This is a genomic window from Niastella sp. OAS944, from assembly GCA_024809215.1.
Taxonomy (GTDB): Bacteria; Bacteroidota; Bacteroidia; order Chitinophagales; family Chitinophagaceae; genus Niastella.
On record JANUBW010000008.1, the window covers coordinates 1 to 57,671 of the forward strand.

The 57,671-nt window shown below is 40.2% G+C and carries 43 protein-coding genes and 1 tRNA gene (1 of these 44 running past the window's edge); 30 read left to right on the plus strand and 14 right to left on the minus strand.

Translation table 11 applies throughout. From position 1 onward, the window contains the following. Positions 1-52: 52 nt before the first annotated feature. The gene (locus tag GGD38_RS26405; protein ID WP_375303263.1) at positions 53-973 is read right to left on the minus strand and encodes an NAD(P)H-binding protein; all 921 of its coding nucleotides are present in this window, start codon (positions 971-973) and stop codon (positions 53-55) included. A 69-nt stretch (positions 974-1,042) separates the two neighbouring features. Between GGD38_RS26405 and GGD38_RS26410 the strand changes: the two genes are divergently transcribed. Next, positions 1,043-1,420 (plus strand): winged helix-turn-helix transcriptional regulator, encoded by a 378-nt coding sequence (locus GGD38_RS26410; protein WP_375303262.1) that lies wholly within the window; start codon positions 1,043-1,045, stop codon positions 1,418-1,420. Positions 1,421-1,490: 70 nt separating this feature from the next. On the opposite strand, the gene GGD38_RS26415 is transcribed toward GGD38_RS26410, so the two are convergent. Both GGD38_RS26415 and GGD38_RS26420 read right to left on the minus strand, forming a co-directional pair. Continuing rightward, positions 1,491-1,562: transfer RNA gene (locus GGD38_RS26415), tRNA-Thr, on the minus strand. Beyond that, entirely contained in the window at positions 1,562-2,287 is a 726-nt protein-coding gene (locus GGD38_RS26420) for a hypothetical protein (RefSeq protein WP_375303261.1), read from the minus strand. The genes GGD38_RS26415 and GGD38_RS26420 overlap by 1 nt, the downstream gene beginning before the upstream one ends. Before the next feature lie 262 nt (positions 2,288-2,549). Between GGD38_RS26420 and GGD38_RS26425 the strand changes: the two genes are divergently transcribed. The 11 genes from GGD38_RS26425 to GGD38_RS26475 all read left to right on the plus strand — a co-directional run bounded on the left by GGD38_RS26425 (position 2,550) and on the right by GGD38_RS26475 (position 14,325). After that, the gene (locus tag GGD38_RS26425; protein WP_375303260.1) at positions 2,550-4,469 is read left to right on the plus strand and encodes a hypothetical protein; all 1,920 of its coding nucleotides are present in this window, start codon (positions 2,550-2,552) and stop codon (positions 4,467-4,469) included. After that, positions 4,466-6,709, plus strand: coding sequence for an FG-GAP-like repeat-containing protein (locus GGD38_RS26430; RefSeq protein ID WP_375303259.1), 2,244 nt, complete (start codon positions 4,466-4,468; stop codon positions 6,707-6,709). Before GGD38_RS26425 ends, GGD38_RS26430 begins: the two co-directional genes overlap by 4 nt. A 224-nt stretch (positions 6,710-6,933) precedes the next feature. Continuing rightward, positions 6,934-7,842 carry a hypothetical protein gene (locus GGD38_RS26435; protein ID WP_375303258.1) on the plus strand — a complete coding sequence of 303 codons (909 nt, stop codon included), beginning with the start codon at positions 6,934-6,936 and terminating at the stop codon, positions 7,840-7,842. A gap of 307 nt (positions 7,843-8,149) precedes the next feature. Further along, on the plus strand, positions 8,150-8,545 hold the full coding sequence (gene tssD, locus GGD38_RS26440; RefSeq protein ID WP_375303257.1) for a type VI secretion system tube protein TssD: 396 nt from the start codon (positions 8,150-8,152) through the stop codon (positions 8,543-8,545). 24 nt (positions 8,546-8,569) lie between these two features. Beyond that, a complete protein-coding gene (locus tag GGD38_RS26445; RefSeq protein ID WP_375303256.1) occupies positions 8,570-10,246 on the plus strand; it encodes a type VI secretion system Vgr family protein in 1,677 nt (558 codons plus the stop codon). Positions 10,247-10,271: 25 nt separating this feature from the next. Continuing rightward, entirely contained in the window at positions 10,272-11,099 is an 828-nt protein-coding gene (locus GGD38_RS26450) for a PAAR domain-containing protein (RefSeq protein WP_375303255.1), read from the plus strand. Positions 11,100-11,108: 9 nt separating this feature from the next. Next, the gene (locus tag GGD38_RS26455; RefSeq protein WP_375303254.1) at positions 11,109-11,516 is read left to right on the plus strand and encodes a hypothetical protein; all 408 of its coding nucleotides are present in this window, start codon (positions 11,109-11,111) and stop codon (positions 11,514-11,516) included. 445 nt (positions 11,517-11,961) lie between these two features. Next, positions 11,962-12,621 (plus strand): hypothetical protein, encoded by a 660-nt coding sequence (locus tag GGD38_RS26460; RefSeq protein WP_375303253.1) that lies wholly within the window; start codon positions 11,962-11,964, stop codon positions 12,619-12,621. 114 nt (positions 12,622-12,735) lie between these two features. Then, on the plus strand, positions 12,736-13,413 hold the full coding sequence (locus GGD38_RS26465) for a hypothetical protein (protein ID WP_375303252.1): 678 nt from the start codon (positions 12,736-12,738) through the stop codon (positions 13,411-13,413). A 108-nt stretch (positions 13,414-13,521) separates the two neighbouring features. Continuing rightward, positions 13,522-13,698, plus strand: coding sequence for a hypothetical protein (locus GGD38_RS26470; RefSeq protein ID WP_375303251.1), 177 nt, complete (start codon positions 13,522-13,524; stop codon positions 13,696-13,698). A gap of 12 nt (positions 13,699-13,710) precedes the next feature. Continuing rightward, positions 13,711-14,325, plus strand: coding sequence for a hypothetical protein (locus GGD38_RS26475; protein ID WP_375303250.1), 615 nt, complete (start codon positions 13,711-13,713; stop codon positions 14,323-14,325). A 48-nt stretch (positions 14,326-14,373) separates the two neighbouring features. Here the strand turns inward: GGD38_RS26475 and GGD38_RS26480 are convergent, their stop codons facing one another. After that, the gene (locus GGD38_RS26480) at positions 14,374-14,622 is read right to left on the minus strand and encodes a hypothetical protein (protein ID WP_375303249.1); all 249 of its coding nucleotides are present in this window, start codon (positions 14,620-14,622) and stop codon (positions 14,374-14,376) included. A 278-nt stretch (positions 14,623-14,900) separates the two neighbouring features. Here GGD38_RS26480 and GGD38_RS26485 point away from each other — a divergent pair, with 278 nt between their 5' ends. Next, positions 14,901-15,545: a DUF6266 family protein gene (locus GGD38_RS26485; RefSeq protein ID WP_375303248.1), complete on the plus strand. Its 645-nt coding sequence runs from the start codon at positions 14,901-14,903 to the stop codon at positions 15,543-15,545. A gap of 101 nt (positions 15,546-15,646) precedes the next feature. Beyond that, positions 15,647-16,291: a DUF6266 family protein gene (locus GGD38_RS26490; RefSeq protein ID WP_375303247.1), complete on the plus strand. Its 645-nt coding sequence runs from the start codon at positions 15,647-15,649 to the stop codon at positions 16,289-16,291. Positions 16,292-16,490: 199 nt separating this feature from the next. Here GGD38_RS26490 and GGD38_RS26495 read toward each other — a convergent pair whose 3' ends face one another. Beyond that, complete coding sequence (locus tag GGD38_RS26495; protein ID WP_375303246.1) at positions 16,491-17,474, minus strand: aldo/keto reductase; 984 nt, start codon at positions 17,472-17,474, stop codon at positions 16,491-16,493. A gap of 167 nt (positions 17,475-17,641) precedes the next feature. Between GGD38_RS26495 and GGD38_RS26500 the strand changes: the two genes are divergently transcribed. Together GGD38_RS26500 and GGD38_RS26505 are read left to right on the plus strand one after the other, a co-directional pair. After that, a complete protein-coding gene (locus GGD38_RS26500) occupies positions 17,642-18,538 on the plus strand; it encodes a helix-turn-helix domain-containing protein (RefSeq protein WP_375303245.1) in 897 nt (298 codons plus the stop codon). A 278-nt stretch (positions 18,539-18,816) separates the two neighbouring features. Continuing rightward, positions 18,817-20,127: a beta-propeller fold lactonase family protein gene (locus tag GGD38_RS26505; RefSeq protein ID WP_375303244.1), complete on the plus strand. Its 1,311-nt coding sequence runs from the start codon at positions 18,817-18,819 to the stop codon at positions 20,125-20,127. 121 nt (positions 20,128-20,248) lie between these two features. On the opposite strand, the gene GGD38_RS26510 is transcribed toward GGD38_RS26505, so the two are convergent. Further along, complete coding sequence (locus GGD38_RS26510; RefSeq protein WP_375303243.1) at positions 20,249-21,079, minus strand: hypothetical protein; 831 nt, start codon at positions 21,077-21,079, stop codon at positions 20,249-20,251. A 106-nt stretch (positions 21,080-21,185) separates the two neighbouring features. Next, the gene (locus GGD38_RS26515; protein ID WP_375303242.1) at positions 21,186-22,826 is read right to left on the minus strand and encodes an amidase; all 1,641 of its coding nucleotides are present in this window, start codon (positions 22,824-22,826) and stop codon (positions 21,186-21,188) included. Positions 22,827-23,268: 442 nt separating this feature from the next. Between GGD38_RS26515 and GGD38_RS26520 the strand changes: the two genes are divergently transcribed. The 6 genes from GGD38_RS26520 (at position 23,269) to GGD38_RS26545 (ending at position 32,533) form a co-directional block, all read left to right on the plus strand. After that, complete coding sequence (locus GGD38_RS26520; RefSeq protein ID WP_375303907.1) at positions 23,269-23,862, plus strand: RNA polymerase sigma factor; 594 nt, start codon at positions 23,269-23,271, stop codon at positions 23,860-23,862. Between the two features lie 120 nt (positions 23,863-23,982). Next, positions 23,983-25,185, plus strand: a complete 1,203-nt coding sequence (locus GGD38_RS26525; protein WP_375303241.1) for a FecR family protein — start codon at positions 23,983-23,985, stop codon at positions 25,183-25,185. Positions 25,186-25,401: 216 nt separating this feature from the next. After that, entirely contained in the window at positions 25,402-28,827 is a 3,426-nt protein-coding gene (locus tag GGD38_RS26530) for a SusC/RagA family TonB-linked outer membrane protein (RefSeq protein WP_375303240.1), read from the plus strand. 24 nt (positions 28,828-28,851) lie between these two features. Then, positions 28,852-30,276 (plus strand): RagB/SusD family nutrient uptake outer membrane protein, encoded by a 1,425-nt coding sequence (locus GGD38_RS26535; protein WP_375303239.1) that lies wholly within the window; start codon positions 28,852-28,854, stop codon positions 30,274-30,276. A gap of 63 nt (positions 30,277-30,339) precedes the next feature. Then, entirely contained in the window at positions 30,340-31,029 is a 690-nt protein-coding gene (locus GGD38_RS26540; protein WP_375303238.1) for a hypothetical protein, read from the plus strand. A gap of 112 nt (positions 31,030-31,141) precedes the next feature. Further along, the gene (locus GGD38_RS26545) at positions 31,142-32,533 is read left to right on the plus strand and encodes a thioredoxin family protein (protein WP_375303237.1); all 1,392 of its coding nucleotides are present in this window, start codon (positions 31,142-31,144) and stop codon (positions 32,531-32,533) included. 194 nt (positions 32,534-32,727) lie between these two features. Here GGD38_RS26545 and GGD38_RS26550 read toward each other — a convergent pair whose 3' ends face one another. From GGD38_RS26550 to GGD38_RS26560, 3 genes are all read right to left on the minus strand, one after another. Continuing rightward, positions 32,728-33,003 (minus strand): hypothetical protein, encoded by a 276-nt coding sequence (locus GGD38_RS26550; RefSeq protein WP_375303236.1) that lies wholly within the window; start codon positions 33,001-33,003, stop codon positions 32,728-32,730. 219 nt (positions 33,004-33,222) lie between these two features. Continuing rightward, positions 33,223-36,441 carry an NAD(P)-binding protein gene (locus GGD38_RS26555; RefSeq protein WP_375303235.1) on the minus strand — a complete coding sequence of 1,073 codons (3,219 nt, stop codon included), beginning with the start codon at positions 36,439-36,441 and terminating at the stop codon, positions 33,223-33,225. Positions 36,442-36,536: 95 nt separating this feature from the next. After that, positions 36,537-37,028 (minus strand): TlpA family protein disulfide reductase, encoded by a 492-nt coding sequence (locus GGD38_RS26560; RefSeq protein WP_375303234.1) that lies wholly within the window; start codon positions 37,026-37,028, stop codon positions 36,537-36,539. Positions 37,029-37,413: 385 nt separating this feature from the next. Between GGD38_RS26560 and GGD38_RS26565 the strand changes: the two genes are divergently transcribed. Next, positions 37,414-40,269, plus strand: a complete 2,856-nt coding sequence (locus tag GGD38_RS26565; RefSeq protein WP_375303233.1) for an amidohydrolase family protein — start codon at positions 37,414-37,416, stop codon at positions 40,267-40,269. 82 nt (positions 40,270-40,351) lie between these two features. Here the strand turns inward: GGD38_RS26565 and GGD38_RS26570 are convergent, their stop codons facing one another. Beyond that, positions 40,352-40,627, minus strand: a complete 276-nt coding sequence (locus tag GGD38_RS26570) for a hypothetical protein (protein WP_375303232.1) — start codon at positions 40,625-40,627, stop codon at positions 40,352-40,354. A gap of 765 nt (positions 40,628-41,392) precedes the next feature. Here GGD38_RS26570 and GGD38_RS26575 point away from each other — a divergent pair. Continuing rightward, positions 41,393-44,011 carry a sugar-binding domain-containing protein gene (locus tag GGD38_RS26575; protein WP_375303231.1) on the plus strand — a complete coding sequence of 873 codons (2,619 nt, stop codon included), beginning with the start codon at positions 41,393-41,395 and terminating at the stop codon, positions 44,009-44,011. A 55-nt stretch (positions 44,012-44,066) separates the two neighbouring features. Here GGD38_RS26575 and GGD38_RS26580 read toward each other — a convergent pair whose 3' ends face one another. The 3 genes from GGD38_RS26580 to GGD38_RS26590 form a co-directional block, all read right to left on the minus strand. Continuing rightward, positions 44,067-44,426, minus strand: a complete 360-nt coding sequence (locus GGD38_RS26580; protein ID WP_375303230.1) for a helix-turn-helix domain-containing protein — start codon at positions 44,424-44,426, stop codon at positions 44,067-44,069. Between the two features lie 236 nt (positions 44,427-44,662). Further along, on the minus strand, positions 44,663-45,208 hold the full coding sequence (locus tag GGD38_RS26585) for a MauE/DoxX family redox-associated membrane protein (RefSeq protein ID WP_375303229.1): 546 nt from the start codon (positions 45,206-45,208) through the stop codon (positions 44,663-44,665). A 313-nt stretch (positions 45,209-45,521) separates the two neighbouring features. After that, on the minus strand, positions 45,522-45,878 hold the full coding sequence (locus GGD38_RS26590) for a helix-turn-helix domain-containing protein (RefSeq protein ID WP_375303228.1): 357 nt from the start codon (positions 45,876-45,878) through the stop codon (positions 45,522-45,524). 466 nt (positions 45,879-46,344) lie between these two features. Between GGD38_RS26590 and GGD38_RS26595 the strand changes: the two genes are divergently transcribed. The 6 genes from GGD38_RS26595 to GGD38_RS26620 all read left to right on the plus strand — a co-directional run. Further along, a complete protein-coding gene (locus tag GGD38_RS26595; protein ID WP_375303227.1) occupies positions 46,345-46,941 on the plus strand; it encodes an RNA polymerase sigma factor in 597 nt (198 codons plus the stop codon). Positions 46,942-47,060: 119 nt separating this feature from the next. Further along, entirely contained in the window at positions 47,061-48,302 is a 1,242-nt protein-coding gene (locus tag GGD38_RS26600) for a FecR family protein (protein WP_375303226.1), read from the plus strand. A 222-nt stretch (positions 48,303-48,524) separates the two neighbouring features. Beyond that, on the plus strand, positions 48,525-49,973 hold the full coding sequence (locus GGD38_RS26605) for a thioredoxin family protein (RefSeq protein WP_375303225.1): 1,449 nt from the start codon (positions 48,525-48,527) through the stop codon (positions 49,971-49,973). A gap of 330 nt (positions 49,974-50,303) precedes the next feature. Continuing rightward, on the plus strand, positions 50,304-53,669 hold the full coding sequence (locus GGD38_RS26610) for a SusC/RagA family TonB-linked outer membrane protein (RefSeq protein ID WP_375303224.1): 3,366 nt from the start codon (positions 50,304-50,306) through the stop codon (positions 53,667-53,669). Positions 53,670-53,721: 52 nt separating this feature from the next. Continuing rightward, positions 53,722-55,242 (plus strand): RagB/SusD family nutrient uptake outer membrane protein, encoded by a 1,521-nt coding sequence (locus tag GGD38_RS26615; protein WP_375303223.1) that lies wholly within the window; start codon positions 53,722-53,724, stop codon positions 55,240-55,242. Between the two features lie 157 nt (positions 55,243-55,399). Continuing rightward, positions 55,400-57,671: the 5' portion of a hypothetical protein gene (locus GGD38_RS26620; RefSeq protein WP_375303222.1), read on the plus strand. Its footprint extends 866 nt past the window's final position; 2,272 of the gene's 3,138 nt are visible here — the first part of the coding sequence; it begins with the start codon at positions 55,400-55,402; the stop codon falls past the right edge of the window.

The following is a 57,671-nucleotide window of genomic DNA, read 5'->3' on the forward strand; positions in this document are numbered from 1 at the left end:
CTGCAAGGGGCGTAAGAGACATCAGCTTCTTCTTATTCAGACTCGCTAAAATCTATGCGTAACAAACTAATCCCCCAAGAATTTGACTTGATCCTTTATAAACCGCCGCAAACTCATTGGCAAAATCTGTAAGTTTAGTTCTTCCAATAAACTCAGGTTGATGTTTGTGAAAATCTTCGAACAAGATACCGCTGCCTATGGCATGTCCCATTTCTACATACAATTTTGAAAGCGATTCTGAAAGACCTGCGCCGGTTAGTGCGCCCAATAAGTCTGCATCGCTAATGGGTACCCATGGCAATTCGGGTTTACCAATGGCGGCGCCTAATGTTTGGGCAACATCGGCTATTGCCTGCTCGTCGCTCACTATATATTTGTGGGTTTTTCCTTCAAAGGAACCTTGTAATTCCTGCGCAGCTACTTCGGCAATATCTTTTGGGTGTGTCATCGATAACCTGCTTTTACCTTCATAGTTACTGCCCATTATACCCATGTTCTTGATCAGTGGAATGTCCATTAAAAAGTTGGTATAAAAAAAGCCGGCTCGTAAATGTTTAATAGCTACGCCATTCAGGGTATTTAATATTTGTTCTACTTCATGTAAGGCGGCAACGGGGCCGGTGCCTTCGCTTAAATGGGCGCCAATACTGCTTAAATTCACCACCCGTTTTACACCCGAACCTTTGATGGCTTCCAGCAGGCTGTTACCAACCTCCGTCATATGTTGCCTGTAGTTAACTGCTGTAAAATCGGGTGGTACCATGGTATAAATGGCATCTGCGCCTTTGTATGCATTGGTGAGGAAGGCCGTATCTGTAATGGAGCCTATAGCCGCCTTTGCGCCAAGCGCTTCTATAACCTGTACTTTTTGTGCATTGCTGCTGATAACGGTAACCTCATGACCGTTTTTAACAAGCGTTTCAACAATGGGTTTGCTGATATTGCCAAGTGAACCAGTGATGGTGAATTTCATATTTAAATGTTTCTGCAAAGCTATTTTTGGTCTAACTTTATAACAATAGCTTACCCTAAAGTAAGTGGTATGACAAAAGTAAAAGAGCAATCAACCTACAATCAGAATAAGGGCATCGCAGAAATGAGCTGCCCCATCACCTACGCAATGAATAAAATTGGCGGTCACTGGAAGTCGATCATTCTGTACCGGCTAATGGATGGTCCCAAACGTTTCAGCGAGTTAAAAAGAATTATTCCTGCCATTACCGAAAAAATGCTGGCGCAGCATTTAAAACAATTGGTGGCCGACAATCTGATAGCTAAAAAAGTGGAACAGATAATGCCGCCTATAACTATTTATAGCCTGTCGCCGGCAGGTGATGAACTTGTGCCCATCTTAATGGCCATGGCCAACTGGGCCATTAAGGACAGCAAGCAGTATGAGAGTTTAAGAGCAACAATGTAAATTGATCTGATAACAGGGCTCGAACCTGTGTCCACCCGGGTAAGAGCCCACTGAGCTATATCAGATGCCGCGATAGGTGCAGGGCTCGAACCTGCGTCCATTCGGAAACGAGCCGAACGTTCTACCGCTGAACTAACCTATCTAATTTTCTTCAGGAAATAATGGCTTTGCATTTTTGCCCGAAAAATATTTATGCCGTTTTAATACAGTTGCCAAAAACGGATTCGATACAACTACACCATTTACCAGTTCGGGTGTTGGTTTAAACGCTGCAACCCCGTGGATCCTCGGTGCTATCCAGCCGGTTTTTTCAGCATCAATCCCTGCTTCTTTACAATACTTAATAACCAGCTCCTTGTTACATGTTGCCTTTCCCTGAAATACTTCCCAGGGCAAAGGTAATTTATTCCATACATGGGTATTGGGGTCAAGCTTACCGCCGGTTGTAGCATGCCAGAAAACCACATCGGCTGCCATTAACCGTAATACCTTACCAAAACAAAGCTCGTCAAGAATGTAATCTATTCCCAATGCATATATCAGGTTCATCCAATTATCTCTTGCCTTGTTCCACGCGCCCGCTGTATTGTTCCAGGTGGTGCTGTCGTTTCCGCGTTTAACCACCATGGTTTCCCGGTTTATATTGCTGGCTTTCCAAACTTCATCCAACAGCGTGGCTATCTCCTGCAGGGCGGTTGTCCACCGGCCTAACAGCATGCCTTTTTGTTCGTCTGTTAATTTTGATAATACTTGCTGGCTGGTGTAAATATGGCTGATGGCCCACCAGTTAGCATCTTCTTTGCATCGCTTCAATAATACTTCGCATATTTCATCAAATGGCCGTTCCTGGCTGGTATTGGTGAACACGCTTCTTAAATTACAACGGGCATTAAAGTAAGCAATAAAACAGGCCGTATTTAAATCGGTTGAAAACGCTTCCTGGCTAATCGTATGCGCAAGCCCGTGTTTGCCGATCTTTTGAAATTCTACCTTTTTACTTTCCCTAATGAACTTCGCCAGTTGTCATACCAATTTCACCCCTAAAATAGCTGAAATTCCCCCTTTTCCAATAGTATTTTCCATCGCAACTTACCTATTCACTAATTCCATTAACCAAAATTGCCTGCCAATGAAAAAAATGTATGTTCTTCTTATGCCCCTGCTCACCCTGTTACCGTTTTCGGCGCTTTTTGCGCAATTGCTAACAAACGGTAATATGAGCGATTCCACGGGGTGGACGGTGTACCACCAGGGTAGCGTCTTCCCGGCTTCGTATAGCTTTAACTATACGGGTCAAACGCCGGCAGCGGGGGCTGGTGGCTGCCTGCGCGTTACCAGCCTTAACCGCACCAATATTCTTTTTTGGCAAAAACTATCGTTGCAGGTAGGTAAATCGTATATGGTAGATGGCGCCTTTAAAACCGGCGCCGCCGCCAGCTTTTGGTGCGAACTGTACCTGAGTATGGTGGCGCCCAACCCTAACGTAGACTACTCACCCAATAGCAATGGCGATGTGGTGCGTGGTTTTAGTACCTGGGCGGGCTGTGGGCCTAATACCGACGGTACCTTTTTGGCCAATGCCTGTACGGGTAAAAAAGTATATAAGGTGCCCGGCGCCGATACAGCGGCCTTTGTTGATGTATACTTTGCTGTTAAAACCGGTTCTTCCGCCACCACGCTGCCCGCACCGCTGGAGGTGCTTATAGATGAATTGCAGGTAACACTCATTAACGATTATTCTATACTGTCAACCAGCGAGGGAAGTGTTGATACTGTCAACCATACGCTTATAAATGTTTCGCCAGGTATAACTGTAACGCAGCTAAAGGGGGCATTACGGGTAGCGCCTACGGCGGTTTTCGACGTAGTAAGCACCGTAAGCGGTTTACCCATTGTTGGGCAGGATACCACAAAGGTGGGTGATACCATGGCGGTAAAGGTAGCCGGACTGAACGGTTCTACCCAATACCCCATTGTATTGCGCAATGAAGGGCAGAAAAATAAGATCACAAATGTATCGGTAGGTTTGATCGATGCTTTACATGCAAATGTTTGGTTGCCCATAAACATCAGGGTGGGGAAATTGCGTTCAGCCATTAGCGTATCGCCTTATGCAACGTTTATTATAGTTGACAGCAGCGGCGCAACAGCTGCCGCCGGCGATTATATTACCAACTATATGAAGATTGTGGTAACAGCTGAAAATGGCGCCGGTAAAACCTATGCAATAAGGCGGGTGCCGTTGCCCATGTTGCCGTTTATTTGCAATAATTATAACGATACAGTAGCAGCCATTACCAACCGCATTTTGTTGTTACTGGGTAATTCGCAGATAACCATTACCGCTGCCAGCAATCCGTTAAAAGGCAGTGTGCTCGATGTGCGGGGTAGCGATGTATGGCTGTACTTCCCCAATATAAAACCCTCGGTGCTGGCCAATAATTATTTACCGCAAATATTGGTAAATGGGGCAAAGGCGGTGGTCGATAGCAATATACGGGTGGAACAATACCTGCACGGAACTATGGTTATCAGTCAGGCCCACGATTATAAACCGTTGCAGGTATATGATGGGTTGAACCGTTCGGGCGCCTCGCTGCAATTGGGTTTGTACACGTATAACCGGGCGGGCGAACTGGGCAGCATGCACGACGACATAAAATCGTTCCGGTTAAAAAAAGGGTATATGGCCACCTTTGCCAAAGACTCGCTGGGCACAGGTTATAGCCGCGTGTACATTGCCGATAAACAGGATGTTGTTATTGATTCATTACCGGCGGGTTTGTATAACGATGTATCGTTTATACGCGTGGTACCCTGGCGCTGGGTAACAAAAAAGGGTTGGACGAGCGGGCACGACGCCGCCGAAGCATTGAATGCCAGCTGGCAATACGATTGGGATAATGCAGCGGTGAGCGACCCCAATGTAGAATATATACCTATGCGGCATAACCGCTGGTGGAATGCGTTTGCCAATATCAATAATAAAAAGAAAAGTACGCATGCGCTGGGTTTAATTAACCGGAAAGAACCGATCAGGCCAATATGAGCATCGATGATGCGCTGGCTCTATGGCCCGAGTTAATGCGCAGCGGGTTGCGGTTGGGTTCACCTGCGCCCAGTGATGGCGGGTTGGAGTGGTTGTATTCGTTTATCGATCGTGCCGATGCATTGAACTATCGCGTTGATTTTGTGGCTATGCACTTTTACCTGGGCGGGCAAACACCGCAGCAGTTGTACAACCGCTTAAAGGCGGTGCACGATCGTACGGGGCGGCCCATTTGGATCACCGAATGGAACAATGGCGCTAACTGGACCTGTTGTACGCCCACGTATGCCGATCAGGCGGAAACCATTGCAAAGTTCCTGAACGTGCTCGATACCTGTTCGTTTGTAGAACGGTATGCCTTATACGAATGGGTGGGCGATACGAGGCGTATGTTTTATAGATCGCCCACGCTGTTAACGCCGGCAGGTATGGTGTACCGCGATAAGGCATCGCCCATGGCGTATAATGAAGCGGCGGCCTTTAACCGCGCTTATATACCACCGCCCAAACCACCCATAGAGTATACAGGCGTAGGTGTTGGCTTTGATTATGGAAAATCACTGTCGGTAGATATTGATAACGATGGCGACCTGGATATTATTTATTCAGGGGTTGACCCGTATGTGGGTGGCATATTAAAGAACGATGGTAATGGCAACTTTACATCAACCGGGCAATCATTGCCGGGTATCTACACGCCCAGTATAAACGCCGGAGATATAGATGGCGATGGCGATTTAGATATTATGCTGGCGGGGTGGGACAGGGCCAATGGCTGGGCTGCGTATGCGCGTATACTACGTAACGATGGAACCGGGTTGTTTACGTTGGAAACTATGCCGCAGGTAAATGCGCCGGCAGCTGGTTTTGCCGATTTGGATAATAATGGGTACCTCGATTATTTTATGATAGGTAATAGCAATGCCAATAAATTTTATTTTCAAAACAGCGCCGGTGTGCAGGCGCCGGTAAACCGGGTAAACAATGGCATGAACATACAGGACCCCGATGCCAGTTGGGTGGATGTGGATAATGACCAGGATGTTGATTTTTGTATAGAGGCCTGGAACCGCAGTGCATCGCGCCGGTATACGCAGTTATGGAAGAACAATGGCGATGGAACGTTTGTAGAGCAATCGATAGCTTTTAAACAAAAGCATTGGGGCAGTGCGCAGTTTGCCGATGTGGATGCCGATGGCGATTTGGATATGTTGTTAAATGGTGATGGCGATAGTTATAGTGATGCGGGCAGTAGTGATATTTACCGGTTGTATGTAAATGATGGCACGGGAAATTATATAGAGAAGGCCACGTTTCAAAATTACCGGCAAAATTGTAATGGCCGGGGCAGTGCATTTGTTGATTGGGATAATGATGGCGATTATGACATTTTACTAACCGGTCGTAGCAGCAGCGAAGTGCGCGAGGTAACCAATATTTATTTGAACGATGGAACAGGGGCATTTACAAAAAGCCCTGAAAGTTTAAATGTGCCAGGCATAAATAAAGGCACCATAGAGTTGGGCGATTTTGATAATGATGGCCGGGCCGATGTGTTGTTGAACGGCTATAGCGGGCCGTATGCGCGCAATGTAGCGTTCTTATTTAAAAATACCAGCATGCTTACTAACACGGCTCCACAACCGCCGTCGAGCATTCATGCACAGGAAATGGCCGATAGCGTACAGTTTAGTTGGCTGGCAGGTAGTGATGCACAAACGCCGGTAAAGGCATTAAGTTATAATCTGTATGTAAAAGGATCGAATGGGCATTACTACATTTTCCCCAATGCAAGTATTACAACGGGCGTACGCATGGTAAGCGGTTTAGGCAATGCGTACCAAAATTTAGGTTGGAAGTTAAAGGGCCTGCCGCCGGGCGATTATAGCTGGAGTGTGCAAACGATAGATGCGGCTTATGCGGGCAGTGCATTTGCGCCGGAGGGGCATTTTACCATTGATGCTCCATTGGTAACGGCTGCAAGAGTAGCGGTGGCTGCTATTAATGAAGTTCAGCAAAGAATAAACGTTTATCCTAACCCGGTAAAGGAATATATAACTGTACAATGTAGCGCGGGTGCGCAAATAACAGTGCATGATGTAATGGGCAGGGTAATGTATTCTTCCCGCTCAAAGGGGAGTGTACATACTATTGATATGCGTGGTGCGGTGCAGGGTGTTTATTTTGTGCAGGTGAGGTTGGGTGGGGAGGTGGTGGTGAGTAAGGTGGTGAGGGAGTGAGTTGACGAGTTGACTGGTTGACGAGTTGACAAGGGAGTTGAAAAATTTATAAAGTTGATATAGTAGAAAGAGGTAATACGAACTATTGCCTCTTTTCTTTTTACACGGTTATGGGCCAAATCGGCACGCTTACTGGCTGATCCTGCACGGAAATTAAATTTTTCTTTATTGATGCAAGCCAGTTCATAACTTGCGTCCCCAACCGCGCTAAATTTATCATACTCATGAAACTTTTATCAAAATGCCTGTATGGCCTGTTCGCTATGGTTATTTTTGTTGCCTGCAACAAAGATGCTGTTTCTGAACCCGAACCTGATCCTACTCCTGGTGCTGCAAATGATAGTGTAAAACAACAACAACAAGATACTTTATTAACTAAAGCGATCGCGTGGGATTCCACTGATCTCGGAGCAACCGCTAATACCTTTGAATATGTATTTGACGATCAAAAACGGGTTAAAATGATTGTCTGGTATTACAGCGATACAAATGGGGTGCGACTACCGGCAGCAAACACTGATACCACTTTTCAATTCTTTTATAATGGCGCTGAAAGAACTGCCTACAGAACGATCGGCTGGACTTTATTTCAAACCTACAAAACTGCAGATGTATTACATTTTTATAACAGTAACAATCAAATCATAAAGGATTCCATATATAATTCTCCTAAAAGTTACAGTAGCCGTACCTATACCTATTTGCCCGACAAACTGACAACTTATGATGTCTTTATTACAAGTATTTTGCCACCAGGGTACAATAGAGATACCCTTCAGATCATAAACAACAACATTACCCACGCAAAATTTGGATTTCCTCCTGGAATAGGCTATGATGTTTTTGATATTACGTATGATAATAAGATCAATCCATTGACTAAATTGAATATTGCATCCAATAGACTTATCGAGGGCGGGCATGCATTTGACAAAAACCCTTTTTTGTCGCCTGGCTATTGCAAAAACAATATGACACAAAGGGTCGCCTGGTACAGTGACCACCCACAGACTATTGAAACCGATTTGTTTCAATATACTTATAACGAGCTCAATTTACCGGTATATTGTAAAATATGGTATTCTGTTTACTACAAATCTGCGGGAAGGGTAAAATACCAATACACCCATTAACTGTTAGTGAATAAATCAGTAAAAGAAGGCCCGGTTCGAGCCTTTTTTATGCAGCTAACTTGAACCTGGTGATCTGTTAGCGGTATTTTGTTATTCAAAAAAAAACTTCAATAACTCTTTGCTGTAATCGAATATTACATATATTTGATTTAACAATTTGTCTGCGCGTTAAGTATCTCTGATTATTAGCAACATCATCTACTAAGCTCCCAACATCGCGAAGGTCCCAACCACGGCAGTTATTAATTATATATCTGCGCAAGACGTATGTCTTGATTGATTTCGTAATTGTTTAAACACATTTACCATGTCGTTTATTGCCAGGCTGCAATTGCAAAATGAAGATGAAATTAGTGTGCTTCGATGCGGTTTTCGTTTTAATCAAAACATTGATGTAACAGGTAAGGCTGCATCAAAGCCCATGGGTGGAACTATTAATATTACCCTGGCGAGTATCAATCATCCTGGTTTGTTTGAATGGATGATCACTACATCGCAAACTAAAAACGGTAAGATCACTTTTGTCAGGTACGATACTATGAGCAAATTGAAAACGCTTGAGTTTGAGAATGCGTTGTGTGTGGAGTATCATGAAGTATTTGATCCCACTGGTGAACATCCTATCATATTACAACTCACGTTAAGTGCTCATACCATTAAGCTCGAAGATACAGTATACAAAAACAACTGGCCCGGACTGTAACCATTAACCACAAAACAAGCATGCATGGCACAAACCGTTACAACTACTATTGAAATAAATGGAGTTAAAATAAATCATTTCACTACGCTAAAGCTAAGTCAGGGAATATATGCACATCATACGTTTAGGTTGGTTTGTCCGCTTGAAGCGGTAGAAGGCGGCGAAGGCGTCATTTTTAAAGACTCAAAGGGATTGATAGGTGTGCCTATACAGATCCATGTAGTGTCGGAGCAGGATCGGTCAGAATTGCATTTTGTCGGAGTGGTAACCCAAATGGAGGCAACCTGTCACAATGGCCATGCGGGCAATGTTGTTATAAGTGGATATAGCCCAACCATATTATTGGATAATAACCCACATTGCCGGTCGTGGTTACGGAAGCCGATAAAGAACATGGTGAAGGATGTACTGGAGATGCATCCAGATGATATCTTGAAGTTTAGGTTAAGCCCGACATATAAAGAAACTATCTATTATACTGTGCAGTATAAGGAAACTGCCTGGCAGTTTATAAACCGGTTAGCAGGTAAACATGGGGAGTGGTTATTTTATGATGGGCAAATGCTGGTGTTGGGTGCGCCCAAAGGTAAAAAGTTCAAATTGACTTATGGCTTGCAGTTGAGCCGGTTTGCTGTGCATATGCAATTAAAGCCTGGAAAGTTTCAGGTAATGGCGTTTGATTATGTAGACAATCAAATACATCGCCGTGAGATGGTGCATAGCGCATTGAATGGTGGGCATAATGAGTTAGGTGAATATGTTATATCGAAAGGAGAGCAATTGTTTGGCGGACCGGCTATTAACTGGCATAATCATTTTGTGCGAAGCAAAAAACAGTTTGATGATACGGTTAATTTCCGTGCAGCCTGCGAGATAAGTGATGTGGTGCAATTAAATGGTTGTAGTGATCTGCCCGGTTTTCAGCCCGGAGATTGCGTGTCAATAAACGCAGATAAGGCAAAGTTTGCCGACAATCAGTCGTTGGGAAATTATGCAATAATATCCGTTGAGCATAGCTGGGATGGAATAGGAAATTATTCGAATGAGTTTGTTGCCGTACCAGCAACCGTTAAGGTGCCGCCGGTTAAGCCTTTGGCAGAGCCCATTTGTGAAACGCAAAGTGCATTGGTGGTAGATAATCGTGATGAGGCAGGGTTAGGCAGGGTGCAGGTACGTTTTCACTGGATGGGCGAGAAGGAGAAAAGTCCATTGCTGCGGGTGGTAAGCCCCTATGCAGGAAATGGAAAAGGGATGTTTATGCTGCCAGAAAAAGGTGAGGAAGTAATTGTGTCGTTTGCTGGGGGAAAAGCAACCCGGCCCTACGTTGTAGGAACTGTTTATAATGGCGGCGCTAAGTCGGAATATGGAGCTGTCGCCGGTAATCATATAAAGGCCATACAAACCCGAAGCGGTATAAAGGTGATCATGGATGATAGTGAAGGAAGTGTATTGATGCAAGACAAGAGCGGCAACCAGTTAAAGATGGATGGAGACAAATCTATACTCATAAAAGCAAACGGCAGTTTAAAATTAACATGCGGCGAGGCTGAGTTGGAAATGAAAGACGGAGAAATAACGATCAGCGGAAAGAAGATAAGTATCAAAACAACAGAAGATCTAAATATCGAATGCAATGAAAAGGCAAATATCAATGCCGGGGTTGATTTATCAATGCAGGCCGGGGTGATCAGGCTCAATTAACTATACAAACAGTAAATTCATACAATTGGGAAAACCTGCAGCAAGAGTAGGGAATATGCATGAGTGTTCGATGACAGATCCGGTTACCGGAACGCCACATCAAGGCGGCGTGATTATCGGGCCTGGGAATGGGACAGTGTTAATTGGTGGAATGCCGGCCGCAACTGTTGGCGATACTTGTTTTTGTATTATAGGAGGTCCGGATACAATAATAAGTGGATCAGCCGGGGTGTTTATAGGTGGTAAACCTGCAGCAAGAGTGGATGACGGATGTGCGCATGGTGGGAAGGTGACGAGTGGGTTGGGGAGTGTGTTGATTGGGGAGCGGGGTGGTACTAACTATTTTCAAGAGCCCTCAATAAAAGAGATAGAACCGGTTATTAATCAAGCAATTTTAGAATGCATAGCTATGTTAGAAAGAAAGTTAAAGCTGATGCTTACTAACGATCCGAAGACAATTGAGGACTTAAAAGAGTGGTTCGGTTACATAGATGAGCAAAGAAGACAAATTATTATAAATAGAATAGAAAGGGCTTTGGCTATTACCCAATCGTTAACAATAAATGACTTTGAGTTTATTGCTGATGAACTTGCAAGAACGAATTTACTAGCGATTGCAAATATCTGGGACGAGTTTCATACTATCTATTTAGGTGATCAATTTGGAAAATTGAAAGATGATGATACCCAGGAAAACACAGAAATATTGATTCATGAAATTTCACACTTTTTGGACGTAGGGCATACGATTGATTTTGATTATGGTAAAGAACAATGTTTATTCTTGGCAAAAAATCATAGTACGCAAGCTTTTTATAATGCGGATAATTTTATGTATTTTATTAAAGCATAAAGTATTTATATGGAAGTGAAAAGTAAAATGTTGGAAATTGATTTGTCAATTGATGTAGTCAATGATGAAGTTATAGCAACACTTGTTTTTGTTAATGCATCTTTCGGTGTGATTTATTTAGATAGCTGGACAATTGGTATGCATCAATTGCTTACGAAAAGTGTTTTTAGTATAATAGATAAGAATAATAATATAATTCCTTATTATGGTGTAATGGCCAGTAGAAGAATAGTTTTTGAAGATTTTATTGCATTAAATCCAGGAGAAAGTATCCAGACAAAAATTAAAATTAATAAAGATTATATACTTGTAAAGGGGAACAAGTATGTTGTTCGATATAGTGCGTATAATCCAGCCTGTCCTGGAACGCAAGCCAATTTAGAACTTCGGTCTAATGAAGTTGAGATGACATATTAATTGTAGAGTGACTTGTTTATACACAGTTTTTTCTGCCTATAACACCGATCCCCAATATCAGCACAGAAACAAAAAGCGCCTTGAAGCGTTAAGGCTCTTAATCATCAACTCTCTGGTTCCCTCAACCCAATTATTAGGTCCATAACTACAGATAGCCTTATCAAAGTCATATAAAATAAAATTTTTTTTGAATCCTGAATAACTTCAGCATTTATTGATTCCGGTTAAGTAATATTTCTATACTTCAACAATTCACTATATTTACACACGCATATAAGTAGCCGCTTTCCCACCTCTATGTAAGCTCTACTCTGACTGGTAAAAATTAGATTTGTTGTTTGTACGCAATGTTTCTGCGTGTGATACTCCTGGGCTGGAAACAGGTCTTTCTGATTAGCAGGCTATATCATTTTCCTTTTCAATCATCTCTTAAACTATTCAGCTTATGGATGATAAACTATATTTATTTCAAAGCGAAATAATATGTTTGAATTATTACGATTGTAATGAGCCGATATGTGCTTACACTTTTGGAAATATTTATTATGGTCCTATAGAATGTGGGGATCATAACGGCACTGTTGATATGCAGGCGTCTAAGGCTGGCTTTATAAACTATATATACGTTAACCAGGCTTTAGCAAAGGAATACGAGGCATCACCTAATACCGGATGCAGTAATGCATTGAAAATATTTGATTATACCGCTATAAGTCAGGAAACAATCAGGGAAATTGGGCCTGTATGCAATCCCAATTTTATGGTAATTGAACGTTTTGGTATTGCTGCTTACTGGCGAAAAAAAGGTTTAGGGGTACAGATCTTAAAGGGAATTATCAGACAAATGAAAGGTAAATGCGGCTACATAGTTATTTTAGACCCTAAACCTGTATTACCCGGAGATGATATGGAAAATTCATATGAAGATAAAGGTGTGGATTTAACCGATTTGGAAAGAAACCCCGTAACAGCACAACAGAAGTTAAATGCATTTTTTCGACGTTGTGGGTTTCGGACGCTTAAAAAGTACGGCAATGTTTTTGTTTGTAACGTAGATCAGATTACTGAAATGGGCAAAAAAAATGCCGCTTTCAAAGTGAAATAATTATCTCCAATTCATGAGTCATGGTATTATTCCAGTTTATATGCGCTTCATTGTAAATGGCCTACCTGATTAGCAAGCTATAAAATCTTCAATAATTTTTAAACTATTCAGCTTATGAAGTGCAATATTTATTTTATGTACAATGAGCTATTGGATGTAAACGTCAATGACAACCTAAATGGAACCATATGTGGTATGATGTATGGGTTTATTCAGTGTTATGTATATGAAGCTAACAACAGTGAGAAAGGTCATGAGTGGAAGGTGTCGAAGGCGGGTTTCATAAAACTATTATATTTTAATCAGGAATTAGCGAAGGTCTATGGAGTAACTATGGCCGAAGTCCCCCTGCTAAAATTAAAAATTAATAGTGAGGCGCTAATGGAACTGGATGCTGCTCTTATAAGCCAGGAAACCATTCATGAAATTGGCGCTGCAAGCAGTCCAAATATTCTTCTACTGGAACATTTCGGAATTTCCGCTGAGTTTAGAAAGAAAGGCTTAGGCGAAAAAATTTTTAAAGAAGCTATAAAACAAATGAAAGGCAGATACGGGTATGTTCTTGTTTTAAACCCTCAACCTATTTTTCCGGGCAGCGTTGGCGAAAAAACCTATGCGTTACAGGGAGTAACGTTAGCCGGTTTGGAAACAGACCCCGAAAAAGCCCAATGCAAGTTGAACGAATTTTTTCAGCGTTGTGGATTTAGACCATTTAAGGATTACCACAATGTATTTATTTGTAACGTAGATCAGCTGGTAACATCGCTCAGGTTGATGCCTGCTGCAACTTGATGCAACATGCTACGATGTAATAAATTTTTCAATCACCCTTATCTATTAAACTTATGAATTACAACCTGTATCTAAAATACGAAATAGAGGAGCTTTTAAACATCCAGGATGAACGTGCAGGGCTTTGAGATGGAAGGTGTAGAGCAAGACCCTGGAAAAGAACAGTTAAAATTAAATGCATTCTTTCAACGGTGCGGATTCAGGTTGTTTAAAAATTACGACAATGTTTTTATCTGCAATACAGAGCAGGCGGTGCCAATGCGCGGTATTAGCCTTAACGATTAAAAAAACAGCCATATGTCTAAAGAATATCGAGAATATTATCCCACATTAACTGATAGGGAGCATAAATTGCTTTATTGCAAGCTAAGGCAACGCTATAAGTCGGGCCGTATGCTTCGTCGGCTATTGCGTAAGGAAGCCAGACCGCTTGGAAGGATAGTGGTTAGAAAACGCATAGCGAGTTATAGGCGGTCCCTAGATCCGCGTGGCGAGGCATTTGCTTCAAGGAAAGCACCCTGGAAGTGTATGATAAAAACGAATGATATTGCCTATCTGTTGGGTATTTGCGAACGTTATGCACAGGAGAAACACAAAATGTTAAAAGAGGAACTTGGGAAACAGTATGTTACTGTAAAAGAGTTTTGCAAGTCAGTTGATTTGGATGAAGAGTATGCGCAAGCATTATTAAATGATGGCGAAGCCCGCGAATTAAACAGTGGCAAATTTCAAAAAATGATAGATGAAATAAATATGCGTCACGCAGAGGAAATAAGACAGGTAAAGGAAGCTGCAAGGAAAGAGAAAGAAGAGGAAGAGAAGAAGAATATAGCATCCAGTAAAAAAATAGAAATGCCCGCAGCAAAAGATGGTAAAAATAAAAAAGTTACAAAGCCGAAAAAGGCGTCCTGATTTCTACAAGGAGCAACAACCATTGTTGCTCCTTTGTTGCTCTTTTTCCTATCTCCGGTCAGTCCTGGCGTGAGTTTCATCTATGTTTGTTGCTCCCTTCCTGCTCCCCTGTTGCTCTATAACCGGTGATTTTTGCTCCCCTCTTGCTCCCTTGTTGCTCCCCCTTTGCTGTACTGCTGCTCTTGTGTTGAGGTACGGGAAAGGTTCTATTGCCCCTTTATTGCTGGTAGCGGGCAACACAACCTCATTACAACCTTTTATATACCTTACTTCAACTACAATAAACTTGCTAAGCATGTTTGACATTTTTACCAAATGTTACAAGTGCCTTTACCTATTATGCAAAGTTGATGGCTTAAGATTGTAAAGCGTACTAAAGCGTCAATTATGGACAAACACGCCAAATGTCAGAAAATACGAGTATAAGTGAGTATTTCCGAGTGTGCATTTGGATAAGGGTGTTTTACCCCCGTATATTTGTTCTCACAAAGCATCGATGAATATACCGGTTACACATAGTTGCTTTGTAACCAATTTGTTTTAATTATTTTATTAACTATCAAAAATTAAATTTTATGGCACAGTTTGAACAAAGCGCCTTTGGCGACATTAAAGGTAAAGTAGGTAACATGGTTGTTACCAAATGGAAAAATAAACACGTGGCTAAGAAAAAACCTGGTAAAAGAACCAGTAAAGGTAGTGCTCCACAACAGGAGCAGCGAAAGAAAATGGAACTTACTGGGAAGTTCATGCGTAACGTTAAAGAGGTAGTCACGCTATGCTATCGCGAAAAGTCTGGTAATGTACCCGGTTTTAGCGCTGCAATGGGCGATGTACTTGTAAACGGTATTACGGGAACGTATCCCGATTACACCATCGACTACGCTCAGGTACTGCTCAGTCGCGGCGACATTCGCCAGCCGTTTAAACCAACGGTGGCCTCTGCTAAAGTTGATACGGTAACATTTACCTGGACAACCAACAGTGGTATGGGTAAAAGCAAACCCGATGACAAAGCGGTACTCGTGGTTTACTGCGAAAAGCTTGATGTAAGCGCCTATACCGTTCAGGGGCCTCCACGAAGTAGTGGCACGGGTGACCTGGAACTGCCCGGCTTCGGCGGGCAGGAGGTGCACACCTGGGTTGCCTTTATCTCGGTCGATGGCAAAGAGGTATGTAACAGTATCTATGCCGGTAAAGTAACCATTGCGGCTTCGTAATCTTAATCCTTTATGAATGCCCTGCATAAACCATATTTCATGTGGGGCATTCTTTAAATGTTTTAAAAACCTATTTGTTTATTAAGTAAAATCTTTCAAGTATGACAAACGAAAACAGCGGCCGAACAGCCGGCCAAAATGATCAAAAGATCCAACTTGCTATTTCTGTAAAAAAATGCGTTTCAGATAATGCTTCATATACGCTGGTACCCATCAAAGACAAAACAAAATTTAAGAAAGAACCAACACTGATGCAAAGGGAGAGGCACTTAAAAGCAACCAGATTTATAAAAGCACTCAAACCCTTGCTGTTTATCACTTACAGGTATACCAATGAAAAACTTTCTTATTATAGCTGTGCAATGAGGCATATACTGCATTGGATCTCAGGAAACCCACCTAACATGGTCATAGATTACAGTAAGATACTTGTGGCCAGTGGTCCCCGATTCAATACCGAAAAGGCTACTGCAAAGCCGGTAGGTGAAACCATTTTGTTCAAATGGCACAACGATTTAATTCCAAAAGAATATGCCACTGATAAAGCAATATTGGTGGCTTATTGTGAAGCTCTTAGCAAATGTATCTTTACCGCCATGGGGCCGCCAAGAAGTGTATGTAACGCAAAACTCGATGTATCAGCTTTTCGTGGACAAGCCGTACATACCTGGCTGAGCTTTATTACGGCAGATGGCATGCTGGTGTCAGATAGTATTTATACCGGAAAGTTAATAATGGATAGTTAGCGGTTTAAATCTGCACCTGAATAACGTTCTTTGAAATAGTAGTAATAGTTTATGGTTCCTGTATATAATGCCAGGAACTATAAACCAAAATGGTTTTAAAAGGATAGCATGGTCTCCCGATTCATCGGGAGACCATTTTTTCAATTTGGTTTGCTTATTCCCACATTCTCCTTACTATACAATGTGATCAATACCTTTCTCATCTGTTCACCATCTTTTGAAAATGCTGCGGATAGCGGTCGCCCTGTACCGTTATTTGCGCCAGTGCAGTTTCTATCTCTTTTAAATCATTGGCCGAAAGCTCAATGTCCAATGCTCCGATATTCTCTTTTAACCGATGCAACTTGGTAGTACCGGGTATGGGCACTATCCATGGCTTTTGCGCCAGTAACCAAGCCAGTGCTATTTGTGCCGTAGTGGCGCTTTTGGCGTCGGCAATGGCTTTCAACACATCTATCAAAACCTGGTTGGCCTTACGGTTCTCCTCCGAAAAACGCGGCACCTGGTTGCGGAAATCACTGCTGTCGAACTGTGTGCTTTCAGTAATGGCGCCGGTTAAAAAGCCTTTACCGAGCGGACTGAATGGCACAAACCCAATGCCCAGTTCTTCCAGTGTTGGCAATATCTCCTGCTCGGGTTCGCGCCACCATAATGAATACTCGCTTTGTAAAGCTGTTACCGGTTGCACCGCATGTGCGCGGCGAATGGTTTGTACACCGGCTTCTGACAAGCCCCAGTATTTTACCTTTCCTTCTTTTATCAACTCCTGTATAACACCCGCCACTTCTTCAATAGGCACGTTGGGGTCAACACGGTGTTGATAAAACAGATCTATACGATCGGTGCCTAATCTTTTTAATGAGGCTTCTGCAACGGCCCTGATGTTCTCCGGCCGGCTGTCTACCCCCAGGTTGGTTTTGCCTTCTTTAAAACCAAACTTGGTAGCAATCACTACCTGGTCGCGCACGAGGCCTAATGCTTCACCTAATAATTCTTCATTAACACCGGGGCCATAGGCCTCGGCCGTGTCAAAGAAAGTAATGCCGGCTTCAAAGGCGCCGCGTATCAGGGCTATGGAGCTTTGTTTGTCGGGGGCCACACCCAGGCCGAAACTTAATCCCATACATCCTAAACCCAGTGCCGATACCTGCAAATCGCTGTTGCCTAATTTTCTGTACTTCATAATATTTTTTTAGTGGTTATTACCTGATTGCTGATGCAAAGTTGCGGTCGTTTTAAAAACTATATGGTATACCAATTACTGCTTCTTCTACCAAAATCACTGATTGGTCTTGTGGGGTAGTTAGGTTGCCGGGCAAAGCCGTAAATTTGTACCTGAAGCGAACGACTATGAATGAAATAATTAAACTGGAAACAGTTGCCCAATACAACGACATCCGCGGCATGAGCACCCTGCATCCATTAATAACCGTCCTCGATCTGCAACACGCCAAACCAATGCCCGAAGCACGGTTCAATTTCGGACTGTATGCCATTTATTTAAAACAACTGGTTTGCGGGGAGTTAAAATATGGGCGTAGTAATTACGATTACCAGGAAGGTACGTTGGTGTTTGTGGCGCCGGGACAAGTGCTGGGTGTTGGCCGTAGAACTGAAACGGCGCAACCCTACGGTTGGGCATTGCTTTTTCATCCCGATCTTATAAAGGGTACCTCATTAGGTAAACATATTCATGAGTATTCTTTCTTTTCGTACGATGTAAATGAGGCCCTGCATTTATCAGAAAAAGAACGGCAGGTAGTGCTCGACCTGTTTAAACAAATTCAATTTGAGCTGGAACATCCTATAGATAAGCATAGCAAAACAGTGATAGCCTCCACGCTTGAATTGTTCCTGAACTATTGCAACCGGTATTACGACCGGCAGTTCATTACCCGCGATAATGCGCATAAAGGCATCCTTCAAAAATTTGAAGCATTGCTGAACGATTATTTCAGCAGCGATAAACCACAAACAGATGGTTTACCCGCCGTTGCCTGGTGCGCCAGGGAATTGAATTTATCGGCCAACTATTTTGGCGATCTTATAAAAAAAGAAACCGGTAAAAGCGCCCAGGAATATATTCAATCGAAAGTCATTGATATGGCCAAGGAGCGAATATTTGATGCGGGCAAATCGGTAAGTGAAATAGCGTATGAACTTGGTTTTAAATATCCGCAACATTTTACCCGGCTGTTTAAACAAAAAACAGGCTATACGCCTAATGAATACCGAACATTGAATTAAGAGCGGGTAAAAAAATCTACGTATCAGCCATCGATACCTTGCGCGGCAGCCCATACAGGCTGCCGCGCCTCATTTTGGCAATGGTATTTAATTTGTAATTGTTCTTCCGCTTTAGCTTTGATGTTTGAGGTGAAAACTCAGGCGCTGGCGCTGGTGTATTTGCTTTTAGCTTTAGGCTTTCAGCTTTTAGCTGTACCTGAACTGCTTTTTACTATCCTTTCTATGATACCATCCCTTTGTGAAAAAGGTTTTCAACGGCAAATAATTTATCCCTATATATGAAACTACTTTGTGTGAAATGTGTGTTGGCAGCTTTGTGGGTGATCATTATCTGCAGTCTGCTGGCAGGTTGTAGCAAGCTTAATGAATACAGTGGCAGCGGAAAACCGCAGGCGGGGCCGAAGGGTGCTGCCGATGACATGATCTATATTCAAACAAATAATTCAAACCAGACGCAAAACGGCGTACTTGCTTACCGGGTATATGCCACAGGTGAGGTGGAGTTGTTGCCAGGTAGTCCTTTTTTAACCGGCGGCCGGGGCATACCTACTTCGCCCAATGCCGGTTCTTTTAGTAGCGACCATGAAGTACGTCTCTCAAACGATAAGCGATTTTTGCTTACCGTTAATTCGGGTGATAATACCATTTCGGTTTTTAAGATACATTCTGATGGCTCTTTATCATTGGCGCCAGGTTCGCCCATTTCTTCCAATGGCGAAACACCCGTAAGCATCGACCAATGGCAGCAATATGTAATTGTGCTTAATAAAAGCAATCATCCGGCTATACCTTCCTCTATGCCGCCCAATTATTCGGTATTTACATTAGATGGTAATGGAACTTTAACGCCGGTAAGTAAGTATGATGTGCGCGAAGGTATTTCCCCGGGGCAGGTGCTCGTTTCGCGCAGCGGTGGTTTTGTATATGGCTCCAATACCTGGGGCTATAATTATACGCCGCCGGCTGTACGTATGAACCTGTTTTCAATTGGTAAAGATGGAGCGCTGAAAGCCGGTCCCGATGCGCCAACATTCGACCCCAATACACCTGGTGCATTGGGGATGTACCAACCCAGTAAACAAAACGTATTGTACGTAGCTTTTCCGTTCAGCGAAAAGTTTAGTTTTTATGACATCAATACTTCCACAGGTGCACTCACCCATGCAGGTGATGCTACGGCACGACCCGGCTGCAGCCGCTTTTGCAGCAATGTTAGTAATAACCGGTTGTTCACGGCCAATACCATGGAGAATTCGGTAAGTATGTTCGATATCACCGATGTGCATGCGCCGCGTAAAACCGGCGACCTTACCTTAAAGCAGGGTGGCCCTACATACCCCGGTTATTTTGGTACTTATGTAAGCAGTCAGTGTGTGTCGCTGGCCGCCAGCACCAACAACCACTTACTGTATGTAGTATCACAGCATACCAATCCTGATACAACTACAGCCAATTATAATTACCTGCATATGGTGCAGGTTGATGAGGGGGGATTGCAGGAGGAGAATGAGCCGGTGCAGTTGCCGGTGACTGCCAGTTATAGGCCAAGGGGTATAGCTGTGTTGCCTTTAAGCGAGTTGCCTCGTTAGTTGAAAAGTTGATAAGGGTGATAGAGTTGATAAAGGTAATACAGGGTTGTTCCTCTATCAACCATATCAACTCTATCACCTTTTCAACCTGTTCCTTAACACCTCAAAGAGTAATTTTGAGCTAAAAGTAGCTATATATAGCTTCCAGCTTATTAGTATACCCCGGCATTCCCGGATAACTAATCATAGTATTTATCTTCTCTATCTTATAATCATTCACTGTAAAGATCTGCTCCTCAATTTTATCAACATACGAAGGTTCTGAACCGGTTCTTACAACCCTTGTAACTTTCGATGGAAGCTTATGTTGTTTTTGCAATTGCGTCATAATACCCAGGTTATAGATCACATAGTTTTCGTTCATGGTGGTCTCAATGTAATGGCAGGGTAAAAAACTTACAGGTGGTGAATAGGCATCGATGGTATGGGTGATCTCTGTATCGTCGTATTTAGTGATAACCTTTAGCAAATCACCAGTACTGTTATATTCATACGTACTAAGCCATTTGGGTTTTATGCCGGCTTCGTTAATGGTACTGTATTGCAATGAGTCAATTCGTTTGGCGGCATTGTAATGAAAATCGAAACGGTACTCAGCGGGTATACTGCCATTACGCGGCAGGTTGCGCATTCTTATAGGCTTTCCTTCAGCGTCATATTCATAAACATTCTTGTACATAGAGCGGTCGTCGTACATTTCGGTAAAGGTTTTACCATTCCAGCCAAAGACAGTTCTGCCACCCACATTCTGAAATGTATAATCAATATGCTGCAGGTTGTTTTCATTGTTGTAAACAAACTCGCCTTTAAGGCCATTGCTCCAGGTAATGGCCTTTAGCTGGTATTGCGGTATATTTTCTTCGGGGTCTTTAGGCGGGTCGTTGTGTTTTTTGCAGGCGCATAATAAGGCCAGGCCAATAATAAGTAAACGGGAGAGTGCGTGTTTGGTCATAACGGTTGCTTTTCATCTTATGACCGCAAATGTATAACCATCGTGGCTTTTGTGGGAGAGTGGAAGCTACAGTTCATACGTCATTTTCTACAGTTCATACACAAAGTCAATTTTTAAACTTATCAGGATGCTGTTTATTATGGCTGGTAGCATCCTGAAAAGCTTTTGCAACGGCCAGTATAATGGCCTCATCGTACAAGTTGCCAATAAGGGTGATGCTGTTGGGCAGGTGTGTATCGGTGGTGAAGCCAATAGGCATTACCAGGGCCGGGTGACCGGTAAGGTTGGTAATGGCCATTTGATTATCTACAAAGGAAGGTGTTATAACTATATCATAGTTTTTCATAAAGGCGTTTACCTTTTCCATTAATACCGAGCGATGGCGGTTGGCATTGATATATTCAACGGCCGGTATAAAACGCGCCATGCGAAAGGTATTGGGCCAGAAGTTCTTGTCCTGCCGGCGAATAAGGTCATCGCGATTACTGCGGGTTAATTCATCAAAGGCCGCGGCCGATTCGGCGCTGATAATAATGCCTACCATATTATAGGTATAGATGGCCGAGTCGGGGAACTGCACTTCCTGCAGGTTGGCGCCCAGCTCCCGAAATGTTTTCAGCACACTCCATTGCATACTTTGCAGCCCTAATTTGTTAAAGTAATTGCCGGCGTAAGCGATGCGCAGCTTTTTAAGCTCGGCCTTGCCGGTATAGTTAAAGGCGCGATCGATGGAACTGGCGTCGTTATCGTCGCGGCCTTTCATATAATAAAATACAATGGCGGCGTCTTCGGCACTGCGACAGATGGGGCCGGGTTTATCGAGGCTCCAGGCAAGCGTCATACCGCCGGCGCGACTAACGGAGCCAAAGGTAGGGCGCAGTCCGGTAGCGCCACAGCGATGCGCAGGAGTTATGATGGAGCCCCAGGTTTCGGTACCAATGGCATAAGGAACTAAACCGGCTGCAGTAGCAGCACCAGACCCTGCGCTGGAGCCACCGGCACCACGGGTAAGGTCCCAGGGGTTGCGGGTGCGGCCGCCAAACCACAGGTCCATATTGGCCAGCTCGCCCAATGTAAGCTTTGCCACCAGTATGGCGCCCGCTTTTTTAAGTTGCGTGTACACGAAAGCATCTTCATCAATAACCTGGTCTTTATACGGCACCGAGCCCCAGGTGGTTTTATATCCTTTAACGGCGAAGAGGTCTTTAATGCCATAAGGAATGCCATGGAGCGGGCTGCGCCACTGGCCTTTGCTTATTTCAGCGTCGGCTTGTTTCGCCTGTGCTAAAGCCAGTTCTTCGGTTATGGTGATCACACATTCCAGGGTGTCGCCCCATTTCTTTAAGCGATCGAGGAAGAACTTCGTGAGTTCAACCGAGCTTATCTTTTTATTTTTTATTAAAGAGGCCAGTTGCGGAATGGAATAAAAAGCCAGTTCATTGCGGTTGGCAGGGAGGGTAACGTTAGTGGGGATGTTCCAGTGAACGGGTAACTGTTTGGTTGGTATTGTAAAACCCGGTGGCGCAGGGTGAAACGCAAAAGGGTAGGAGAGGCCGTTGGGGGTAGGTTGTTGATGCAGTTTATCATACTCCTGTTTATACGTGTTAAGCCAGCCGGTCATGCTGTCTTTCTCTGCATCGGTAAAATTGATGCCGATCAATTTTTGTGCGTGGCTTACGGTAGCAGTGTCAATTTGCGCGGTGGCGCTAATGCCTGAATGTACAAGTATAATCAACAAATATCTCATAGGTTAGTTATGGTTATGGTGAATGAATGTGAGCTATAGTACAATTTAGTGAGTGTTTTGCACATAAGTATTAGAGTTCAACAATATTGATGCACTGTAATGCTAAAGTGCAATTGATTTTGATCAACTTATATAAATAATCGTATATAAATTAAAGCAATGCTGTAGTTTTGCCCAATACTTGGAAAACACCTACATCTGAAAGCTTTGTCCCATCTGGATACTCCGGATTCTTCTTTTTGAAAAACTCAACTAAATGTACCTCTTTACTGCAAGTATGATAAATACTTAAAGGCGATCGATTGTACTATTAGATGGTAAATTTTGTTCATGGTTAATTATAAATTGGCGTTAGTGTTCATTTAATCACATCCTTATTCTTTACCTTATTTTAAAACATTAGTAGCACCTGTTGCAGAAGATGCGGCGGGAAGGAATTCGTATGAACATTGAGATCCTAAACAGTAAGGAGATTAGCGATTTTAAACAGGGGGATGAAAGAATCTTTAAAAAGGTTTTTGATCATTATTATCCTGCCTTGTTGCTATTCGTTGCCAAACTTACGGGCAGCCGCGAGGAGGCGGAGGATATCTCATTAAGGGCATTTCAGGCCCTGTTCAATCGTTGTCATGCGTTTGAGACGGAGATCAACATGAAGGCGTTTCTGTATATCTGTGGCCGTAATTCGAGTTTGAATTATATAAAGTCTGAGCAGCATAAGCGGGAACAGTTGCGTCAATTTGCCACCCGCATGGCAGATGATACGTTACTTGAGTTTGAGTTTGGTATAAAGCAGGGCGTTGTTGCGGCTATATATAATGCCATTGAGGAGTTGCCCGAAGAGTGCCGCAAGGTGTTTAAGAAGTTATACTTTGAAGAAAAGGCGCCGGCTGAAATTGCGGAAGAACTACATTTAAAAGTAAGTACCGTATACAACCAGAAAAGCCGCGCGCTTAATGCATTACGAATGAAGTTTTCAGAAAACGCCATGGTGGTGTTTTGGTTGTTGCTTCCCTTTTCTCATTCCATGCATTAAAATATTTCATAAATATTCTTCCTTTCTTGTAGAGACTACCCAAAAACCATTGTTTTTATGTTATGTAAATGTTATTTAATTATTACCGAAAGGTATTAATAAATACAAACCATTAACCGAGTGCAGCAATACGATAAAATAGCAGCGTTGTTGATCAAGCGATTCACCAGGGAGGAATTGACTTCCGAAGAATTGGCTTACCTGGAAGACTGGATACAGCAGAATGATAAGTACCGGGAGTACATTATTGATTTCAATGATCCGGTTTGGGTGGCTGAGCAATTGCGACTGTATGGCGAACAAAAGGATCTTGACCTAAAGAAAGCCTGGGAAAAAATGGAAGCGATGGGGTGGGAACGTATCCAGGCGGCAAGGATCATAAGGATGAGGCGCGTGGTAAAGTATGTAATAGGTGCAGCTGCCGTGTTCTTGTTTTTGTTGATAGGCACTTATTTAATACGAAAACCAAAACAACCCGAAGTACCATTAATAGTAAAAGATGCGAAACAGGATGCAAAGCCTACAACCCAAAAGGCTATCCTTACATTGGATAATGGACAAACAATCGTGCTTGACAGTTTACAAAACGGGTTGTTAGCTACGCAGGGAAGTACCCAGGTGTTGCGCGATAAAAATGGGGTGCTTAGGTATAGCCATGAAAAAAACAACCATCAACAACTGATCTATAATAAGGTAACGGTGCCCAAGGGTGGGGATGTTGTTTATCTACAATTGAGTGAAGGAACCAAGGTGTGGCTGAATGCCGAGAGTTCGATCAGGTACCCGGTAGCATTTAGTGAAGATGAACGAAAAGTGGAAATAACCGGCGAAGCTTACTTTGAGGTAACAAAGTCGCAGACCAAAAAATTCATCGTAGGTAAAGGAAGTATGAATGTGATGGTGTTGGGTACCAAATTCAATGTGAATACTTACGATAATGAAGACAATATTAAAGTAACCTTGCTTGAAGGAAGTGTAAAAGTACAAACAGCCCAATCAGAACGAACCATCAAACCCGGAGAACAAGCTGTGGTGAAAAATACAAGCGTTGATGTGATCACAGATATTGATGTGGGAATGGTAATGGCGTGGAAGGCGGGAAAGTTCGTTTTTAATAACACCAATATTCAGCTGATCATGCGCCAAATGGAGCGGTGGTATGATCTTGAAAAGACCGAGTTTAAAAGTAACAGTGTTAAAGAATTAGCATTTAACGGCGCGATATCGCGGTATAATTATGCCTCAAAAGTGTTGGAGTTGTTAGAAGAAGCGGGATCGATACATTTCACCATTCAGGGAAAAAAAGTGATCTTATCCAAATAAGTAAGATATAGAACCTAAGCATAAACTTCCTTATCATATTCCCCCGGAGACTCCGGGCGAGGCTGCCTATTTATACATCTACCATTATCATTAGCCTTACTGTTGTTCCAAATTGCTTATGACGAAAAAGCCGGTAGTGCGCGAACACTCCCGGCTGAAGCTAACCATTCTGAAGCCATCGGCCTCTTATTTAGTTAACATTTACAACCCAAATGTATGCAAATTATCGTTTGCAAGCGCTGGCATTTATTGCATTCCAGCAGCAGTAAAGCCGTGCAACCAAAACTAACAACCGGCGCCGCCAACACCGGTGCCCTGGTTCAAAAGGCACTCAGGATTATGAAACTAATTGCATTCCTCATTTTGGCCACCTGCCTGCAGGTGAATGCCACCGATGGCTTCGGGCAAAAGGTTACGCTCAGTGAACGGGAGGTTCATATTGAGAAGATTTTTACCGAGATAAAGAAGCAGACGGGCTTCAATTTTTTGTATACTTCAAACATACTTGCCAACACACATCGGGTGACGGTGGATGTTACTAATGCTTTGATGACTGAGGTATTGGATATGGTGGTGGCTGGGCAGGGGTTGGAGTATAGGGTGAAGGGAGATGATAAGCTTATTATCATAAAACAGAAGCAATATATAAAAGCGATTGCCGGGATTCAAGAGCTTAAAAGCGGACCTATTGATGTAAGTGGTAGTGTTACTGATAATGAGGGTAGGCCATTGCCTGGTGCAAATGTTAAGGTTCGGGGAAGCAATGTCGGCGTGGTAACAGATAAGGATGGACGGTTTTATTTAAAAGATATACCTGAGAACTCGGTGTTAGAAATAAGCTACGTAGGTCATGATATAAAAACATTTACTGTGCGAAGTTCGGGTATTGTGAACATCGCGTTGGAACAGAAGTTGTCGATGATGGATGAAACGGTTGTGATTGGATATGGAACAACTACCAATCGATTAAAAACAGGGAATGTAGGAGTGGTGAAGGCGGAAGATATAGCTAAGCAGCCGGTGAATAACCCATTGCTCGCTTTACAAGGACGAGTGCCCGGCCTGTTTATAACTCAGGCGAATGGATTGCCCGGTTCTGGAGTACAGGTCACCATACAAGGAAAGAACAGTCTTAATCGTGGAAGTGATCCATTTTATGTAATTGATGGAGTCCCTTATACTTCACTTTTATTAGCCAATTATGGATCTGTATTAGGTAACTCTGCTGCACATGGTTCAGCACAAACTACGAGCGGGAATCCGCTAAGTTTCTTAAATCCTGCAGACATTGAAAGTATATCGATTTTGAAAGATGCAGACGCGACTGCTATATATGGTTCCCGTGGTGCCAATGGAGTTATCCTCATTACTACAAAAAAAGGAAAATCAGGTCAGACTAGAATTGATATAAATATGCAAACCGGTTGGGGAAAGGTAGCGCGTAAACTTGATTTACTTGATACACATCAATACCAGGAAATGCGTAGGGAGGCCAAACGAAATGATAACGCTGCAATTACTGATGCTGATTATGATATAAACGGTTTTTGGGATACGACTAGGTATACTGACTGGCAAAAAGAATTAATCGGTAATGCATCCCATTATACTGACGTTAATGGAACGGTCTCAGGTGGGAACATAAATACGCAGGTATTAGTAGGTGTAGGCTATCATAGAGAAACTACGGTATTCCCTGGTGATCTTTCCGACCAAAAAGGTTCCGTACACTTTAGTATAAACAATGTTTCTACTAATCAAAAATTTCGTTTGCTATTAACAGGCAGTTACCTCGAAGACAATAATCGAATCATTTCAAGGGATCTTACAGAAGATGCCATAAAGTTAGCCCCCAATGCCCCCAACATATACACCGAAGATGGTTTGCTCAATTGGATGCCTAATGCTAGTGGAGTTTCCAGTTGGACAAATCCGTTGGCTTATTTAAATAACAGGTACAAAAATAAAACAAAAAATCTTGTAGGTAATGCTGTTGTGAGTTATAAAATCATTCCAGATTTGGAGATTAAAAGTAGCTTTGGTTATACCAATTTGCAAGCTAATGAAATTGTAACTTACCCTTTGGTTTCCTCAGCTCCAGAAGATAGAATAACAACTATTCGAAGTGCTCTTTATTCAAATAATAATATTAGTTCCTGGATTATCGAACCGCAGGTTAGTTATAAAACAAAGTTTGGTAAAAACCAATTAGAGGTTTTAATAGGGACTACTATTCAGCAAAACATTAGTAATGGTTTAAGGCTTAGAGGAGAGACATATAATAGCGATGTTGTACTGGATGATGTTAGATCTGCAGCTAAAGTCGTTATTGATGGTACCGTAAATTCGGTCTATAAATATAATGCCTTGTTTTCCAGGTTAACTTACAATCTGATTGATAAATATATAATTAATTTGACACTAAGACGTGATGGCAGCAGTCGTTTTGGTCCGGGAAATCAATTTCACAACTTTGGAGCAGCCGGTATCGGTTGGATCTTCTCTAAGGAAAGATTTATTCAAAACGAACTTCCTTTTATTAGTTTTGGCAAATTAACTGCAAGCTATGGCAGTACTGGTAATGATCAAATTGGCGATTATCAGTTTATGTCGCTTTATTCATCATCTTCCGATGGCGTTCCTTACCAGGGGGTGAATGGCATGCTGGCAGGGGGCCTACCTAATGCTTTATTGCAATGGGAAGAAACAAAAAAACTTAATTTAGGATTAAATGTAGGCCTCTTTAAGGAAAGGGTAATTCTCGCAGCCAACTATTTTCAAAATAGGTCTAGTAATCAATTGCTCAATTATAATCTTCCAATTCAAACAGGGTTTGGTAGTATATTCAGAAATCTTCCTGCAACAGTACAAAATTCCGGTTGGGAATTTACGCTTAGCACATCAAATATTAATACAAAAGACTTTTCATGGTCTTGTGATTTTAATCTTACGGTACCTAAGAACCAATTACTCAAATTTAATAACATCGAAAACTCTGGTTATAATAACACATATTTTGTTGGTAAATCAATAACTCTTACTAAAGTTAATTCGTGGGCAGGGGTTAATCCCTCAACCGGCACATATCAATTTTTAGATAACGAAGGGAAACTTACTTCATCACCTAATAGTTCAAAGGATCGAACAGTGTTGATCAATAATTCACCAATCCTTTATGGAGGAATTCATAACAACATCAGGTATAAAAGATTTGAGTTTGATTTTTCTTTTCAGCTAGTTAATAGAAAAGGCCCTAATTATTACTTTGGAAATGCTGCAGGTGCGTATATGAATTATAATCAACCAGTTTCGGTATTGCAACGTTGGCGTAAACCTGGCGATATAAGTTCTATACAACGATACAATTCAAATTTTGGTTTATATTCGCCATCTTCAGAAGCTAGTATTAGTGATGCCGCCTATGGTGATGCATCGTTTGCTCGACTCAAAAATATTTCATTGTCATGGATGATACCAGGTTCTTGGTATAAACGCGCTGGATTGACACATGGTCGATTATATATGCAAGGACAGAATTTGCTTACAATCACAAATTATATAGGGCTTGATCCAGAGACTTTAAATTCAGTCAGCCTACCTCCACTTAAAGTAATTACAGTTGGTTTGCAGGTTGGATTTTAAAATTTAGTTTGATAAATGAAATTTATGAAAAAAAATATTAAATATATAATCCCCTTTTTTTTATTTGTAGGCTTATTAGTAATAGGAACTAGCGCTTGCAAAAAAATGGTGGAAGTAAATTCTCCTGTTACAAGTACTTCTGCAAGTTTAGTGTTCTCTGCTGATGCTACAGCTGCAGCAGTTTTAACAGGCCTTTATGCTAGTTTTAACAGATTTGGTGTTAATAGTATTAATTCAGGGCCGGGGTCTCTATCATTTTTTGGTGGCTTAGCTGCTGACGAATTCAAGTTGCATGCAGGTGTTCCTGGCGCACCCCTTTTTTACTATACTAATTCTTTAACCAGTTCCAATATAGGCGGTGGTTATTGGGAGCCGCTTTATCAAAAAATATTTACTATTAATTCGGCAGTTGAAGGACTTACTGCTGCTACAGCTTTAACCCCAACTGTTAAGAATCAATTATTGGGCGAAGCAAAATTTATGCGTGCCTTCATTTATTTCTATTTGGTTACTCTTTATGGTGATGTACCGTTAGTAGTAAGTACCGATTATTTAATAAACTCGGTAATGCCACGTACCCCCAAATCAGAAGTTTGGCAACAAGTCATAAATGATTTAAAAGATGCTGAAAGTTTATTAAGCCCTAACTATCTGAATGCAGATATTCTGAGCACTACAGATGATCGGCTTCGCCCAACAAAATGGGCTGCAGCTGCCATGCTGAGCAGAGTGTTTCTGTATCAACAGAAATGGAGAGAAGCTGAAGTTGCAGCGACAACTGTAATAAGCAACAATACTTTATATGATACTGTATCATTAACAAATTCAGTGTTTAGTAAAGCAAGCAAAGAAGCAATTTGGCAATTGCAACCCGTTAATACGGGTTGGAATACAGGGGATGCCAGGCTATTTATCATTCCAGCAACGGGGCCAAGTGGCGGGAATCCTGTTTACTTGAGCAATTTTCTTCTTAATAGCTTTGAAAATGGCGATAATCGAAAAACTGCATGGGTAAAAAGTGTTATTCTTGGCAGCACTACTTATTACTATCCATATAAATATACAATTGTTGCACCAAATGTTCCTGTAAATGAGTTTCAGGTGGTGTTAAGACTAGGTGAACTTTACCTCAATCGGGCCGAAGCAAAAGCTCAACTGGGTGATGCTGCTGGTGCCATTGATGATCTGAATGTCATAAGGAAAAGGGCAAGACTATTAAGTTATCCTGGTTCGACGGATAAATCCTCTTTGCTGGCTGCTATTTTACACGAACGCCAGGTGGAGCTATTTACGGAATGGGGGCATCGCTGGTTAGATTTGAAAAGAACAGGAGCAGTGGACTCTGTAATGGCTGTGGTTACACCACAAAAAGGTGGAACTTGGGATACAAATTCGCAATGGTTTCCCATTTCTCAAACGGAATTACAGCGGAATCCTTTTTTAGAGTAAATCACTTAACCTAGATTAAAGTAATTCAATGAGGTGATTACCAAATTAACTAAAGCAATATTTATGGAACATAAAAATAAATTGATTACGTTATTGTGTGCAATAATTTCTATTACTTCCTGCAAAAAGTATAAGATTGAAAGTTACTCTTTGACGTCATTAACAGCGGTAAATGCTGTTGTAGGTGGAGTCGGAATGAAAATAGGAAGCCGGGCAGTTACTATAGGAAATAACAATTTTGCACAAATTTCATTGTTTCAGGGGAGCAATGATCTATATTTTTGGCCTGTTGCAGATTCATTACATCCATATTTTTCCGATTCAAAGTTTGTTACAGAGGATAGAGAGATATATTCCTTGTTTGTTTGTGGTCAGGCAGGAAGCACCGAAGGAGTAATAATTAAGGAAGATATTCCATACAGAACAGATAGTACTGCAGGAATTAGATTTATCAACTTGTCCCCTAATAGCACGCCATTAAATATTACTTTGTCAACGACACCTACAATAAATGAAGTAAGTAATCTTGCTTATAAACAGTATACTGAATTTAAAACATATCCTGGCTTTTACAACAGCGCATATACATTTCAGATAAGAGATGCTTCTGCCGCTTCACCATCTGCGCCGCTTGCAACTTTTTCACTTACGACTTCCACGGTTCCAAGATTTTCAAACGTAACCTTGGTTATTCGGGGGTTGGTGGGTACTACACCGGCATTAGGAGTGACAAGAGTTAACAACGACAGATAAAAGATAGCAAATTTTGATTTTATGTGAAGTTCCAATTGTCATCTGCTATAAAAGATAATCCCATAATTAAAATAAATAAAGATTAAAAAAAGAAATAAAATTAGTCTGGAATATGAAAAAACTATTCAGTCTTATCTTCCTTTTGCCTATGTTTATATATGCTCAGGAAGGAATTAAATTCGAAAAAAGTCTGACTTGGAAACAGGTGCTGCAAAAAGCGAAAGACGAAAATAAATACATATTTGCTGATTGCTATGCCACCTGGTGTGGTCCTTGTAAGATGATGGATAAAACTGTCTACTCTACTGAAAAGGTTGGTAAATATTTTAATGATAGATTTATTTCTGTCAAGGTTCAAATGGATACATCGAAGTCTGATAACGACTTTATTAAAAGTTGGTATGTTGACGCTAACATGATAAAAAATAATTTTAAAGTGACTGCTTTTCCTACTTATCTCTTCTTTTCGCCAAGTGGTGATGTTGTGCATAGAGATGTTGGTGCATTTGATTCTGATTACTTCATATGTATTGGATCTGATGCAGTAAATTCAGAAAAACAATATTATACGGTATTAGAAAAGTATCGTCGAAATGAACTCGATCTTACGTCTATAAAAACATTGGCACGCAAGGTAAAGAGAGTGGAGGGAATGGAACTAGCTCATAAAATAGCTAACGATTTCATTAATGGATTATCAATTGATTCATTGTTTACGCAAGATAATATTCAGTTGATGACTGAATTTACAAACAACAGCAAAGACAGGGGGTTTGTAATGTTCAAGGACAGTGCAAAAAGGATAGTTGAAACAAATAAACGGATGAATGAGAGTGCCTGTAAAAATATTGTATTGAGTATTATTAATAATGAAGAAATTAAACCATACAGTTCAATAAAGAAAGGTAAACCAGATTGGAGAATAATAAATTTAAATCTAAAAAAATATGGGCCATTGGGAGAAGAAGCTTTTAAAATATATAAACCTGGTATTATCTTTAAAACGGAGATTGAACACGCTTTAAAAATAAATTCGGATTGGAGTAAAATTTTGCCTCTGGTTGAGAAGCAAAAGCTTGGAAAAGATGCTGAATTTGTGGTTGGTTCTTGTGTTGTTTTTTATTTAAATGCCATTGGATATTATCATACAGAAAAAACATGTAAAAATTTGGTTGCTGCTGCAAGGTATTATGCAGATTCTTTTTCAACTTTTCTGACTGCAAATACATTGAATACCTGGTCATGGACAATATTTGAGAATAGTAAGGATAATGAAGAATTAAGACAAGCGCTGGAATGGAGTAAACGTGCAAATGAACTAGAACCTGCCGCTCCCGATTTTATGGATACCTATGCAAATATTCTTTATAAACTCGGCCTTGTACAGGAAGCTATAATTTGGCAGAAAAAAGCAATACAAGAGCTTAGAATAAAAAAATATAATAATCTGGCTGTTCAACAGAATTTAGAAAAAATGCAAAAGGGTGAGAAGACATGGCCATAATAGTATAATTTATTTAAACAATTTGCATTTAATTTTCAGTTACGGATTAAAATGAAAATTTGTCGTCATGTCTATATGGAGATTTACAAAAAAGAGGCTTATCTCAAAATGAGAAGCCTCTTTTTTTGGCAATTGCCTAATGACTAAAGATTCTATTTAAAAAATAGTATCAATTAACAACGATAATTTTACAATTATTCTTTGGTCGTTGTTGTAAGTGTTGTACAGGTTACTAACGGTCCATTCGGAATAGTAGAAACACAAGCATGGCCCAATACATCATAATCAGCTGGAGCGCCACCAGATTGAGTTTCTTTGATAGTGAAGGTTGTAAATGTATTTAATTCACAAATTCCGCTAGCTGTATTACAAAAGGCAAATTGTCTTGGTTGTTTTGCCTTGAAAGCTAATGCGCCTCCTACTACTGCCAAAACTGTAAGTGCTGTCAAAAATATTTTTGCTTTTTTCATAAATATTTTTGCTTTTTGAATTTAAAAAGCTAAACTTTATTTTAGTAAATTTGCCTACACTTATTTATAACTTCATAGTGAAGGCGGCAGGCAATTGCCCCCTCTTGAAGTATCCGGATATTGTGTTCTTATCAAATTAGAGTGAAGGCTTATTGATAAGAAATGCTTTATCTGAGTTAATATATGGTCTTGCACTTTCAATTCTCTCTATTCAGGTAATTATGCTGAAAACTGTATATGCCCTACTTCCTTAGATATATAGTTAGTTTCATGTTGTCTGGCGACTTTTATAATATATTCTATAAATAGGCAAGCAAAGGCAATTGATACAATAATGGGAAACAGTTGGAATCGTAAAGCAATGGGAGATGCGAACACACTAAATCCAAAGTTTAATAACCAAAATGTTGTCACCAATAATATGGCTTTGTTAAGCCATGGCTGCTTTTTATATCCCTGAAACATTAAGTAGCCCATTAATCCAAACAAAAAAACAATGTGTAGCATACCTGCCATAATCGGTAAAAAATCCAGTATCTGTACGTCAAAGTCCTTAAACCTGCTTGTTATTTTTCTGCTTTTATACCCAAACCATTGTTGGGCAATGGGAGCTACGCTATCCTTACCAGTGCTGTATTGTTCCAAAAATTCTACTGGTGGAGCATAAAACTTTACGGCGTTCGGCCAAATATAGTACTGCAAAAATGCAAGTGGATGCTTTCTGATAATATAGGATCCATAACCACTATATAAAGGACCAACTGCTGCCCAGCGTTTTAAATCTTTTTTAGATGTATCATTTTTAGAATGATCTACCATATATTTTTGAAGTGGCAAGCCTGGCGTCCACATATAAACGGTACTTGCTTTCATTTTTTCATGAGGAAAACGTTTAAGATCTTTGGTGGTATCAAAATAAGTACTTATCATTTTATCAATTTCCCTTAATCTAGTAGGTACAATAGTTCGGTCGGCTTTGTCTACATAGCGGTAAGCATACATCGCATTATTCGCTAATTGCCAACCACTAAATGGTGAGAACTGCCAAACTCCTGTTAGCTTTTTGTATTGATTCCCTGTATATAATACAAATAAGCCAATCAATGCTACTCCAATTGCGGGTCCTGCTATTTTCATCCACCATTTCTGTTTTGATAGCAAAAAGGCAATGCCCGCTATTATTGGATAGTACATCGCATTATACCTTATTGTAAAAACACAAAATAAAATAAGTCCGTTCCATATGATTAATTTAGTAGTAGGACGATGAATAATCCATATTAATTGAGTAAGCCACATAAGACTGAGTGCCAGAAATAAAGTATCACTGCTTACATAGTTAGACAGATACAGAAATACTGGATTAAGTATTAGAAAGGCCAAAAGAAATATTTGTGCTGGCTTACCCGGCTTGTAGAAGTAAAAAATTGTAAACAAAAAAACTAGAAGGCTAATATTCAATAATAAGTATTGAAAGGCTACCAGGATTAAATCTGACTTAGTAAAAACGCTAAATAATCTTAAGAAATTAGAATAACCAACAGGATAGGTATTAATGGATAAATTTTGATATGCTGTCTCCAGGTATACATATGAATCCCCATTAATAAAACTAGCAAACGGATAAAAATATTTAAATACGGCAAACTGTATTATAATAGCGATAGCAGAGCAATACAAGTATATTCTGTTTCGCTTGTCGTTATATAAGAATGCCTTAAAAGGAACTACGGATTCTAATTCAGGAAACGAAGCTGTTGGTTTGTTGGTTCTTTTTGAATCCGTAATGTCGTTATCTACACTCATTTCATTTGAGTTGCTAGAAATATTAGGTTCATTGTTGTTGTTAATATGGTTATTGTCTTTTGACTTTTCTTCATGATACTCCTGTTCAGTATTAATCTCCCATATATTCCCTTTACTGGTAACACCTGCACAAATATTATCTACTGACACCATAGCGGTCAACATACTGTGATCACTATTGTTATACTTGTGCATACCATTACGGCCTACAAGGAATAAATTTTCAAACCGGTCAGTATATTCTTTAACTTTGTCAAATTGATTATACGTGCCAAAATAAGCTGGGTAGGTCTTTTCCATCCGCTGAACCGTGCTGTCCAGAACATCTTCTACCTTCGCTAGACCCATTTTTTCCAGTTCTTCAACGGCTGTCCGTTCTATTTCTTCATTGGTCAAACTCCAGAATGCATCCCCTTCGTTGCAAAAGTATTCCATACCCAGCCAGACGGTGTTTGGGTCTTTGACCATATAGGGGCTCCAGTTATTAAAGATCTGTAAGCGGCCTACTTTTACATCCCTTTCCTGTATGTAGATCCAGGTATCGGGTAAGATCTTTTGACTGTTTATTGAGGTTAGTTTTTTCAACAGTATACCTATAGTTATAAAATCACGGTACTGTAATCCTGCAGCTATTTCCTTTACATCTGATGGTACTTGTCCATTCATTCCTGCTATCAGTTCCTGTACAGGCATGGTGCTAAAAAAATAATCCCCTGTATATTCTGTTTGTACGCCAGACTCTTTAATTTCTGTGATAACGCCTGTTACTTTATTGTTGGAGGTAAGTATTTTTTTTACGCTTTCATGCATGATGATGATTCCACCCATTTCTTGTACCTGGCGCGCTACTTCCTCCCATAACTGTCCGGGACCTAGTGCTGGATAGAGGAATTGTTCTATTAAGCTGGTTTCTGTGTTCTTCTGTGCAATATCACTACTTTTCTTTTTCTTCATCATCGTTTGCGCGGCATGTTGTATGGCTTTACTAATAGATACGCCTTTTATCCGTTGGGCTCCCCATTCCGCGGAGATTTCATTACAGGGAACGCCCCAAACTTTTTCAGTATAGTCTTTGAAAAAAAGTAAATATAGTTTTACGCCAAACCGGTTAATTAAAAAATCCTCTAGGCTTTTTTCTGGTTTGCGTGGGAATAGTTGGGCCTTCAGATATGAAATAAGAATGCCAAGCGTTCGCACCGCTCCAAGCTTCTGTAAAGTGTCAATAGATAATTGTATAGGATAGGTAAAGAACTTTCGTAGAAAATAAATGCGTGATAAGCGTTTACGAATCAGCATCATTTTGCTTTCATCTTCAGGAGCTAACCTGGAATGTGCTTCTTCTTGTTTTATGGTACGATGTTTTCGCTGATAAGTAATAGTAGTATAAGTATCCACATTAGGTTGGACTGGCATGATATTCAACCACCAGTTCATCACCCGGTCGCTTTTTGAAAAAAAGCGATGCCCTCCAATATCCATCCGGTTCCCTTTATAATTAATGGTCTTGGATATGCCGCCTATATCACCAGATTTTTCGAGAATGATGGGTTTAATGTCTGTACGTTTCAGTAACTCATATGCTGCGGTAAGACCAGCCGGACCTGCGCCTATTATGATAGCTTTTTTGCCCATAGTTTCATTTTTTAATGGCAATACAACGCCGATAAGTTCAAGACCTCTATATTTTATTCGTTATAAGTAACAGTGAATATACTTGGTATTCCAAACTACTGCTCAGCTACTTTTTTTATCTGGCTGCTATAAATCTTACCCATAAACGTATTAGTCAGTTTTTGGTCTTTTCCGTAAATGGCTAAATAAGGCACACCACTTACTTCAAAGTAATTGCCCATCGCACCTGAAGTGTCTATTCCTGTTGATATGTTGGGGTATTTCGCCAGTTCATATTCTTTCCAGAACTTTTTCATTTCATCGAATGGATAAGGGGTGATAAAATAAAACTGATTGGCTTTTAATTGATCCATATCTTCTATAATCTCTTTTGTTTGGGCTTTGCAATATGGGCAGTGTGGATTAAAATAATAAAGGATAACTGGTTTGCCTTTTGGGGCTTGGTTGGTATTTACCCATGTAGAACTATCTGGCAGCAGCAAGTTAAAACCTGGTAATGGTTTTCCCTCCATGCCTGTTTTTTGGGGTTCGGCGCCAAAGCATCCGACAAGGCAAGTTATGACAAATGCGATACTGAGTTTTTTCATATTACTGAGCGTTTGTGATCCGTGTTTCAATAGCAAGGTAGGATCAAAAATGTATGAGTGTAGGGTGATATGATATGATATCAGTCCCGTTTGATATGAGATTGGGCTAAAGTTATTTTAAGGGCGGTTTTTGTAAAATATTTCTAAGATTTCCTTTTTTGTAGAGACTTCTACTCTGCCATTGTTTATAGAGGATATAAAAGCTATTAAATTATTGACTATAAACTGTACTAAATAATATAACCAAATTTCTATTAGATTTAAACGTATACATAACTGGCGAAAAATGTTGGTATATGTTAGACGGATATTTTGCCATTTATTTTTCGTAACTTAATTAATGTATCTACTTTGTGTAAACGATTATCATAATAAAGTAAAAATTATGTTTTACAGTTTTATTAGAATTCGTTTTTTATTATTTATAATCTCTAGTGCGCCAGGGCTTATCAAAGGTCAATCGTTACCAATAAAACCAGAACGCACTGTTAGTTTCAATACCTCAGAAGGGTCATACATGAGTGTCGATGTTTCGCCCGACGGTAAACAGTTGTTGTTTGATCTGGTAGGTGACATTCATGTGGTATCTTCTCAAGGAGGAAAGACACGCCAGTTAACTCATGGAATAGGATTAAAATCAAAACCTGTTTGGCTTTCGGACGGTAAGACTTTCAGATATATGAGCGATGGCAGTGGAGAATTATGTTGGTATAAACAATCTATTAGTGGAAAAGATATTAATGTGCTATCATCTTCGAATCTTCCAATTATTGAAAGCGCTAATCTTAGATCTCCTGATAGACGGTATCGTGCGTATATAAAAGATACAAATGGCACCAAAGCACTGGTTTTGTATGATTCCATAAATGATATCAAGAAGATCATAATTCCTTCTTTATTGCAAGAACCTTATTCATATAGGGCAGATGTTCCTCAGCCTCATTTTGCCTTTTCACCAGATTCAAAAAGTATCTATATTGGTTACGGTGGAAAAATTCATCAGGTCTTTCTACAAGATGCGAAAAATAGAATCATTCCTTTTTCTGCAAACATAAGGTTGGACTTAGGGGCATTTGTGTATAATAAATTTCCTATTTCATATGACAGTTTCCAATTGAAATATGTTCGTTCTGTAAGTCGCCGTATCGATGGTAAGCAGTTGGTTTTCTCGACATTAGGAAAAGTTTATACAATGAATTTGCCTGGAGGTACACCTAAGCTTCTTGTTGAGCAGGATATGAACCAGTTTCAACCTGTATATTCATGTGACGGTAAGTGGATAGTTTATGTCACTTGGAGTGATAAATTTGAAGGGCAGCTTTGGAAGGTCAACAGCACTGGTGGCCAACCTGAACAATTGACAAAGGTTTCTGGTAATTATCAACGACCTGCTTGGTCGCCTGATGGAAGGTGGATCGCCATTATAAAGGGAAGGCCTTCATTGAATGATCGGGATGATGAAGGGATAGGAACGCTTGAACTTGTACCGACAAATGGTGGCGAACCTAGGAAACTGGAGGATTCTGTGCCTTTATGGAATGGTCTTTCTTTTTCAAATGACGGTAAAAAAGTCATTTTCCAACCAAGGTTTATAGCCCGGGGTTATAAACGAAGCGGTTCTATGTTAGTGGCAAAAAGCATAGATGGGACAATGTCAGAAGTATTGGCTGAAGGGTTAGAGGACTCTTATATTCAGCAGCGAACCCTATCCCCCGATGGAAAATATTTGGCATATTCTGCATGTGAAGATATTTATTTGATACCCATTGAAACTGGCAAAATAATACAGTTGTCTCCTAATAATTCTCTCGCAATCAAAATAGGCGCCGGAATGGATCCGGTTTGGGAGTCAAATGGTCAAAGACTTGGCTGGACTTTTGGCAACCATTTCTATACAACACAATGCGAGCAAATAAAAAATGATAGAAAAGATATCAAACCAAGTGAGGATATAAAACTTTACATGAAGGTCCCTTCAAATTATGGCAAAGGTATTCTTGCAATTAAGAGCGCGAGAATAATTACTATGAAAGGTAATGATGTAATTGAAAACGGGACTATTGTTATAAAAAATGGACGCATTTTAAATGTGGGTAAAGCTGGGCTAGTAGCAATTCCTGAAGGAGCTACCGTTTATGACATGAAAGGAAAAACAATTATTCCTGGATTTGTCGATCTTCATTTGCATATGCGTTTATCTCCAGATATTTTTCCACAGCAGTCGTGGGTGTTTTTGAGTAATCTCGCTTATGGAGTAACAACTGCGCGCGATCCTTCACTCAACTTTGACTCTTTTGGTTATGCTGAATTATTACAATCTGGAAAGATGATCGGTCCTCGATTGTATTCTGTTGGAAGGCCGGCTAGGATTGGTGATGGGCTCATTAAGCTGGATAATTTTGAAGAAGCAAGAGCTTTGGTCAAAAAGCGTGCTGCTCTTGGTGGGACAGTGATAAAGCAATATATGCTTCCTACCCGTAAGCAAAAGCAATGGTTGTTAATGGCTTGCAGAGAATCTGGTTTGAATATGACTAATGAAGGCGCGTTTGAACCTTTCCCTCAGATAGCGATGATAAAGGATGGAAGTACAGGCATTGAACATAATCCAAGATGGGGAGATGTTTATAACGATGTCATTCAGTTATTTGCCAATTCCGGGGTTTTTTTCACTCCAACAATTCAGGTTTCCTTTGGTACCAAAGAACCGGCTAAAGAATATTTTAAATACAGATTTTGGAAAATACCCAATGATAAAATGAAAAGATTTCTCAAAAGCGACTCTTCCAGTTTATTTCCTACGGGAAATGGAGCTGAATCATTGGAGAATATTCTAAATACGGTAACAAAGGATACTATCGACCCAACTTTCCTAGCGCCTGCGCGTATTAATGCGCGGATGATAAAAGCTGGGGTAAAGGTAGGTTTAGGTAGTCATGGAAACGATCAAGGGATTGGTGCGCATAATGAATTGTGGGCACTTCAAATGGGAGGCATTACTAATCTTGAGGCATTGAGGGCAGCAACACTGACAGGGGCAGAAGCTTTAGGTATACAAAATGATGTTGGTTCCTTAGAAGTAGGTAAAATCGCGGATTTAATAATATTGAATAAAGACCCGCTGGATGATATTCATAATAGCCGCGAAATACAATTTGTTATGAAAGACGGCATATTGTTTGACGGGAATACCCTAGGTGAAGTTTGGCCGCAAAAAGAACAGCGATTTAGCTTTGGAAGATAGGATAGTTAGTATTTTAGGTTTGGTCTAGAGCGTGTGATTTTATTTTATAAAATTGTACTGCTGAATAATGTAAGTTTGATGACTATTCCAAAATATCTGTGGTTGTTTGTGTTGTACAGGTAAACTCACGCACATTTGGGTCAAAAACACAGTTCTTGCCCAGTATATCATAATCTGCTATAATTCCACCAATATTGGTAGTTTTTATACCGATGGTTGTGAGTGTGTTTAATTTACATATGCGACTTGATAAATCACACTGCGCAAATCTTATCGGGATTGTTACTTTGAAAGCTAACCCACCTCCTGTAATTGCCAGCACAGTAAGAGCTGTTAAGAATATTTTTGCTTTTTTCATAATATTTTTGCTTTTTTGAAATTCGAAGCCCATAGACGAATGTATTAAAATAGTCACTTAGGTAAAGGTTTTTAAGTATAGCCCAAAGGGCATAAAATTTTAGAAACTGTTGCCAGTGAATAAAAAAGCTTAACGAATACTCGTAAAGATCAGTTGTTATAAGTATTTTTCAATTCTTCTGCCTTCTATCAACACAAGGCCAAATAAAGACAAAAATCATAGTTTACTAAAATACACCGCAATTTGTTGCTTTCAAAAACGTAATTTATTCCACATGTTTTGTTATCTACATTGCACTGAGCTAATAGTCTCAGAGTTTTTTGTCATGAAAGCTAATGCCCATCCTATTACAGCTAGCACTATAAGAGCCGTTAAAAAAATTGATTCTCCATGCAAATAAACAATGCGTAGGAAGCTGGTATTCTTCTATGGATTTCAATTACAAACCTTAAGATTTCCAATACCAAGATAGAATAAAACACATATGAAATTAGGCCAACAAGATATGACCTTAGTCCTGTTTGCTGCTAAAAAAGGCGCCATTTAAATCTGTTAATAAGCGACCATTGAATACTTAACAATTGCCATAGAAATTAATCGCTCAACTTCACGTGCATTTAAAATAATCCCGTATTATTGTACCCTCCCAACCAGCCATTCCACAGAGATTCTTTGTGACATTATTTATTGATTTTTGGTTGCCACCAAAAACTGGGTTCTACCGTGAACCAGTACAAACCTGTCAATAACAAAATATATAATACCATGTTACCGAGATCACTGCTTGTTTCCTTCCTTATTGTGTTGCATTTGGCTACCTGTGCCCAGGACAACTGGAAAATGGCGCCCATACCTGTTCAAAGCAGGTGGGCAAAAGATGTTAGTACTTCGAATGCCCTAACGGCTTATCCGCGCCCACAAATGGAACGTAATAGCTGGCAGAACCTGAATGGTTTATGGCAATATGCTATTACCAGTAAAGATGCTGCAATGCCTACTGTGTACGCCGGACAAATATTAGTGCCTTTTGCCATAGAATCGGCGCTCTCTGGTGTAAAGAAAATGGTGCAGCCATCAGAAAACCTTTGGTATAAAAAAATGATCAGCAAGACTGCATTGAAAAAAGGCGAACGGCTGCTGCTGCATTTTGGTGCTGTCGATTGGCAGGCTACCGTTTTCATCAATAAGAAAAAGGTTGGCTTCCACTCCGGTGGTTACGGGGCTTTCTCTATTGATGTTACCGATGCCTTAAACAAAGGCAATAATGAATTATTGGTAAAAGTATACGACCCTACTGATAAAGGTCCCAACCCACATGGTAAACAGGTGGTCACTCCAAAAGACATCTGGTATACACCTACTACCGGTATTTGGCAAACCGTATGGCTTGAGACGGTACCTGAGGTATATATTAAAGATCTTAAACTTACACCCGATGTAGATAATAACAAACTCAACGTGGCTGCCATTACCAGCGCCAATACCGACGGTTATACCATTGAAGCGGTGGCCATGACAAATGGTAAAGAAGTAAGCCGTAAAACAATTACCAGCCAGGATAATGCACTTGCCATTAACGATGCCCATTACTGGAGCCCCGAAGATCCATTCTTGTATGATCTTTCTGTAAGACTGTTAAAAGATGGAAAGCTGGTTGATGAGGTAAAAAGTTACTTCGGCATGCGTAAAGTGGAAATAAAAAAAGATGCCGATGGTCATGATCGCATCTTCCTGAACAATAAATACGTGTTCAACCTGGGTACGCTTGACCAGGGTTTTTGGCCCGATGGTATTTATACCGCACCTACCGATGAAGCACTGGCTTATGATATTAAAGCCATAAAAGCCATGGGTTTTAATACCATTCGTAAACACATTAAAAGAGAACCCGATCGCTGGTACTATCATTGCGATAAAATAGGCATGATCGTTTGGCAGGATATGATAAACCCCGCATTCAACCCAAACGATGAAGCAAAGAAAGTGTTTGAACAGGAATGCAAAGAAAATATAGAACAGTTATACAACCACCCCTGTATTACCACCTGGACGCTCTTTAACGAAAAATGGGGCCAGTACGACCAACAACGCCTGAGCGAATGGATCAAGAAATTAGACCCCACCCGTTTGCTCAATGGCCACTCCGGTGAAATATTATATGTAAACGAAAAACTGCGCAGCCCTTCACCTAACGCCTGGGTAAGCAGCGATATCACCGATATTCATAGCTACCCCGATCCCATGAACGCGCCCAAGATGGATGGTAAAAGCAGAGTATTGGGTGAGTTTGGTGGCATCGGTGTTTTTGTGCCTGATCACCAATGGAATGCCAACAGCGCCTGGGGCTATATTAATGTTACCCCTTCGGCCCTTAAAGGAAAATATACCGTTATGAACCAGCATATAAAACTGCTGGAAAAAGAAGGGCTGAGCGCCTCCATCTACACCCAGCCTTTTGATGTGGAGGGCGAACAAAACGGCCTTATGACCTATGACCGGGCAGTAGTAAAAATTCCATTCGATGACCTGAAAAAGATCCATGGAATGTTGGTACCTACAGCCGGCAATACTCCTGCCGTAGATGCACAAATGGCCGATCTTACCGACCCCGGTTTAAAATACAGCGAATTGTTAGGTGAGTACATAAAGGGCAATCGTGAAACTATCTTTCTTAAAAAATTGTCCATGGCTGCCCAACAGGCCGGGGATAAAACCGGTATTGCCAGAATAACCAAAGAATACCTGGCTGCCCTGCCAAAACCTTACAGTGATGATGACCTTACCTATGTGGTACAGGTGACCAGTAAAACCAGCGACCCCGGCTTTGCCATTATGAAAGACAACACCGCCAGCATAAATAAAGTGTTGGGACCACATGAGGCAGAAAATAAGATGATGGGTATTGTTTATAAAGAGATCATTGGCCCTGTAGTTTCTAATCCCAATTCTGCGCCCGATTGGGATGCGCTGGCTGCAAAGGTGGCACAATTTGGACCGGCCGGCGAGGAGATCTTACTTCGAGCCAAAGCCATTCATTATTTTAACCAAAACGACTGGGATAATTTTGTAACAGCTGCAGATGAATACATCAGTAAATACGGTCAATATGTAAAGGCCGAAGACCTGAACCAATTTGCCTGGAAAACATTTGAAAAAATAACTGATAAGGATGCATTGAATAAAGCGGCGAAGTGGAGTGAGCTATCGTACAAACAAACAGAAGAACCGGCTTACCTCGATACTTATGCCAACCTGTTGTATAAAAGCGGCCGCAAAGACGAAGCTATTACCGCGCAGGAAAAAGCAGTAGCGCTTAGTAAAGGTGATAAAGCAATGAAAGATACCCTGGAGAAAATGAAACGTGGTGAGCCTACGTGGCAGTAACCAGCTACAATAAAGAAGATGTGGCACACCTGCCAGGTGTGCCACATCTATTTTTCTACACAAACACAGCCTCTCTGTTCTGCCAATCACTTGGCGAGATCTTATACGTCCTCTTAAAAGCGATGCTGAAATTAGAGTAGCTATTATACCCGCATCGCTTGGCAATTTGCTTTTTTGATAGTCGTCCCTGGTCGAGCATCTCCGTGGCTGCCTCCATGCGCCGCTGTAACTGGTAATCACTGATGTTCATTTGGTGCAGCTGTTTAAAACATTTTTGTAACAGCTTGCGATTAATGGCTGCATCGGAAGCCAGCTGATCGGTTGTTTTCCATTCCAATGGATGGCTGTCGATAAAATCTTTAACCGAGGCAATGGTTTCTGAAATATAGCCCTTCAAACACATGTTGTTTTGCATAAGTGGCAAGGTTTAATTAATTAAAGTTACTGGGTGATTAAGACCAGAAGAACAGGATGCGGTAGGGATGGCCGCCCATAATCGTGAGCCGTATACCACATCTACCGGGTGGGGGTTAACCGCCCGTTGCATTCGGGAACTGGCATCCTTACCAACAGATAATTACCGGTTGCCTGGGCAATACCTTATGGATAGCCGCACCCTTTCCCTGGTTTACATCTTACCTATTTTTGATTTCAATTAGAGGTACTTCGTTGTAATTGTCGCGATAACCTGATAGCGATCATAGCGAGTAGGATGAATACACCATTAAATACTAAATGCGCCGGCCAGCTTAACGCTGATATAATACCGCCGCAACTGCAGGGCAGTTCTTTATAAAAGATCATAATGGCGCCGATATAAATGGTAAATGCGATCATTAAAGCCAGTGAAGCGTAAAGGCCCTTCAATCGCCATTGAGGTATGAATAGGATGATTGATAAAATAATTTCGATAATGGGCACTCCCCAGGTAATAATAGGCGCTACCGGTTGCAGGATGGGGTTGTCGGCAATCTGCTCCTGGAATACATCTAGCTCCATGAACTTGCTAACAGCGGTGTAGAGAAATAAAATTGAATAAAGAATTGAAATGATCTCAACAATAGTGGCTTTAGACAGCCAGGAGAATGTAACGATCTTCATGAGAGCGCTGCGGTTTTGAATAGCTTGTCCTTCCATTGCAAATGGTTGATAATGTTTAATGGTCGATTTTTTAAAATGGTATAGGGAGCTAAGCATTGCCGTTTTTGCTGCGGCTAGACAACCACGGCGTACCGGCGGAAACCTTATCCGTTATAGATAAGCTTTTACAACTGCTTATGCAGTTAATATTGTTGGTGTCAGATTAAGTAAGTAATTGTAATTGTATATTGCCTTCGCTTAATGTTGTAGATTTTTAAATCAGCCTTAACCAGTCTATATCTTCCGGTGGCAATTACCGGAGCATCATTCATTCTTCTATATGCAAGTTACATGCACCGGTTATAGATTTTTGCATCATTGTTATCGAAAAATGCCAGATTGTTGTCGAAATTTGCAACACGCATGACTGTTAGCCCGAATATAGCAACTGCCATTCGGTGGGCGTCATGCCAAACTCTTTTTTAAAGGCAGCTGCATACGCGCTTTGCGACTTATACAGGCATTTTGAGGCAATCATCTTCTTGCTCATACCTTCTTCCAAAAACTTCTTGCTAGCCTCAAGTCGTTTGCTTACCTGGTATACTTTTATGCCACACCCGTATACTTTTTTGAACGCCTTTTCAACGGTGCTCCTGTTGGGTGAACATAATTTTTCAAGCAGGCTGGCAGCTGTCTTATACTCAAACGGATCGGCATCTATGTGCGCTTTAATGCTTTTAACAGCATTGAGCACATACCTGGAATAAGGTTTTATACTGTTGATCATGCGCAACGGTTTTTAACGTTTTGAACGTGTTTGTCAAACGTTGCATTTCATAAGTAAGGTTTATACAAGTATCCCTGGTTGAGCGGTTACATAAAATTAATGGCTCAGCAAAAATGTAAAAAGAGAAATCACATCATGTTTTGCCCTTTTTAGTCATAGTTTGCACAATTGGTGTAATAATGGTGCCGCGCGTAAAGGAGTAGGCATTTTCTGGTGTTGCAGGCTGTGCAGCAGATAAAATATTGATTCTTGTCAAGTCCTGTACCCTGATTTTCAAACATTAATAAGCGTAAGTTTGTATCGCCAGCCTCTTTACCACACCTGGAAGACCCAAATTCAATATACTCTTCAGTTAAGCACAGTTCTAACTATTAAGCCTCCAAATCGCCAGCCTTTTTCTAACGACAGGTACTTAATTTATCAGGTTGCCGGGTATTGCCGGTATAAATGCCCTCCGCAAAGCTTCATGAGAAATAAACTGGAACCACAGGTGGTGCTGGATTTTCAACAGGCGAATGAAAAGGCTTTTGAGCTTGTTTTCAAGGAATATTATACACAGCTGGTGGTGTTCACTGCAAAGATCACCGGCAGTCAGGATGAGGCCGAAGATATTGTTACCGAAGTTTTTTTAGGGCTGTTTAAACGGTGTAATATGTTTGATAGTGAACCCAACATCAGGGCCTTCCTGTATGTGAGCTGCCGTAACCGTTGTTTGAATTACCTAAAGTCGAAAAAAAGACATGATGTAAGAAGCCTGGAATTTGCAGAAGAGATAAAAGATGATACGTTGCTGGAATACGAGTATTCAATAATGGCCGAGATCGTCGAAGCAGTACAAAACTCTATTGACAACCTGCCCGAAGAATGCCAGCGCATTTTTAAGATGTTGTATTATGAAGAGCTAAAGCCGGCGGAGGTGGCTGCCCGCTTGCAGATCTCGGTAAACACGGTATATGTACAAAAAAGCCGCGCTATAAGTATGTTACGTTTGAAGCTGGGTGACCACCCGGTAATCATTGCCTGGTTATTTTATATACTCTCCCTGCTCAAAAATATTTTTTAGAAATATATACTACTTGTAAAGAATGGAACTGCACCTGTTGTTTACATATTAACCGGGTGTTGTGAAACTGTTATCAAATTATTACCAGGCTGTGCTAAGCCAATCAAACCATTAACCGAGTGAACGAGTATACCGAAATCAATAACCTGATACTCAGGCATCTTAAGCAGGAGATAACCCCGGAGGAAACGGCCACGCTAAATGCATGGGTAGAAGAGTCGGAACAGAACCGGCAGTTCTTTAACCGCATCAACAATACACCCGCATTGATGGCCGAAGTAAAGGCATTGAGTGAAGGAAAAAAGATTGACCTCGATGCCGCATGGGCAAGAGTAAAGGCAGTAGGGTGGGGACAACCAATAAGCGATGGGCCCGCAAAAGTAATTACCATAAAATGGTGGCAATATGCAGTTGCCATGGCAGTATTACTCATGGCCACCACCGTTACCTATGTGTTACAACAAGCAAATAAAACTACCCCTAAACCAGCCGTGGTGCAAACAACGCCACACGATGCGGTACCCAAAACCAATAAGGCATACTTAACCCTGGAGAACGGAAAAACAATTGTACTCGATAGCCTGCAAAGCGGATTACTGGCAACGCAGGGTACTACAAAGGTGATGCGCGAGCAAGATGGCGTTATAAGTTATTCCAGCAGCAAAGCCGCTGAGCAAAAGTTGATCTATAATACAATAACAGTACCCCGGGGCAGTGATGTGGTGTATTTACAACTAAGTGATGGCAGTAAGGTTTGGTTAAATGCGGCCTCGAGTATCAGGTACCCTGTAGCATTTAGTGAAGAAGAAAGGAAAGTGGAGGTAACGGGAGAAGCGTATTTTGAAGTGACCCCCTCTAACTCCCCCAAAGGGGGAGGACTCAAGCAAAGGTTCATTGTTAGTAAAGGCAATATGAACGTAACGGTGTTAGGCACCAGGTTCAATGTAAATTCCTACGAAAATGAAGAGAACATAAAAGTAACGCTGTTAGAAGGAAGCGTTAAAGTTCAACACGAGAGGGTTGAACGAATAATAAAACCGGGAGAGCAGGCGGTGGTGGATGGCGCAAAGATAAATGTGGTGAGTGATGTAGATTTGGAGCAGGTGATGGCCTGGAAGGATGGAAAGTTTTTGTTCGATAATACCGACCTGGCTGCAATCATGCGACAGATCGAAAGATGGTACAATGTTGAGGTCAACTACCAAGGTGATGTATTGAAACAAGGTATAACGTTGACGGGCGAAATTTCCCGATACAATAATGCATCACAAGTTTTAGAACTACTGGAAGCTACCCGTTTATTGGATTTTACAATTGACTCAAAAGGAATTACCGTTAAATCAACCGATGTACAACAATAAGGTGACAATATAAAAACAACTAACTGTTTCTGTATCCTGTGTTAAATCCTTCTAACCTTATTTGTCACATCACCTTCATGTGATTGTTTTGTCTTCAGGCTACACTATAAAATTGATCAGTGCTGCTAATCATTAAGCCATTTCTTCAATCTTGTTGATCTACAGTTACTCATTATTATTTGGAACGAAAGCCCCGGTTTCTTTAATTATTAAAATATAGGTATGGTAAGGTGTCTTTTATTTTTGACTCTTTTGATGATTCATACTATTGTAAATGCTCAGTTTTCTAAAGAAGTTTTATCTACAGGTGATGGTGGCGGAATAGATTTTGAAAAATCATTAAGTTGGAAACAGACATTAGCAAAGGCTAAGGAGGAGAATAAGTTTATTTTCATCGATGCTTTTGCAAGCTGGTGCGGCCCCTGCAAAAAGATGGATCGGGAGGTCTATGTTAACGACACCGTCGGCAATTACTTCAACGACAAATTCATTAGCATCAAAGTGCAGATGGACAAAACAAAAAACGACAACGCTTTTGTCCAAAGCTGGTATGCTGACGCTGCCGCGTTAAACAAACAATATCGCGTGCAAGGCTATCCCAGCCTGATCTTTTTGTCTCCGTCCGGAATAATCGTTCATCAAGTCTTAGGATATCAATCTGTAAAAGAGTTGATAGCTGTTGCCCAAACGGCCACAAAACCTGGGCAGGTTTATGTTGACCCCTTTGCAGAGTATGATCAGTTAGTGACTGATTATAGAAAAGGAATAAAGAATTATGATAAAATGCCTTACATGATAAAAACTGCTTACCAGTTGGGAGAGAAAGAATTAGGCAAGATTGTAATGGATGAACATACCGAATATGTTGCTACTCTGCCAAAGCAAAAAAGGTACACAAAGGACGCTATTGAATTGTGGTCGGGTTTTTTACTTGGAAGTGACAAAAAAAGGTTTTGGTTTTTTTACAATGATGGCGATTTAATTGATAAAGTAATGAATAAAAAGGGGTATGCCCAGGAGGTCGTAAGTCGGACAATTCAGGAAGAGATAGTATGGCCGTTTCTTAAGGAGCAAAGTGCAGGATCTAAAGTTGTTGTGTCGCCGGAAACAATGAACCTAATAGATAAATCGCAAAAGCCAGATTATAGCGAAGCAGCTTGGAATAAGTTATATAAAGCTATTCGGAAAAAATACAATAAAATGTATTCCGATAAAAATCTATTGGAAGCTAAGATAAAATGGTACGAACGGCATAAAAACTATAATGCTGCCACCAAATTAAAACTTAAAAAAATGGAGAACGAACCGCCGGATCTTAATAATCCCAATAGTAAATGGGATATTAATTCCGTCGCTTGGAATACTTTTCTGTTTACTACAGAAAAAGATTTGATTAATCGCGCTTTGAGATTGCTAGAAAAAGTAGTGAAATATGCGGCGGATACGTCAACTATTGGATCTGATTTGTGTGATACTTATGCAAATCTATTATACAAAGCGGGTTGGACAGAAACGGCAATCGAATGGGAACAAAGGGCCGTAAGGTTTGCCGAAAAGATTCCGGAACTTAAGCAAGATGTTATTGAATTCAATACAGTTATTAATAAGATGAAAGAAGGCGAGCCAACTTATGTTGATAGAGGTGCTATTTGGCCTCAAAAGAAAAATTGAAGTACGTCTAGTAGTCTAAGCGAACTTGCCATTTTTAGGATTTCGTAAAAAATTAATTATTAACAGGTACAACTGTTTTGTGCCTAAAAGGCGAAAAAGCCGCCTCATGCTCCAACATGGACGGCTAAAAGGTTAACCTGTAAAAGTTGTTAATCACATCATTTTATTAACCCTCAATTCAAAGGTATGCAATTTTTATGCAATTACCTGTTGACCCTGCTTTATATGTTACAGAAAAGCGGAAGGTTGATTGGTATAAAGCGGTGCACTGTTTTTAGTGGTATTTACATGCTAGTGACTAAAATAATAACACTACATGTGATACGTGTTATGAAATTAGTAGTTGTCATATTGTTGGCTGGATGCCTTCAGGTGCAGGCGACAGGTTATGGGCAAAATGTTACTATTGCCCTGAAGGATGCTCCGTTGGAAAAGCTATTTAAAGAAATAAAGAAACAAACGAATTACAAATTTCTATACGTAGATAGATTAGTGCGTAATGCAAAAAGAATTACCGTCGATGTCAAGAATGCCTCTGTTGAAGATGTGCTTCACCAATGTTTAAAGGAACAATCATTGGGGTATGAAATAAAGGAGAAATTAATTGTTATAGTGCCGAAAGCTAATCCACAAAATTCAATTGAACGCAAATTGCCGTCGTCTAATATCAAAGATGTGCGTGGGATTGTTACTGATGAAAATGGTGTACCTACTCAGGGCGTAAATATTGTGGTGAGAGGAACCAGTAAAGGGACCACAACAAATGCTAAAGGTGAATTTTACTTAAAGGATTTGGATGAGAATGCAGTGCTCATTATCACGTCTGTAGGGTATAATAGACAAGAGGTTTCTATAAAAAGTAACGATTATATCACTCTGAAACTAAGCGTGGCAGTTGGGAATTTAGATGAGTTGCAGGTTATAGCTTATGGTACGACTTCAAAACGGTTTAATACTGGTAATGTCATTACTATTAAAAGTACTGAAATCGTTAGGCAGCCGGTTCAAAACCCATTACTGGCCTTGCAAGGACGAGTACCCGGCTTAGAAGTTACACAGATGACTGGGTTAAATGGAGGCGCTGTGACTGCTAGAGTACAAGGGCGAAATAGCTTCAGGTCCGCGGCATTAGATCCCCTAATTGTAATTGATGGAGTACCTTATCCGTCTGTACTTAGCTATAGTGGAATTGAGGGTGGATCTATTTTAGATGGTTTGCCTGTTTCTGGTGCTGGCGGATTTTTACAAGGTGGTAGCCCTTTGAATTACATTAATCCAAATGATATTGAATCAATTGATATACTAAAAGATGCAGATGCTACAGCTATTTATGGCTCTCGTGCAGGAAATGGCGCTATTCTAATTACAACCAAAAGGGGAAAAGAGGGAAAAACAAAAATTAATGTTAGCCTTCAGCAAGGTTGGGCGAAAGTTGAAAGAAAAGTTTCCATGATGAATACTCGCCAATACTTAGATATGCGATACGAAGCCTATATGAACGATGGAGTTGATATTTCCACACTTCGACCAAGAGGTAGTAATTATGATGTTACATTATGGGATACCACAAGATACACGGATTGGCAGAAAACGTTGATTGGTGGCACTGCTCAGTATTCAGACGTAAGTGCAAATATTTCTGGAGGGTCTTCTACAATGCAATATTTAGTCAGTGGAACGTACAGTCGCCAAACCACTGTATTCCCTGGAAGTTTTGATGATAAAAAAGGAGGCTTGCATTTTAATGTGAATGGACAGTCAACAAACCAAAAATTAAAATTACAATTAAGTGGCAATTATGTTTACGATAGAAATATTTTGCCGCCAATCGATCTTACAGAGCAATCTATTTTGCTTGCCCCTAATTCGCCTTACTTATATAATTCAGATGGCACACTTAATTGGGAACCTAATGCTGCAGGTAACTCTTCTTGGGTTAATCCGTTAAGTTATATTTATGCGCAGGAGTTCACTAACATAACCAAGAATCTTGTGGGCAACATGTCTATTGGTTATAAATTGATGCCAGGACTAGAGATAAAGAGCAGCTTTGGCTACAATAATATAAATTCGATCTTATACAAGGCAAATCGTTTAGAAAGTTTCCGACCAGAAAGAAGAGCAACTAGTCAACGTTTTGCAAATTTTTCAACAAGAAATATGAATTCTTGGATCATTGAACCTCAGTTACAATATAGTGGTTCCTTCGGTAATAGTAAATTAGAAGTTTTACTCGGTAGCACACATCAACGTAACAATAATGATGTTTTGACTCAAGGCGCTTCTGGTTTTACAAACGATCTTTTAATGAAGAGTCTTGCTGCCGCTACATCTTCATTTGTCATTGAATCCTCCGCAAATACCTATAAATATGTTGCCTTCTTTGGTCGGTTAAATTATAATTGGAATTCCAAATACCTTATTAACTTAACTGGTCGTAGAGATGGGAGTAGCCGTTTTGGCGATAACAATAAGTTTCACAATTTTGGAAGCATTGGTCTTGGATGGATATTTAGCGAGGAGCATTGGGCAAAAAAGCATATGCCATTTTTAAGTTTTGGAAAAATACGGGGTAGTTTCGGAACGACGGGAAATGATCAGATAGCTGATTACAGTTATTTAAGTCTATATTATGTTAATAGCCTCCAAATTCCATATCAAAATTCAAGTAGCATAGTAGTTGATCAAATATCAAATCCTAATCTTCAATGGGAGGAAACGAGAAAATTGCTAATCGGAATAGATGTTGGAATTCTGAATGATAGAATTTTGCTTAATGCTAATTTTGCGCATAATCGATCTTCTAATCAGTTGATAAATTATAAATTGCCTACTGTCACTGGATTTAATGCAATTAATGACAACTTCGGAGCTACGATACAAAACACCAGTTGGGAATTCATGTTAACAACTACAAATGTTAAAGGAAAAGTAATTCAGTGGACGAGTATTTTAAATTTGACAATTCCTAAAAATAAACTTGTCAGTTTTCCTAATATTGATCAAACGCCGTATGGACAAAAATCTAGCAACTTTATGGTTGGTCAACCTTTGGGTATAACTAAAGCTGATCAGCACTATATTGGTGTCGACCCTGCAACTGGATTTTATCAGGTTGCCGATAGTAGCGGCCTTCCTATTCCTGTAACAGACTATCCAAATTATCCAAAGGATTATTTTAATATAATTGTTAATACAAACGCGCAACTTTATGGAGGTTTTCAAAATACAATAAGCTACAAAGCGTTTCAATTGGATTTTCTTTTTCAGTTTATTAGAAGAAGGGGACCGAAACAATTATACTATAGTAATGGAAATTACCGTCCCCCTGGTACTTTTTCATGGGATGCCGCCAATCAACCAGTTACTCTAGTTAATCGCCATTGGCAAAAACCGGGAGATCAAGCAGAATTTGCTCGGTATAATTCTGATGAGACTTTGCTAGTTTATCCTCCTTTCACAGATATAGGATATTCTTTTGATGCTTCGTATATAAGGTTGAAGAATGTTTCGTTAAGTTGGCAAATTCCCAGTAGGTGGCGACACAAAGCACATCTGGAGAATGCTCAAGTATATTTTAGATCTCAAAATCTTATCACTATTACAAAATTCACCGGGCTGGACCCCGAAACCCAAAATATCACATCCTTACCACCGCTGACCGTTTGGACTATAGGCGTGAAATTGGAGTTATAATTAATCATATGTTATTATAGGTTGTTATTGTTATTAATTAAAACAACAAAATATGATAATGCACCCAATAAATAATTCGACAATAGGATACAATAAAAGGCTTTATTCAACCATGCTTTTAACTTCTATTTTCATTTCTTTTTCTTGTAAAAAGTCAGTAGAAATACCTCCACCGACAAATTCCATAGCTCAAAACGCTGTGTTTACTACTAACGCAACAGCTATAGCGGTACTTACTGGAATTTATAGCAGAATGTCCAGTTCCACTGATATGACCTTTACCGGTGGACAATCAATTACTTTTTTAACTAGCTTGTCTGGAGATGAGCTGACGCTTCTCCAGGGAGCAAATACTCCTCAAGTACAGTATTATAGTAATTCTCTTTCCGCGGTCGTTTCTCCTGTAGCTGGATCGGAACATTGGAGTTCCCTGTATAATTTTATTTACAAAGTCAATGCTGCAGTCGAAGGACTGACTAGTGAAAAAGCAACGGCACTAACTCCAACAATTAAAAATAAACTGTTAGGCGAGGCTCTTTTTTTAAGAGGATTCTTTTATTTTTATTTAGTTAACCTATATGGCGATGTCCCATTAGCATTGAGTACAGATCCCAAAATAAATTCAAATCTAGGCAGAACATCCAAGGAATTAGTTTATTACCAAATTATTAAAGACTTAACTGAAGCGAAAGAAAAATTAAGTTTAAACTACTTGGATCAAACACTATTAAACGAAACGAAAGAAAGAATAAGACCAAACAGCTGGACTGCAAGTTCTTTGCTGGCTAGGGTTTATCTTTACGTTGAAGATTGGGCTAATGCAGAAGATGCGGCGACATCAGTTATTGACAATAGTCGCTTATACGGGTTAGTTTCTTTGAATAACGTCTTTCTTAAAAATAGTCGAGAAGCTATATGGCAACTGCAGCCAACTAATGCATTTTTTAACACACAAGAGGCAATTACCTTTATTATTCCTTCTAGCGGACCTAACTCATCTATCCCGGTTTATTTGAGCAAAGATTTGTTAAATAGTTTCGAACTGAATGACCAAAGGAAGGTTTATGGCAACTGGATAGATACAACAATATACCAGTCTGCCTCGGGCATTCTTGATACAGTTGCCTTCCCGTTCAAGTATAAAGTAAGTTTGCCAGATAATAGTATAACATCAAATACTGGATCCACAAATATGACCGAGTACCTCATGGTATTTCGTTTGGCTGAACAGTATTTGATAAGGGCGGAAGCACGAGCTCAGCAAGGTAAATTTGACATGGCGAAAAGTGATTTGAATATCATACGTAACCGTGCAGGTCTGGATAACACTACTGTAAATGATAAATCTGCTTTACTGGCTGGAATCTTTAAAGAGCGCCAAACAGAATTATTTACCGAGTGGGGGAATCGTTGGTTCGATCTAAAAAGAACTAGAGGCGTAGATTCAGTTATGTCTATTATCACGCCGAAAAAAGCATACGGTGCTCCTTGGAAATCTTATCAACAATTGTATCCAATCCCATTAGGTGATCTGAATTTAATGCGAAACATGGTGCAAAACGAAGGGTATTGAATGTCATGAATAAACAGCAGTGTGTTCTACGATACTAAAGTAGAACCGGCCCACCGTATATAAATATCTTCTTAGAAAAATAAAATACGTTATTTTTTTAAGAAGATATTTTACCACAGTGTTATAATTACTTTTTATTGTTGTATAAACAGATGAAATGAAAGTGATTGTTTTTATTGCTGTTTGGGTGATGTCTTGCACCATTTCAGCATACGCGCAGAACAATTTCCAACTAATTACAAGTAGTTCGGAATCAAAGGATCCTTTCGATGTTAAAATGGATAAGTACGTTTGGAGTCATAATCATTTGATTTCCAATAAAAAAAGCAAACCTCTAATGAACTCAAGAGATATTGAAAATTTTATTTCAATTGGTGAGGATGAAGATTTGTCAATAAGTCCAGACGGAAAATACTTTGCATATAGTTTGAAATATGTTCATTATGGAAAAAGAACAAATCTAAAAAATAGTTTAGTGGTGCAAGATATTGAAGGAAGTTGGCATGAAGTAATTAAAGGTAATCCTAATTCCGGTTTTTTTTCTGCTGACAGTAAGCTCTTTGTGTTTCAGCAGAATGATTCGCTATTCTTTTTATCTGCTGGTAAACATGAATGTAAGGTAGTAAGCGATATCTCGCATTATGCACATAAGAACGGTGTATGGCTGGCATACATGACTCATAATAGCAATCTTATTATTAAATCGTTAATTAGCAGACAGGAAATAATGTTTAATCATGTTTTAGATTTTGAATTTGATAAAACCGGGGAGTGGATAATTTATCGGTTGAGAAATGAGTCAAAAGACTTGATGCTTTATAATATAGTTAGTGGAAAGGAACATAAATTTTTATATGTGGATGGTTATACAATGCATACTGGAGGGAGCTCTGTATTAGTATATGAAACTATTAAATCTGATAGTGGAACCCTGAGGATGTTGCAATATTTGAACTTAGCCGACAGTAAAAAATATACAATATGGTCGACTACCGATAGTACAAACGCTATTTACAGCTATAATCTTGATGGCGGTGGTAAACAAGCGGTTTTTATTGTAAATGTTACATCCGATACGTCAAAAAGTTCCATCTGGTACTGGAAAGAGGGAATGGATAAGGCGATATTGAAAGTAAACAGAAATACTGAGGGTGTAGAGCCCAATTGGGTCATCCAAAAAGCTAATTTTACTGATAATGGCCAATATATTTTATTCTTTGCCACAGAGCAACAGTTGAATTTCACTGCAGTAGATACTAACATAGTAATGTTGGATATTTGGAGTTACAAAGATAATGTTCTTCAATCGAGGCAACAGTACATAAATTCACAGCCTAAGATATACAGTGCCGTTATTAAGACTGATAGAAATCAAGCTATTAAAATCGTGAAAGGTTGTTTTGAAAGAATAAAGGAATTCGGATTTCCTAAAGGTGAATTTGTGTTAGTGTCAAAAAGTGGTAAAAAAGTTAGTCCCAATGAACCAAATTTTGGTGGCGACAGGTTTTGGGAAAAAGATTATAATAATGACAGTGTCTGGCTTGTCTCTCTCAAAGATGGCTCCAGGCGGTTAATAAAAGGCTCAGAAGGAAAACCGGATGGTTCTATTAGATTTTCTCCTGAAGGTAAATACCTCGTATACTTTGATGCAAAAAAGCAATGTAACTATTTCAGTATCGATCTTACCACAGGGAAAGTAAACAACATATCTGCCGGGGTGCCTAGTTTTCAATTAGGCTGGAAAAATTACTTTTCACGTGCCAAGAAAGCACCGGAATCTTATGTTGGTATAGCGGGCTGGATTCAAGGAGATAAAAGTGTGCTAGTTTATGATAACTACGATATTTGGCAATTGGATCTATCGGGTAAAACGAAAGCTTTAAATATAACTAATGGATACGGTCGTCGCAATAATATCCGATTTGCATTAATCGCTAATGGACAAGATGCACAATACAATTCCGAATGGAAAGGCCAACCTCTTTTTCCTCCAAACGCATCTTTGCTTCTTAATGCATTTGATATGAAAACTAAATATTGCGGTATTTACAAAAAAGAGTTGGGTGAAATTGGAAGTTTTGAACGATTGTGGAATGGTCCATATACATTAGAGAAAGTGCCCGCTACTACGTTGAATATTGAATACCTTCAAAGCAACGGCATAAATTTTATTAAGGCTGCTTATGCTGACATGTGGATTGTGAAGCGTCAAAATACTCTAGAAGCGCCAAATTATTTTTTAACAACAAATTTTAAGGAATATAAACCATTAACAGATATACAGCCACAAAAAGATTACAATTGGCTTTCCGCACAGCTGCACACTTTTAAAAATTTGGATGGTACTTTAAGCCAAGGTGTACTATATAAACCTGAGAATTTCGATCCTTCAAAAAAATATCCGGTTATTATAGTTTTTTACAGTCAAT

Bases quoted from the DNA above. Each gene is read 5' to 3' on its own strand.
- GGD38_RS26405 (WP_375303263.1), bottom strand. From the start codon at position 973: ATGAAATTCACCATCACTGGTTCACTTGGCAATATCAGCAAACCCATT.
- GGD38_RS26410 (WP_375303262.1), top strand. From the start codon at position 1,043: ATGACAAAAGTAAAAGAGCAATCAACCTACAATCAGAATAAGGGCATC.
- GGD38_RS26425 (WP_375303260.1), top strand. From the start codon at position 2,550: ATGAAAAAAATGTATGTTCTTCTTATGCCCCTGCTCACCCTGTTACCG.
- GGD38_RS26430 (WP_375303259.1), top strand. From the start codon at position 4,466: ATGAGCATCGATGATGCGCTGGCTCTATGGCCCGAGTTAATGCGCAGC.
- GGD38_RS26435 (WP_375303258.1), top strand. From the start codon at position 6,934: ATGAAACTTTTATCAAAATGCCTGTATGGCCTGTTCGCTATGGTTATT.
- tssD (WP_375303257.1), top strand. From the start codon at position 8,150: ATGTCGTTTATTGCCAGGCTGCAATTGCAAAATGAAGATGAAATTAGT.
- GGD38_RS26445 (WP_375303256.1), top strand. From the start codon at position 8,570: ATGGCACAAACCGTTACAACTACTATTGAAATAAATGGAGTTAAAATA.
- GGD38_RS26455 (WP_375303254.1), top strand. From the start codon at position 11,109: ATGGAAGTGAAAAGTAAAATGTTGGAAATTGATTTGTCAATTGATGTA.
- GGD38_RS26460 (WP_375303253.1), top strand. From the start codon at position 11,962: ATGGATGATAAACTATATTTATTTCAAAGCGAAATAATATGTTTGAAT.
- GGD38_RS26465 (WP_375303252.1), top strand. From the start codon at position 12,736: ATGAAGTGCAATATTTATTTTATGTACAATGAGCTATTGGATGTAAAC.
- GGD38_RS26470 (WP_375303251.1), top strand. From the start codon at position 13,522: ATGAACGTGCAGGGCTTTGAGATGGAAGGTGTAGAGCAAGACCCTGGA.
- GGD38_RS26475 (WP_375303250.1), top strand. From the start codon at position 13,711: ATGTCTAAAGAATATCGAGAATATTATCCCACATTAACTGATAGGGAG.
- GGD38_RS26480 (WP_375303249.1), bottom strand. From the start codon at position 14,622: ATGCTTAGCAAGTTTATTGTAGTTGAAGTAAGGTATATAAAAGGTTGT.
- GGD38_RS26485 (WP_375303248.1), top strand. From the start codon at position 14,901: ATGGCACAGTTTGAACAAAGCGCCTTTGGCGACATTAAAGGTAAAGTA.
- GGD38_RS26490 (WP_375303247.1), top strand. From the start codon at position 15,647: ATGACAAACGAAAACAGCGGCCGAACAGCCGGCCAAAATGATCAAAAG.
- GGD38_RS26495 (WP_375303246.1), bottom strand. From the start codon at position 17,474: ATGAAGTACAGAAAATTAGGCAACAGCGATTTGCAGGTATCGGCACTG.
- GGD38_RS26500 (WP_375303245.1), top strand. From the start codon at position 17,642: ATGAATGAAATAATTAAACTGGAAACAGTTGCCCAATACAACGACATC.
- GGD38_RS26505 (WP_375303244.1), top strand. From the start codon at position 18,817: ATGAAACTACTTTGTGTGAAATGTGTGTTGGCAGCTTTGTGGGTGATC.
- GGD38_RS26510 (WP_375303243.1), bottom strand. From the start codon at position 21,079: ATGACCAAACACGCACTCTCCCGTTTACTTATTATTGGCCTGGCCTTA.
- GGD38_RS26515 (WP_375303242.1), bottom strand. From the start codon at position 22,826: ATGAGATATTTGTTGATTATACTTGTACATTCAGGCATTAGCGCCACC.
- GGD38_RS26520 (WP_375303907.1), top strand. From the start codon at position 23,269: ATGAACATTGAGATCCTAAACAGTAAGGAGATTAGCGATTTTAAACAG.
- GGD38_RS26530 (WP_375303240.1), top strand. From the start codon at position 25,402: ATGCAAATTATCGTTTGCAAGCGCTGGCATTTATTGCATTCCAGCAGC.
- GGD38_RS26535 (WP_375303239.1), top strand. From the start codon at position 28,852: ATGAAAAAAAATATTAAATATATAATCCCCTTTTTTTTATTTGTAGGC.
- GGD38_RS26540 (WP_375303238.1), top strand. From the start codon at position 30,340: ATGGAACATAAAAATAAATTGATTACGTTATTGTGTGCAATAATTTCT.
- GGD38_RS26545 (WP_375303237.1), top strand. From the start codon at position 31,142: ATGAAAAAACTATTCAGTCTTATCTTCCTTTTGCCTATGTTTATATAT.
- GGD38_RS26550 (WP_375303236.1), bottom strand. From the start codon at position 33,003: ATGAAAAAAGCAAAAATATTTTTGACAGCACTTACAGTTTTGGCAGTA.
- GGD38_RS26555 (WP_375303235.1), bottom strand. From the start codon at position 36,441: ATGGGCAAAAAAGCTATCATAATAGGCGCAGGTCCGGCTGGTCTTACC.
- GGD38_RS26560 (WP_375303234.1), bottom strand. From the start codon at position 37,028: ATGAAAAAACTCAGTATCGCATTTGTCATAACTTGCCTTGTCGGATGC.
- GGD38_RS26565 (WP_375303233.1), top strand. From the start codon at position 37,414: ATGTTTTACAGTTTTATTAGAATTCGTTTTTTATTATTTATAATCTCT.
- GGD38_RS26570 (WP_375303232.1), bottom strand. From the start codon at position 40,627: ATGAAAAAAGCAAAAATATTCTTAACAGCTCTTACTGTGCTGGCAATT.
- GGD38_RS26575 (WP_375303231.1), top strand. From the start codon at position 41,393: ATGTTACCGAGATCACTGCTTGTTTCCTTCCTTATTGTGTTGCATTTG.
- GGD38_RS26580 (WP_375303230.1), bottom strand. From the start codon at position 44,426: ATGCAAAACAACATGTGTTTGAAGGGCTATATTTCAGAAACCATTGCC.
- GGD38_RS26585 (WP_375303229.1), bottom strand. From the start codon at position 45,208: ATGCTTAGCTCCCTATACCATTTTAAAAAATCGACCATTAAACATTAT.
- GGD38_RS26590 (WP_375303228.1), bottom strand. From the start codon at position 45,878: ATGATCAACAGTATAAAACCTTATTCCAGGTATGTGCTCAATGCTGTT.
- GGD38_RS26595 (WP_375303227.1), top strand. From the start codon at position 46,345: ATGAGAAATAAACTGGAACCACAGGTGGTGCTGGATTTTCAACAGGCG.
- GGD38_RS26605 (WP_375303225.1), top strand. From the start codon at position 48,525: ATGGTAAGGTGTCTTTTATTTTTGACTCTTTTGATGATTCATACTATT.
- GGD38_RS26610 (WP_375303224.1), top strand. From the start codon at position 50,304: ATGAAATTAGTAGTTGTCATATTGTTGGCTGGATGCCTTCAGGTGCAG.
- GGD38_RS26615 (WP_375303223.1), top strand. From the start codon at position 53,722: ATGATAATGCACCCAATAAATAATTCGACAATAGGATACAATAAAAGG.